Source organism: Serratia bockelmannii (genome assembly GCF_051803255.1).
Taxonomy (GTDB): Bacteria; Pseudomonadota; Gammaproteobacteria; order Enterobacterales; family Enterobacteriaceae; genus Serratia; species Serratia bockelmannii.
This window is the reverse complement of sequence record NZ_CP196512.1, coordinates 1199678-1257348: the sequence shown is the minus strand read 5'-3', so window position 1 is coordinate 1257348 and position 57671 is coordinate 1199678. Positions and strand designations below refer to the sequence as shown.

General features: G+C 59.9%; 49 protein-coding genes and 6 tRNA genes (2 of these 55 running past the window's edge). 25 read left to right on the top strand and 30 right to left on the bottom strand.

The genetic code is table 11. The annotated features are described in order from the left end of the window. The 8 genes from sucD to sdhC form a co-directional block, all read right to left on the bottom strand. A protein-coding gene (gene sucD, locus ACSJLU_RS05970; RefSeq protein WP_004939878.1) for a succinate--CoA ligase subunit alpha crosses the window boundary here: on the bottom strand, positions 1 to 301 show its beginning. 572 nt of this gene lie to the left of the window's left edge; only the first 301 of its 873 coding nucleotides appear in the window; the start codon lies at positions 299 to 301; its stop codon lies off the left edge, out of view. Continuing rightward, entirely contained in the window at positions 301 to 1467 is a 1167-nt protein-coding gene (gene sucC, locus ACSJLU_RS05965) for an ADP-forming succinate--CoA ligase subunit beta (RefSeq protein WP_025301883.1), read from the bottom strand. The genes sucD and sucC overlap by 1 nt, the downstream gene beginning before the upstream one ends. 122 nt (positions 1468 to 1589) lie before the next feature. Continuing rightward, positions 1590 to 2807: a 2-oxoglutarate dehydrogenase complex dihydrolipoyllysine-residue succinyltransferase gene (gene odhB, locus ACSJLU_RS05960; protein ID WP_060447623.1), complete on the bottom strand. Its 1218-nt coding sequence runs from the start codon at positions 2805 to 2807 to the stop codon at positions 1590 to 1592. A gap of 63 nt (positions 2808 to 2870) precedes the next feature. Then, entirely contained in the window at positions 2871 to 5678 is a 2808-nt protein-coding gene (gene sucA / locus ACSJLU_RS05955) for a 2-oxoglutarate dehydrogenase E1 component (protein WP_049208652.1), read from the bottom strand. Positions 5679 to 5953: 275 nt separating this feature from the next. Further along, complete coding sequence (locus ACSJLU_RS05950) at positions 5954 to 6670, bottom strand: succinate dehydrogenase iron-sulfur subunit (RefSeq protein ID WP_025301880.1); 717 nt, start codon at positions 6668 to 6670, stop codon at positions 5954 to 5956. A gap of 16 nt (positions 6671 to 6686) precedes the next feature. After that, positions 6687 to 8453 (bottom strand): succinate dehydrogenase flavoprotein subunit, encoded by a 1767-nt coding sequence (sdhA, locus tag ACSJLU_RS05945; protein WP_015376974.1) that lies wholly within the window; start codon positions 8451 to 8453, stop codon positions 6687 to 6689. Next, positions 8454 to 8801, bottom strand: coding sequence for a succinate dehydrogenase membrane anchor subunit (sdhD, locus tag ACSJLU_RS05940; protein WP_004939891.1), 348 nt, complete (start codon positions 8799 to 8801; stop codon positions 8454 to 8456). Then, on the bottom strand, positions 8795 to 9184 hold the full coding sequence (gene sdhC, locus ACSJLU_RS05935) for a succinate dehydrogenase cytochrome b556 subunit (RefSeq protein ID WP_004939893.1): 390 nt from the start codon (positions 9182 to 9184) through the stop codon (positions 8795 to 8797). Before sdhC ends, sdhD begins: the two co-directional genes overlap by 7 nt. A 729-nt stretch (positions 9185 to 9913) precedes the next feature. On the opposite strand from sdhC, the gene ACSJLU_RS05930 reads away from it, so the two are divergent. Further along, positions 9914 to 11206, top strand: coding sequence for a citrate synthase (locus ACSJLU_RS05930; RefSeq protein WP_016928730.1), 1293 nt, complete (start codon positions 9914 to 9916; stop codon positions 11204 to 11206). A gap of 199 nt (positions 11207 to 11405) precedes the next feature. After that, positions 11406 to 11864, top strand: a complete 459-nt coding sequence (gene tnpA, locus ACSJLU_RS05925; protein ID WP_141997679.1) for an IS200/IS605-like element IS1541B family transposase — start codon at positions 11406 to 11408, stop codon at positions 11862 to 11864. A 111-nt stretch (positions 11865 to 11975) separates the two neighbouring features. On the opposite strand, the gene nei is transcribed toward tnpA, so the two are convergent. The 12 genes from nei to ACSJLU_RS05865 all read right to left on the bottom strand — a co-directional run bounded on the left by nei (position 11976) and on the right by ACSJLU_RS05865 (position 22276). Next, a complete protein-coding gene (gene nei, locus ACSJLU_RS05920; RefSeq protein WP_197823891.1) occupies positions 11976 to 12767 on the bottom strand; it encodes an endonuclease VIII in 792 nt (263 codons plus the stop codon). 54 nt (positions 12768 to 12821) lie between these two features. Continuing rightward, positions 12822 to 13466: a pyroglutamyl-peptidase I gene (gene pcp, locus ACSJLU_RS05915; RefSeq protein WP_016928732.1), complete on the bottom strand. Its 645-nt coding sequence runs from the start codon at positions 13464 to 13466 to the stop codon at positions 12822 to 12824. 8 nt (positions 13467 to 13474) lie between these two features. Then, positions 13475 to 14494 (bottom strand): DUF979 domain-containing protein, encoded by a 1020-nt coding sequence (locus tag ACSJLU_RS05910; RefSeq protein ID WP_043136594.1) that lies wholly within the window; start codon positions 14492 to 14494, stop codon positions 13475 to 13477. After that, entirely contained in the window at positions 14491 to 15222 is a 732-nt protein-coding gene (locus ACSJLU_RS05905) for a DUF969 domain-containing protein (protein ID WP_016928734.1), read from the bottom strand. The genes ACSJLU_RS05910 and ACSJLU_RS05905 overlap by 4 nt, the downstream gene beginning before the upstream one ends. A gap of 62 nt (positions 15223 to 15284) precedes the next feature. Next, on the bottom strand, positions 15285 to 16025 hold the full coding sequence (gene pxpA / locus ACSJLU_RS05900) for a 5-oxoprolinase subunit PxpA (protein WP_043136590.1): 741 nt from the start codon (positions 16023 to 16025) through the stop codon (positions 15285 to 15287). Further along, positions 16015 to 16947: a 5-oxoprolinase subunit PxpC gene (pxpC, locus tag ACSJLU_RS05895; protein ID WP_025301875.1), complete on the bottom strand. Its 933-nt coding sequence runs from the start codon at positions 16945 to 16947 to the stop codon at positions 16015 to 16017. Before pxpC ends, pxpA begins: the two co-directional genes overlap by 11 nt. After that, positions 16941 to 17597 (bottom strand): 5-oxoprolinase subunit PxpB, encoded by a 657-nt coding sequence (gene pxpB / locus ACSJLU_RS05890; RefSeq protein WP_025301874.1) that lies wholly within the window; start codon positions 17595 to 17597, stop codon positions 16941 to 16943. Before pxpB ends, pxpC begins: the two co-directional genes overlap by 7 nt. Before the next feature lie 159 nt (positions 17598 to 17756). Next, complete coding sequence (locus ACSJLU_RS05885; protein ID WP_025301873.1) at positions 17757 to 18500, bottom strand: type 2 GTP cyclohydrolase I; 744 nt, start codon at positions 18498 to 18500, stop codon at positions 17757 to 17759. A gap of 18 nt (positions 18501 to 18518) precedes the next feature. Further along, entirely contained in the window at positions 18519 to 19499 is a 981-nt protein-coding gene (locus ACSJLU_RS05880; protein ID WP_025301872.1) for an MBL fold metallo-hydrolase, read from the bottom strand. A 22-nt stretch (positions 19500 to 19521) separates the two neighbouring features. Further along, positions 19522 to 20952 carry a deoxyribodipyrimidine photo-lyase gene (gene phrB, locus ACSJLU_RS05875; RefSeq protein WP_380827617.1) on the bottom strand — a complete coding sequence of 477 codons (1431 nt, stop codon included), beginning with the start codon at positions 20950 to 20952 and terminating at the stop codon, positions 19522 to 19524. Positions 20953 to 20967: 15 nt separating this feature from the next. Beyond that, positions 20968 to 21924: a YbgA family protein gene (locus tag ACSJLU_RS05870; RefSeq protein ID WP_025301870.1), complete on the bottom strand. Its 957-nt coding sequence runs from the start codon at positions 21922 to 21924 to the stop codon at positions 20968 to 20970. 142 nt (positions 21925 to 22066) lie between these two features. Next, positions 22067 to 22276 (bottom strand): YbfA family protein, encoded by a 210-nt coding sequence (locus tag ACSJLU_RS05865; protein ID WP_004939916.1) that lies wholly within the window; start codon positions 22274 to 22276, stop codon positions 22067 to 22069. Between the two features lie 441 nt (positions 22277 to 22717). On the opposite strand from ACSJLU_RS05865, the gene ACSJLU_RS05860 reads away from it, so the two are divergent. The 6 genes from ACSJLU_RS05860 (at position 22718) to kdpE (ending at position 30655) form a co-directional block, all read left to right on the top strand. After that, positions 22718 to 22807, top strand: a complete 90-nt coding sequence (locus ACSJLU_RS05860; RefSeq protein ID WP_016928742.1) for a K(+)-transporting ATPase subunit F — start codon at positions 22718 to 22720, stop codon at positions 22805 to 22807. Next, positions 22807 to 24495: a potassium-transporting ATPase subunit KdpA gene (gene kdpA, locus ACSJLU_RS05855; protein ID WP_380827619.1), complete on the top strand. Its 1689-nt coding sequence runs from the start codon at positions 22807 to 22809 to the stop codon at positions 24493 to 24495. Before ACSJLU_RS05860 ends, kdpA begins: the two co-directional genes overlap by 1 nt. Positions 24496 to 24521: 26 nt before the next feature. Continuing rightward, positions 24522 to 26591: a potassium-transporting ATPase subunit KdpB gene (gene kdpB, locus ACSJLU_RS05850; RefSeq protein WP_025301868.1), complete on the top strand. Its 2070-nt coding sequence runs from the start codon at positions 24522 to 24524 to the stop codon at positions 26589 to 26591. 18 nt (positions 26592 to 26609) lie between these two features. Beyond that, positions 26610 to 27179, top strand: a complete 570-nt coding sequence (gene kdpC, locus ACSJLU_RS05845; RefSeq protein ID WP_141997469.1) for a potassium-transporting ATPase subunit KdpC — start codon at positions 26610 to 26612, stop codon at positions 27177 to 27179. A gap of 73 nt (positions 27180 to 27252) precedes the next feature. Then, a complete protein-coding gene (kdpD, locus tag ACSJLU_RS05840; RefSeq protein WP_342096861.1) occupies positions 27253 to 29949 on the top strand; it encodes a two-component system sensor histidine kinase KdpD in 2697 nt (898 codons plus the stop codon). Between the two features lie 16 nt (positions 29950 to 29965). Further along, entirely contained in the window at positions 29966 to 30655 is a 690-nt protein-coding gene (gene kdpE / locus ACSJLU_RS05835) for a two-component system response regulator KdpE (RefSeq protein WP_016928747.1), read from the top strand. 27 nt (positions 30656 to 30682) lie between these two features. Here kdpE and ACSJLU_RS05830 read toward each other — a convergent pair whose 3' ends face one another. The 4 genes from ACSJLU_RS05830 to seqA all read right to left on the bottom strand — a co-directional run bounded on the left by ACSJLU_RS05830 (position 30683) and on the right by seqA (position 34078). Further along, positions 30683 to 30982 carry a DUF3861 domain-containing protein gene (locus ACSJLU_RS05830; protein ID WP_342096860.1) on the bottom strand — a complete coding sequence of 100 codons (300 nt, stop codon included), beginning with the start codon at positions 30980 to 30982 and terminating at the stop codon, positions 30683 to 30685. Next, a complete protein-coding gene (locus tag ACSJLU_RS05825) occupies positions 30982 to 31623 on the bottom strand; it encodes a PadR family transcriptional regulator (RefSeq protein WP_049208644.1) in 642 nt (213 codons plus the stop codon). The genes ACSJLU_RS05830 and ACSJLU_RS05825 overlap by 1 nt, the downstream gene beginning before the upstream one ends. A 191-nt stretch (positions 31624 to 31814) precedes the next feature. Next, positions 31815 to 33458 (bottom strand): phosphoglucomutase (alpha-D-glucose-1,6-bisphosphate-dependent), encoded by a 1644-nt coding sequence (gene pgm / locus ACSJLU_RS05820; RefSeq protein WP_197764639.1) that lies wholly within the window; start codon positions 33456 to 33458, stop codon positions 31815 to 31817. 77 nt (positions 33459 to 33535) lie between these two features. Then, the gene (gene seqA, locus ACSJLU_RS05815; protein ID WP_025301864.1) at positions 33536 to 34078 is read right to left on the bottom strand and encodes a replication initiation negative regulator SeqA; all 543 of its coding nucleotides are present in this window, start codon (positions 34076 to 34078) and stop codon (positions 33536 to 33538) included. 224 nt (positions 34079 to 34302) lie between these two features. Between seqA and ybfF the strand changes: the two genes are divergently transcribed. The 4 genes from ybfF to fur all read left to right on the top strand — a co-directional run bounded on the left by ybfF (position 34303) and on the right by fur (position 37200). Then, on the top strand, positions 34303 to 35076 hold the full coding sequence (gene ybfF / locus ACSJLU_RS05810; RefSeq protein WP_025301863.1) for an esterase: 774 nt from the start codon (positions 34303 to 34305) through the stop codon (positions 35074 to 35076). Positions 35077 to 35332: 256 nt separating this feature from the next. Beyond that, the gene (ybfE, locus tag ACSJLU_RS05805; protein ID WP_004939936.1) at positions 35333 to 35620 is read left to right on the top strand and encodes a LexA regulated protein; all 288 of its coding nucleotides are present in this window, start codon (positions 35333 to 35335) and stop codon (positions 35618 to 35620) included. Between the two features lie 264 nt (positions 35621 to 35884). Further along, positions 35885 to 36424, top strand: coding sequence for a flavodoxin FldA (fldA, locus tag ACSJLU_RS05800; protein ID WP_025301862.1), 540 nt, complete (start codon positions 35885 to 35887; stop codon positions 36422 to 36424). 329 nt (positions 36425 to 36753) lie between these two features. Beyond that, positions 36754 to 37200, top strand: coding sequence for a ferric iron uptake transcriptional regulator (gene fur / locus ACSJLU_RS05795; RefSeq protein ID WP_019454058.1), 447 nt, complete (start codon positions 36754 to 36756; stop codon positions 37198 to 37200). Positions 37201 to 37446: 246 nt separating this feature from the next. Here fur and ACSJLU_RS05790 read toward each other — a convergent pair whose 3' ends face one another. From ACSJLU_RS05790 to nagE, 5 genes are all read right to left on the bottom strand, one after another. Then, a complete protein-coding gene (locus ACSJLU_RS05790; protein ID WP_342096859.1) occupies positions 37447 to 40104 on the bottom strand; it encodes a beta-N-acetylhexosaminidase in 2658 nt (885 codons plus the stop codon). 13 nt (positions 40105 to 40117) lie between these two features. Beyond that, on the bottom strand, positions 40118 to 40444 hold the full coding sequence (gene chiQ / locus ACSJLU_RS05785; RefSeq protein ID WP_025301860.1) for a ChiQ/YbfN family lipoprotein: 327 nt from the start codon (positions 40442 to 40444) through the stop codon (positions 40118 to 40120). Positions 40445 to 40489: 45 nt separating this feature from the next. After that, positions 40490 to 41893 carry a chitoporin ChiP gene (chiP, locus tag ACSJLU_RS05780; protein WP_025301859.1) on the bottom strand — a complete coding sequence of 468 codons (1404 nt, stop codon included), beginning with the start codon at positions 41891 to 41893 and terminating at the stop codon, positions 40490 to 40492. 577 nt (positions 41894 to 42470) lie between these two features. Then, positions 42471 to 44135, bottom strand: a complete 1665-nt coding sequence (gene glnS, locus ACSJLU_RS05775) for a glutamine--tRNA ligase (RefSeq protein ID WP_025301858.1) — start codon at positions 44133 to 44135, stop codon at positions 42471 to 42473. Between the two features lie 240 nt (positions 44136 to 44375). After that, complete coding sequence (gene nagE / locus ACSJLU_RS05770) at positions 44376 to 46412, bottom strand: N-acetylglucosamine-specific PTS transporter subunit IIBC (protein ID WP_380827627.1); 2037 nt, start codon at positions 46410 to 46412, stop codon at positions 44376 to 44378. Between the two features lie 334 nt (positions 46413 to 46746). Between nagE and nagB the strand changes: the two genes are divergently transcribed. From nagB to ACSJLU_RS05710, 12 genes are all read left to right on the top strand, one after another. Further along, the gene (gene nagB / locus ACSJLU_RS05765; protein WP_004939952.1) at positions 46747 to 47547 is read left to right on the top strand and encodes a glucosamine-6-phosphate deaminase; all 801 of its coding nucleotides are present in this window, start codon (positions 46747 to 46749) and stop codon (positions 47545 to 47547) included. Positions 47548 to 47565: 18 nt separating this feature from the next. Then, positions 47566 to 48705: an N-acetylglucosamine-6-phosphate deacetylase gene (nagA, locus tag ACSJLU_RS05760; protein ID WP_025301856.1), complete on the top strand. Its 1140-nt coding sequence runs from the start codon at positions 47566 to 47568 to the stop codon at positions 48703 to 48705. A gap of 27 nt (positions 48706 to 48732) precedes the next feature. Next, the gene (gene nagC, locus ACSJLU_RS05755; protein ID WP_019454064.1) at positions 48733 to 49953 is read left to right on the top strand and encodes a DNA-binding transcriptional regulator NagC; all 1221 of its coding nucleotides are present in this window, start codon (positions 48733 to 48735) and stop codon (positions 49951 to 49953) included. A 67-nt stretch (positions 49954 to 50020) separates the two neighbouring features. Beyond that, the gene (locus ACSJLU_RS05750) at positions 50021 to 50773 is read left to right on the top strand and encodes an HAD-IIA family hydrolase (protein ID WP_004939957.1); all 753 of its coding nucleotides are present in this window, start codon (positions 50021 to 50023) and stop codon (positions 50771 to 50773) included. Positions 50774 to 50963: 190 nt separating this feature from the next. Next, positions 50964 to 52406: a carbohydrate-binding protein gene (locus tag ACSJLU_RS05745; RefSeq protein WP_380827631.1), complete on the top strand. Its 1443-nt coding sequence runs from the start codon at positions 50964 to 50966 to the stop codon at positions 52404 to 52406. 283 nt (positions 52407 to 52689) lie between these two features. Next, positions 52690 to 54354 (top strand): asparagine synthase B, encoded by a 1665-nt coding sequence (asnB, locus tag ACSJLU_RS05740; RefSeq protein ID WP_004939961.1) that lies wholly within the window; start codon positions 52690 to 52692, stop codon positions 54352 to 54354. Between the two features lie 218 nt (positions 54355 to 54572). Continuing rightward, positions 54573 to 54649: transfer RNA gene (locus tag ACSJLU_RS05735), tRNA-Met, on the top strand. A 16-nt stretch (positions 54650 to 54665) separates the two neighbouring features. Next, positions 54666 to 54750 (top strand) — tRNA-Leu (locus ACSJLU_RS05730). A 30-nt stretch (positions 54751 to 54780) separates the two neighbouring features. Beyond that, a tRNA-Gln gene (locus ACSJLU_RS05725) sits at positions 54781 to 54855 on the top strand. Between the two features lie 44 nt (positions 54856 to 54899). Continuing rightward, positions 54900 to 54974 (top strand) — tRNA-Gln (locus tag ACSJLU_RS05720). A 41-nt stretch (positions 54975 to 55015) separates the two neighbouring features. Then, a tRNA-Met gene (locus ACSJLU_RS05715) sits at positions 55016 to 55092 on the top strand. Between the two features lie 4 nt (positions 55093 to 55096). Then, positions 55097 to 55171, top strand: a tRNA-Gln gene (locus ACSJLU_RS05710). A gap of 87 nt (positions 55172 to 55258) precedes the next feature. Here ACSJLU_RS05710 and ubiF read toward each other — a convergent pair. Continuing rightward, the gene (gene ubiF / locus ACSJLU_RS05705) at positions 55259 to 56440 is read right to left on the bottom strand and encodes a 3-demethoxyubiquinol 3-hydroxylase (protein WP_060432591.1); all 1182 of its coding nucleotides are present in this window, start codon (positions 56438 to 56440) and stop codon (positions 55259 to 55261) included. A gap of 197 nt (positions 56441 to 56637) precedes the next feature. Between ubiF and miaB the strand changes: the two genes are divergently transcribed. Next, a protein-coding gene (miaB, locus tag ACSJLU_RS05700) for a tRNA (N6-isopentenyl adenosine(37)-C2)-methylthiotransferase MiaB (RefSeq protein ID WP_025301853.1) crosses the window boundary here: on the top strand, positions 56638 to 57671 show its 5' portion. It continues 391 nt past the right edge of the window; only the first 1034 of its 1425 coding nucleotides appear in the window; its start codon is at positions 56638 to 56640; the stop codon falls past the right edge of the window.

Here is a 57671-nt window from a genome sequence, read left to right as displayed (position 1 = left end):
GGATGCCTTCGGTGATGGTGATGATCAGTTTGATGCCGGCATCGATCGCTTCCAGGATGGAGTCTTTGCAGAACGGCGCTGGAACGTAGATGACCGAGGCAGTCGCGCCGGTCGCTTCAACCGCTTCGCGCACGGTGTTGAACACCGGCAGACCCAGATGCTGAGTGCCACCTTTGCCCGGGGTGACGCCGCCAACCATTTTGGTGCCGTAAGCGATAGCTTGTTCGGAGTGGAAAGTCCCCTGGCTACCGGTGAAGCCCTGGCAAATTACTTTGGTGTTTTTATCGATTAAGATGGACATTATTTACCCTCCACTGCTGCAACAACTTGCTGAGCCGCATCAGTCAGGCTGGTCGCAGCAATGATATTCAGGCCGCTGTCCGCCAGTTTCTTGGCGCCCAGTTCGGCATTGTTCCCTTCCAGGCGCACCACGACCGGGACGTTAACGCCCACTTCGGCCACTGCGCCGATGATGCCGTCGGCGATCAGATCGCAACGTACGATACCACCGAAGATGTTAACCAGAACCGCTTTCACCTTGTCATCGGACAGGATGATTTTGAACGCTTCGGTCACGCGCTCTTTGGTCGCGCCGCCGCCAACGTCCAGGAAGTTGGCCGGTTCGCCGCCGTGCAGTTTAACGATGTCCATAGTGCCCATCGCCAGACCGGCGCCGTTAACCATGCAGCCGATGTTACCGTCGAGGGCAACGTAGTTCAGCTCCCACTGAGCAGCACGGGATTCGCGCTCGTCTTCCTGCGAAGGGTCACGCATTTCACGCAGTTCCGGCTGGCGGAACAGGGCGTTACCGTCGGCGCCCAGTTTGCCGTCCAGGCACACCAGATCGCCCTGCTTGGTGATCACCAGCGGGTTGATCTCAACCATCGCCAGATCGCGCTCCAGGAACAGCGTCGCCAGGCCCATGAAGATCTTGGCGAACTGGCTGACTTGCTTACCGGTCAGACCCAGTTTGAAGGCCAGCTCACGGCCCTGATAGGGCTGTGGACCCGCCAGCGGATCGATGGTCATTTTGTGGATCAGTTCTGGGGTTTCTTCCGCCACCTTCTCGATTTCCACGCCGCCTTCGGTAGACGCCATGAACACCACGCGACGGGTAGAACGATCCACTACCGCGCCCAGGTACAGCTCTTTATCGATGTCGGTCGCCGCTTCTACCAGGATCTGGTGAACCGGCTGGCCCAGCGCGTCAGTCTGGTAAGTCACCAGACGCTTGCCCAACCAGGCTTCCGCGAAAGCACGGATATCTTCTTTGCTGTTGACGACTTTAACGCCGCCCGCTTTACCACGGCCGCCAGCATGAACCTGACATTTCACCACCCACGGGCCGGAGCCGATTTTGGATGCGGCTTCTTCTGCTTCACGCGGAGTGGTACAGGCGTAACCGGTTGGTGCCGGCATGCCATACCGAGCAAACAGCTGTTTTGCCTGATATTCGTGTAAATTCATGATGTTCTATCCATTCAGTTCTGAAGGTTTTTAGCCGGACCATTATTACGCGGTAAACCGCATGGTTTTCCGGCCACATAGCACAGAGTGCGGGCGCGGCACGCCGCGCCCGGCAAGGGTTACTAGACGTCCAGCAGCAGACGAGCCGGATCTTCCAGCATCTCTTTGACCGTCACCAGATAGCCGACGGATTCTTTACCGTCGATCAGGCGGTGGTCATAAGACAGCGCCAGATACATCATCGGCTGGATCACCACCTGACCATTGACCGCCATTGGGCGATCTTTGATGGCGTGCATGCCCAGGATGGCGCTCTGCGGCGGGTTGATGATCGGGGTAGACATCAGGGAGCCGAATACGCCGCCGTTGGTAATGGTGAAGTTACCGCCGGTCAGCTCTTCAACGGTCAGTTTGCCGTCGCGGCCCTTAACGGCCAGCTCTTTGATTTTCTTCTCGATGTCAGCCATGCTCATGGCGTCTACATCGCGCAGTACCGGAGTCACCAGGCCGCGCGGGGTAGAAACCGCGATGCTGATGTCGAAGTAGTTGTGGTAAACCACGTCGGAACCGTCGATCGACGCGTTCACTTCCGGGAAGCGCTTCAGCGCTTCAACCACGGCCTTGATGTAGAAGGACATGAAGCCCAGACGCACGCCGTGGCGCTTCTCGAAGGCTTCGCCGTACTGCTTGCGCAGGTCCATGATCGGCTGCATGTTGATTTCGTTGAAGGTGGTCAGCATCGCGGTGCTGTTCTTCGCCTCCAGCAGACGCTCGGCAACGCGTTTGCGCAGGCGGGTCATCGGCACGCGTTTTTCGCTGCGGCCGGCCAGAACAGGCTGCGGTGCGGCTTCAGCGGCGGCGGCCGGTTTGGCAGCGGCGCCGCCTTTGGCCAGGTGCGCTTCCACGTCTTCACGCGTGATGCGGCCACCCACACCGGTGCCTTTGATGGCGCCAGCATCGAGATCGTGTTCAGCAATCAGGCGGCGAATCGCCGGGCTGAGCGCGTCATTGCTTTCTTCTTCCAGGCTCGCGGTAGCGCGCTGTGCAGGCGTGGCTTCTTTCTCTTGGCTCTTCTCAGCGGTCGGCTTGCCGGAGCTGTCGCCCGGACGGATGCGGCCGAGCAGCTGGCGAGACAGCACGGTCGCGCCCTCTTCTTCCACGATAGCATCGAGAATACCCGCTTCACTGGCCGGCACTTCCAACACCACTTTGTCGGTTTCGATTTCAACCAGGACTTCATCACGCTGCACGCTGTCGCCCGGTTTTTTGTGCCAGGTGGCTACGGTCGCATCGGCAACCGATTCAGGAAGGTCAGGAACCAGAATATCTACGCTACTCATTTAGCTTTCCCTTAAGTTTTTTATCATCTGCTTGCCGGCCCTCGGCCAGCAAGCGAGCGAACATTAGTCAATATTCAGCGCGTCGTTCACCAGAGCCTGCTGCTGCTTCTGGTGTACGGACATATAGCCCACCGCCGGAGAGGCGGAGGCCGGACGTCCTGCGTAACGTAAAGAAGCCCCGAACGGCACCACTTCACGGAAGTTGTGTTGGCTGCAGTACCAGGCGCCCTGGTTCAGCGGCTCTTCCTGACACCAGACGAAATCATGCACGTGCGAGTATTGTTCCAGCACGGCCTGCACGGCCTGATGCGGGAACGGATACAGCTGCTCGATACGCACGATGGCCACGTCTTTCTGCTCGTTCTTGCGACGCTGTTCCAGCAGGTCGTAGTAGACCTTGCCGGAGCACAGCACGACGCGCTTGACCGCTTTCGGATCCAAGTCGTCGATCTCGCCGATCGCCGGCAGGAAGGTGCCGTTGGCCAGCTCGTCCAGCGAAGAAATCGCCAGCGGGTGACGCAGCAGCGACTTCGGCGACATCACCACCAGCGGACGGCGCATACCGCGCAGCGCCTGACGACGCAGCATATGGTAAACCTGCGCCGGCGTAGACGGGACGCACACCTGCATGTTCTGCTCTGCGCACAGCTGCAGATAGCGTTCCAGACGCGCGGAAGAGTGCTCAGGGCCCTGGCCTTCATAGCCGTGCGGCAGCAGCATCACCAGGCCGCACATACGGCCCCATTTTTGCTCGCCGGAGCTGATGAACTGGTCGATAACGACCTGTGCGCCGTTGGCGAAGTCACCGAACTGCGCTTCCCAGATGGTCAGCGTGCGCGGTTCCGCCGTGGCGTAGCCGTATTCGAACGCCAGCACCGCCTCTTCAGACAGCACGGAGTCCCAGACCTTGAATTCGCCCTGGCCGCTGTGAATATTCGCCAGCGGAACATAGACGGAACCGTTTTTCTGGTTGTGCACCACCGCGTGACGGTGGAAGAAGGTGCCGCGGCCGGCGTCTTCACCGGAGATGCGGATCGGGATGCCTTCATCCGCCATAGTCGCGTAAGCCAGCGTTTCGGCAGCGCCCCAGTCGAACGGCTTGTTGCCCGACGCCATCTCGGCGCGGTCAGCGTAGATTTTCGCCACGCGCGACTGCATTTCAATCGCTTCCGGCACGGTGCTGATGCGACGTGCCAGCTCTTGCAGGCGCTTCATCTCAACCTTGCTCGGGTACTCCTCGTCCCACTCATGGTTCAGATACGGTGACCAGGTGAAGGAGTGCAGGTTCATCGGACGCCACTCTTCAACCACGCAATCGCCGCGGTCGAGCGCGTCGCGGTACAGGTTGACCATTTCCGTGGCATCTTCCAGACTGGCCACTTTCTGCTCGGTCAGCACGTCAGCGTAGATTTTGCGCGGCGTAGGGTGTTTCTTGATCTTCTGATACATCACCGGCTGGGTAGCGCTCGGCTCGTCGGCCTCGTTGTGCCCATGGCGACGGTAGCAGACCAGATCGATCATCACGTCACGCTTAAAGGTGTTACGGAAATCCAACGCCAGGCGGGTGACGAAGGCCACGGCCTCCGGATCGTCCGCGTTAACGTGGAAGATCGGCGACTGAACCATTTTGGCGATGTCGGTGCAGTATTCGGTAGAGCGCGCATCCAGCGGGTTGGAGGTGGTGAAGCCAACCTGGTTGTTGATGACGATACGCACGGTGCCGCCCACTTCGTAACCGCGAGCCTGAGACATGTTCAGGGTTTCCTGAACCACGCCCTGGCCGGTGATGGCGGCGTCGCCGTGGATGGTGATCGGCAGCACCATGTTGCTGCGCGCTTCGTCCAGACGATCGCGACGGGCACGTACCGAGCCCATGACCACCGGGCTGACGATCTCCAGGTGCGACGGGTTGAACGCCAGCGCCAGGTGAACCATGCCGCCTTCGGTTTCCACGTCGGAAGAGAAGCCCTGGTGATATTTCACGTCACCGGTGCCGAGGTGTTCTTTATGCTTACCGGCGAATTCGTCGAACAGATCGGCCGGCTTTTTGCCCAGCACGTTGATCAGCACGTTCAGACGGCCGCGGTGGGCCATGCCCAACACCACTTCGCGCGTGCCGTTCTTACCGGCGTGGCGCACCATCTCTTTCAGCATCGGCACCAACGCGTCGCCGCCTTCCAGCGAGAAGCGTTTGGCGCCCGGGAATTTGGCGCCCAGGTAGCGTTCCAGGCCTTCCGCCGCAGTCAGCTCGTTCAGGAAACGGCGTTTTTCGTCGGCGGTAAAGCTGGCGCGCCCCACCACCGATTCGATGCGCTGCTGGATCCAGCGTTTCTCTTCGGTGTTGGTGATATGCATGTACTCAGCACCGATCGACCCGCAATAGGTCTGCTTCAGCGCGGCGTACAGATCGCCCAGCTTCATGGTTTCTTTGCCGATGGCGAAAGAGCCCACGTTGAAGGTTTCCTGGAAATCGGCTTCGGTCAGGTTGTGGTAAGCGGGATCAAGGTCAGGAACTTGCTCGCGCTGCCACAGGCCGAGCGGATCGAGGTTGGCATGCTGATGCCCGCGGAAGCGGAAGGCGTTGATCAGCTGCAGTACCTTGACCTGTTTGGCGTCGGTTTCCGGATCGGTGATGGTGGTATTGTAGCGCGCGGAGTCTTTCGCCAGGCGGCGGAAGTAGTCGCGCGTTTGAGAGTGAAGCTGATCGGGTTTGACACCCGCGGTTGGTAGCTGTTGAAAAATGGAACGCCAGCTATCTTCAACGGAACCCGGATCGGTTAAGAAGTCTTCATAGAGCTGTTCTATGTAAGACTGGTTCGCGCCCGCCAGATAGGAGGAATCCAGCCAGGCCTTCATTGCGCCGTTCTGCATCATGATCCCTTAAGCTTTGAAGCTTTAGTTTTCGCCGTGGTTAACATAATTACCGTGATGAATACGGTTTGCCGTAAAACGGTTCACTCGACGTACTTGCGGCCATGACGGCCCGATACGTTCTGTTATGGACCTTGCGGTCCCTTACAAGGAACCTCTAAAAACCGGCGGAAGAACCAGGCTGCATAGCGCCGCAGCCGCGGGTCAGTTTTTAGAGGTTCCCTCCCCTATGGGATGTGCGCCGGAAAAGAGCCCGGCGCAGCATCTCATTCCGTTTATGCGCCGCGTTGCAGCAGCATGGACTTGATATGCCCGATCGCACGCGTCGGGTTCAAGCCTTTAGGACATACACTGACACAATTCATAATGCTATGGCAGCGGAAAACACTAAAAGCGTCGTCCAGATCATCTAAACGTTCTTGCGTTTCCGTGTCACGGCTGTCGATCAGGAAGCGATACGCCGCCAACAGACCGGCTGGGCCAATGAACTTGTCCGGGTTCCACCAGAACGATGGGCAAGAGGTCGAGCAGCAGGCGCACAGGATGCACTCGTACAGACCGTCCAGCTTGGCGCGTTGGTCCGGCGACTGCAGGTGCTCGCGCGCCGGCGGGTTCTTGCCGTCGTTCAGCAGGTATGGCTTGATCTTTTCATACTGGGTATAGAACTGGCCCATATCCACCACCAGATCGCGCACCACCGGCAGGCCCGGCAGCGGACGGATCACGATCTTGCCGTTGCCTTTGCGCAGCGACGAAATCGGGGTGATGCACGCCAGGCCGTTTTTACCGTTCATGTTCAGGCCATCGGAACCGCATACGCCTTCACGGCATGAGCGACGGAACGACAGGGTCGGGTCTTTTTCTTTCAACTGGATCAACGCATCCAGCAGCATCATGTCGCGACCTTCTTCCGCTTCCAGGGTGTAATCCTGCATGTGCGGCGCGTCATCGACATCCGGGTTGTAGCGATAAATGGAAAATTCGAGTTTCATCTGTCGATCTCCGCAATTAGTAAGAACGCACTTTCGGCGGGAATGCCGGGCGCAGCTTCGGTTGCATGTTCACTTCACGACGCGTCATGCTTTCCGATTGCGGCAGATACAGCGAATGGCACAGCCAGTTGGCGTCATCGCGTTCCGGGTAGTCGAAGCGGCTGTGTGCGCCACGGCTCTCGGTACGGAAGTTGGCCGACACAGCGGTGGAATACGCGGTCTCCATCAGGTTATCCAACTCCAGGCACTCGATGCGCTGGGTGTTGAACTCGCTGGAGGTATCGTCCAGGCGTGCGTTCTTCAGACGTTCACGGATCACTTTCAGTTCTTCCAGGCCCTTGGCCATCGCATCGCCTTCACGGAATACCGAGAAGTTGTGCTGCATGCAAGACTGCAGCGCTTTGCGAATTTCGACCGGGTCTTCACCGGAACGGGTGTTGTTCCAACGGTTCAGACGGTCCAACGAGGCTTCCACGTCGGAGTCGCTGGCGTCACGGCTCACGCCCTGCTCTTCCAGCGATTCCTGCAGGTGCATGCCGGCGGAACGGCCGAACACCACCAGGTCGAGCAGCGAGTTGCCGCCCAGGCGGTTGGCGCCGTGCACCGATACGCAGGCGATTTCGCCCACGGCGAACAGCCCCGGGATCACCACGTCTTCACCCTTCTCGTTCACGGTCAGCGCCTGGCCGGTCACCTTGGTCGGAATGCCGCCCATCATATAGTGACAGGTTGGGATAACCGGGATCGGCTCTTTCACCGGATCGACGTGCGCGAAGGTGCGGGACAGCTCCAGAATGCCCGGCAGACGGGATTCCAGTACCTCTTTGCCCAGGTGATCCAGCTTCAGCTTGGCGTGCGGGCCCCAAGGACCGTCGCAACCGCGGCCTTCGCGGATTTCGATCATGATCGAACGGGCAACCACGTCGCGGCCCGCCAGATCTTTGGCATTCGGCGCATAACGCTCCATGAAGCGCTCGCCGTGTTTGTTCAGCAAGTAACCGCCTTCGCCGCGGCAGCCTTCAGTCACCAGTACGCCCGCGCCAGCGATGCCGGTCGGGTGGAACTGCCACATTTCCATGTCCTGCACCGGCACGCCAGCGCGCAGCGCCATGCCGACACCGTCGCCGGTGTTGATGTGGGCGTTGGTGGTGGACTGATAAATACGGCCTGCGCCGCCGGTCGCCAGCACGGTGGCCTTGGCTTTGAAGTAAACCACTTCACCGGTTTCGATGCAGATAGCCGTGGTGCCGACCACCGCGCCATCCTGGTTTTTCACCAGATCGAGCGCATACCACTCGGAGAAGATGGTGGTGTGGTTTTTCAGGTTCTGTTGGTACAGGGTGTGCAACAGCGCGTGACCGGTACGGTCGGCTGCGGCTGCGGTACGCGCCGCCTGCTCGCCGCCGAAGTTCAGCGACTGGCCGCCGAACGGGCGCTGATAAATGCGGCCGTCGTCCAGACGAGAGAACGGCAGGCCCATGTGTTCCAGTTCCAGAATTGCTTCCGGGCCGGTTTTACACATATATTCGATGGCGTCCTGGTCACCGATATAGTCGGACCCTTTCACCGTGTCGTACATATGCCATTCCCAGTTGTCCTCGTGGCTGTTGCCCAGCGCGACGGTAATGCCGCCCTGTGCAGACACGGTATGGGAACGGGTCGGGAAAACTTTGGACAGCAGGGCACAGGTCGAGCCCGCTTGGGAAATTTGCAGCGCGGCACGCATGCCCGCACCGCCGGCGCCGATTACGACGGCATCAAACTCTCTGACTGGCAGTTTCATTTAAGCACCCCACACTACGATTGTTCCGTACAGTAAATAGACCAGCAACGCGACCACGACAGCCAGCTGCAACACCAGGCGAACCGCCAGCGGCTTGACGTAGTCCGTCAGCACCTGCCACAGCCCGATCCAGGCGTGCACCAGAATCGACAGCAAGGTCAGCAGAGTGAACACTTTCGTAATGGAAGTGGCGAAGAAACCGCGCCAAATGTCATAAGTGAGTTCCGGAGCCGTGACGAAAAAGCCCAGGATATACAGGACGTACAGGGTGATGATGATCGCGGAAGCACGCAGCAGCAGCCAATCGTGCACGCCGTTGCGCCCTAATGCAGAAACGTTGTTTACCATACGAGGACTCCAGCCAGAACTGACAGCACGACGGTCAGACCGATCGCCACCTGGGCGGAACGGGTACCGGCGGCCAAACTCTCTTCGATGTAGCCAAAATCCATTAACAAGTGACGGATGCCACCGCAAATGTGATAGGCCAGCGCCGTGAGGATGCCCCAGAATATGAATTTGACGATGAAGCTATTCATGATGGCGGCCGCCTGCAGGAACCCCTCTTGGGAAGAGAGTGACAGGCCCAGCAGCCAGAGGAGGATACCCACGGCAACGAAGGTAATTACGCCAGAGACTCGGTGTAAGATAGACGCTATCGCAGTTACGGGGAACCGGATCGTTTGCAGATCCAAGTTGACAGGTCGTTGTTTTTTCACGTATTTGCCCACACAGCTCTTATTATTTTCCTTCCTCCGGGCCTGGGCGGGGATCAGACAGCGTTAAGAGCCTAAAACCCTTACACGTCACGCGCTCAAACATCAACATCCTCTGTGCTCAAACGGCGCGCATTTATAACGCTGGGTGCTCCTACTTCAGGGTAATCCGGAGACCTGGCGGCAGTATAGGAGGATCACATTCTGATTACAATTCTCATACAACCGCTTTGATAACATTTCCCCCGAACAGTGATTCAGATCACGGATTTCACAATTAGTGCAAAATTAATTATCTGATTTGACAAGAGATCAACATTTCCATTACATATAGGGGCACAAACGGTCCTATGATGCGCTATGGGTCAGCAGATACACTTCCTCCCGGGTTCGAGTTATGCAACAGTGTATTTGGCGAACCTATCCCAATAGACGTTGTTTCCCGCTCGAGTTTGCCGGCGTCAAAAGCAAATAAAGCACATAAAAACAGATTATTGGGATAGGTTCACATCTCTTCGAACAGCTCATAGGTAAGATTAACAGACTATAACGAATTACTCTGAATCGTTAACAACTGGTCACCCGTCTCGTTCGCCTGGTCAGCACTCTGTACCCTACCCGCGCACAGTTGCGCAGTCGCTCACAGAGTTAGCGTCCGCACCATTTTTTGCGGGCAACCTGCAGAGATTTAAGGTATTTCAGTTGTTAGTGGTTTTTTAAAATAAGGCGCTAAGGAGACAGTAAATGACTGATAAGAAAGCGACGCTAACCATTAACGACAGCGAAGCTCCGATCGAACTGGGCGTATTGACACCGACACTGGGCCCTGATGTCCTCGATGTCCGCGCTCTGGGTTCCAAAGGTTATTTCACATTTGATCCCGGCTTTACCTCCACCGCTTCTTGCGAATCCAAGATTACCTTCATCGACGGCGACAAAGGCGTGCTGCTGCACCGCGGCTTCCCTATCGAGCAGCTGGCGAAAGAATCTTCCTACCTGGAAGTGTGCTACATCCTGCTGTACGGCGAGACCCCAACGCCGGAAGAGTTCGAAACCTTCAAGACGACCGTAACCCGTCACACCATGATCCACGACCAGATCACCCATCTGTTCCGTGGCTTCCGTCGCGACTCGCACCCGATGGCGGTGCTGTGCGGCGTGACCGGTGCGCTGGCGGCGTTCTACCACGATGCGCTGGACGTCAACAACGAACGTCACCGCGAAATCACCGCGTTCCGTCTGCTGTCCAAAATGCCGACCGTGGCCGCGATGTGCTACAAATACTCCCTGGGCCAGCCGTTCGTTTACCCGCGCAACGATCTGTCCTATGCCGGCAACTTCCTGCACATGATGTTCGCCACCCCGTGCGAAGAGTACGTGGTGAACCCGGTGCTGGAACGCGCCATGGACCGCATCCTGATCCTGCACGCCGACCATGAGCAGAACGCCTCTACCTCGACCGTGCGCACCGCCGGCTCTTCCGGCGCCAACCCGTTCGCCTGCATCGCGGCCGGTATCGCCTCCCTGTGGGGGCCGGCACACGGCGGCGCCAACGAAGCGGCGCTGAAAATGCTGGAAGAGATCAAGACCGTCGAGCACATTCCAGAGTTCATCAAGCGCGCCAAGGACAAGAACGACTCCTTCCGCCTGATGGGCTTCGGCCACCGCGTGTACAAGAACTACGATCCGCGCGCCACCGTGATGCGCGAAACCTGTCACGAAGTGCTGAAAGAGCTGAACAAGAAGGACGACAACCTGCTGCAGGTCGCGATGGAGCTGGAACACATCGCGCTGAACGACCCGTACTTCATCGAGAAGAAACTGTACCCGAACGTCGACTTCTACTCAGGCATCATCCTGAAGGCGATGGGCATTCCTTCTTCCATGTTCACCGTGATCTTCGCCATCGCACGCACCATCGGCTGGATCGCCCACTGGAACGAAATGCACGACGAAGGCATCAAAATTGCCCGTCCGCGTCAGCTGTACACCGGCTATGCCGAGCGTGATTTCAAATCCCAGCTGAAAAACAAGTAAGCCGCCGCTTTCCTGGCTGAAACCGCACAGCGCCGCCCCTTCGGGCGGCGTTTTTTTGTATGCAAAAACCCCCAGCTAGGCTGGGGGTTCCGTAAAGCTTTCAGCTTTGAGCCAGTTATAAAGACCCCTTTTGATTTGTTAAAACAGTTTGCGGTCTGGCAACTGCGAACGTTCAACAAGAAATCAAAAGGGGGTCCCTATGAGGGACGAAAAGAGCTTAGCGCACACGCGCTGGAACTGTAAATATCACATAGTATTTGCGCCGAAGTACCGAAGACAGGTGTTCTACGGGGAAAAGCGCAGAGCAATTGGCAGTATCTTAAGAAAGCTTTGTGAATGGAAAAGCGTGAATATTCTGGAGGCGGAATGTTGTGTGGATCACATCCATATGCTTCTGGAAATTCCCCCCAAGATGAGTGTATCGGGGTTTATGGGGTATCTGAAGGGCAAGAGCAGCCTGATGCTTTATGAGCAGTTTGGGGATTTGAAGTTCAAATACCGTAACAGGGAGTTTTGGTGTCGAGGGTATTACGTTGATACGGTGGGTAAAAATACAGCCAAGATACAAGAATACATAAAGCACCAACTGGAAGAGGATAAGATGGGTGAGCAGTTGTCGATCCCCTATCCAGGTAGCCCGTTTACGGGTCGGAAGTAACCGATAGAAGCAAATGTCAGATCGCGATGCGCCTGTTAGGGCGCAGCTGGCAAGAGAGCCTTATAGGCGCATATGAAAAACCTCCGGCTATGCCGGAGGATATTTATTTGGTTATTTCTGGCAGCCCGGGCACCAATAAAACGGCCGCGATGACAGCTCGGTGCGCACAATCATCGCGCCGCAGCGTTCGCAAGGCTCACCGCTGCGATGAAATACCTTGAAGCGAAACAGCGCGCCGTGATGCCGGTTGTCATCCGCCTGCCCGCGCGTCTGGTAGGAAAGGCGCGGCACTGCCAGCAACGCCTCCGCCAGACGGCGCAGCGCCTCTGGCGTCAGATCCTGCGGTTTATGCTGCGGCGCCAGTTCGGCCTGCCACAGGATTTCGGCACGCAGATAATTGCCCAATCCGGCAAGAAATGCCTGGTCGAGCAGCATGCCGCTCAGCTGCCTACGGCGAAAACGCGGCGTCAGCAACCGCTCCGCCACGGCGTCTACCGTCAGCGACATGTCCAACACGTCAGGGCCGATGCGTTGTAAAAACGGGTGTTGTTCTACCTCCTCGCGCGGCCCGACGGTAATGTCGGAAGCGCTGTAGAGCAATATCGCGCTGCGGGCGGTTTCCAGTCGCACCCGCAGATCGCGTTTGGTCTCCGGCGTCTCTCCTGCCGCCGCCACTTTCCACACGCCATACAGCTGGTTATGGCTGTACATCGTCAGCCCATTGGAGAAATGGGTCAGCAGCGCCTTGCCGCGCGGCTCGATGGCGACGATACGCTCGCCGATCAGACGCTGGCGATAGTGTTTCAACTGAGGAAAAGCGAAATCGACGGCGGTCAACGGCTGATCGATCACCGCCGCCGCCAGTTTGTCCGCCGCCCGGCGAATCTCCGGTCCTTCCGGCATAGACCACTCCTTGCGTAGACCCGGCGCAGCCCGGTGCGCCGGGAGTGTTCTTGATTAATGCGTTGCGCCACCCACCACTTTCAGATCGTGTTCCACCTGCAAAGCGATGGAAACGGCCAGCTCCAGCGCAAACAGCACCGTCGAAGCCGCCATGCTCGGCGCACCGGGGTGGGCCGCCGCCTGTTCCGGCAGGTACGGAATATGGATAAAGCCGCCCTTCACCTCACGCTGGCCGCTCAAACGGTGCAGCAGCCCATACATCACATGGTTGCACACGTAGGTGCCGGCAGTCTGCGAAACGGCGGCCGGAATGCCGGCCTCGCGCATCGAACTGACCATCGCCTTGATCGGCAAGGTGCTGAAATAGGCCGCCGGGCCGCCGGCGACGATCGGCTCGTCCACCGGCTGCTGCCCCTGATTGTCGGGAATGCGCGCATCGTCGACGTTGATCGCCACCCGTTCAATCGTGATATCGGTGCGGCCGCCGGCCTGGCCGATAGCCAGCACCATCACCGGCTGCACCTCATCGATCGCCGCATTGAGCGCCTCCAGCGCCGCGCCGAACACGCACGGCAGCTGGCGCGCCACGATGCGCGTGCCGACCAGCTCCATATCATTGAGCTGCTTCACCACTTCCCAGGAGGGGTTAAGGCGTTCTCCGCCAAACGGCTCAAAGCCGGTAATCAATACTTTTTGCATCCTTACTCCTACAGGAACATCAGGAAATACAGCAGGAACACGTTAACCAACAGCAACAGCACGCCGGTCGGCACCTGCGCCTTGATCACCGCATTCTTGTCCGGCAACTCCAGCAGCGCCGCCGGCACGATGTTGAAGTTCGCCGCCATCGGCGTCATCAGGGTGCCGCAATAGCCGGAGAACATACCGATCGCCGCCATCACCGCCGGGTTGCCGCCATGCTGCAATACCAGGATCGGAATGCCTATGCCGGCGGTAACGATCGGGAAAGCGGCGAAGGCGTTGCCCATCACCATGGTCAGCACCGCCATACCGATAGCGTAGACCGCCACGGCGATAAAGCGGTTATCGACCGCCAGATACTCCTGGGTCAAATGCGAGATCGCAGTGCCAACGCCGGCGACGGTAAACAGCAGACCCAGCGTGGCGAGGATCTGCGGCAGAATGAACGCCCAGCCGATCGAATCCAGCAGGCGCCGCGCTTCCTGCACCGGCTGCAACGCCTTCTCATGGGTCATTTTCACCGCGATCGCCAGACCGATCAGGCAGCCGACGGTCATCGAGAACAGCGTGATCAGCGTCGCGTGGTTACCGCTGCCGAACACCGCGCTTTGCAACGCCGGAATGTTGTTGAACAGCAGCACGCCGATCACCGTCACCACCGGGATCGCCAGTGCGGGGATAAACAGCTTGTTGCCCAAACGCTTGGCGCTGGCCTCGCGCTCCTGCGGCGTCCGCTGGTGATAGCTGCCGAGGCGCACGCCGCCGAAGCCGGCAATCAGGGCCATCACCACCACCACCGCGCCAACGATGATGTGCAGCATGCGTTTTTCGTTGCTGCCCTCGCCGAGCACGTCGCCCAGCAGGCGGTAAGTCCAGTCGCCGACCAGGAATACCAGGCCGTACAGCCCCCAAAACAGCCCGGTGGTGATGCGGCGCGGGTTGGCGCGATCGCGGAAGGACATCACCGCCACAATCAGCAGCACCGCGCCGGCCAGCCAGTAGAGATATTGTTGCTGGAAGTTCATCGCGCCTCCCCCTTCGCCTGCAGCGCCGCCTGATTCAGCTGCGCCAGCTCGGCGCTCAGCTGCTTATCCATCCGATACAGCCGGAACGCGTGGATCAGGAAAGCGAAAATGGCGGTCGGAATGCCCCACAGCGCGATATGCAGCGGCTCGGTCTGAATGCCGCCGGACTCCAGCATAAAGTTATGCATGAAGATGATCGCGCCGAAGGCCACGAAGATATCCTCACCGAAGAACAGCCCGACGTTGTCGGTCGCGGCCGACATGGCGCGCAGGCGGTGGCGCGTACGCTCCGGCAGTTCGCCATAGCGGTTTTCCGTTGCCCCTTCCGCCATCGGCGCCAGCAGCGGCCGCACCATTTGCGGGTGCCCGCCCAGGCTGGTCAGCCCCATCGCCGCGGTGATCTCGCGCACGAACAGGTACACGATCAGCAAACGGCCGGCGGTGGCGCTTTTGATCTTGGCGATCCACGCCTGCGCCCGCTCTTTCAGCCCGTGGCGCTCCAGCAGGCCGATCACCGCCAGCGGCAGCAGCAGGATCAGCGGCAGGTTGCGGGTGTTGAGAAAGCCCTCGCCGAGCTTTTCCAGAATGACGTCCAGCGGCATCAGCGCCGCCAAACCGGTGATGATACCGGCGGCGATCACCACCAGCACCGGGTTGAAACGCAATACAAACCCGACCACGATGGCGGCGATGCCGATCAGTGGCCAGAGATTCACAGCCTGTTCCATAGTCTTCCCTCGATATTTTCTAATAGTTTTTTGCTTGTGATGTTGTGTCTTGCTTTACGGCTTTATTGCTCCGCGCTGACGCGAATACCCTGTTGAACAAAACTGTCCCGCAGCTTGCGCGCATACGCCAGCGCATGCTCGCCGTCCCCGTGCAGGCAGACAGTTTCCGCCTGAACGGCGGCCCAGACGCCATCCACGCTGCGCACCCGGTGATGGCGCACCATCTCCAGCGTTTGCGCCAGCGCCTGTTCGTCATCCTCGATCAATGCCCCCGGCAAACCGCGCGGCACCAGCGTGCCGTCGGCCTGATAACCGCGATCGGCGAACACCTCCTGCCGGGTGGTCAGACCGAGCCGTTGCCCGGCGCGGATCAGCTCGCTGCCGGCCAGCCCCACCAGCCGCAGCGCCGGATCGACCGCCTGCACCGCCCGGGCGATCGCTTCCGCCAGCGCCGGTTCAACCGCCGCCTGGTTATACAGCATGCCATGCGGCTTAACATGTACCATCACTCCCCCCTCAGCGCGGGCGATCGCCGCCAGCGCTCCGAGCTGATACACCACCTGCGCGTACACCGTTTCCGGCGGCAGCTGCATGCGGGTGCGGCCGAAGTTCTCCCGATCGGGAAAACTCGGATGGGCGCCGATCGCCACGCCGTACTGCAATGCCCAGCGCACCGATTGACGCATGGTCTGCGCATCGCCGGCGTGGAAGCCGCAGGCGATGTTGGCCGAGCTCACCAATTGCAACAGCGCCTGATCGTTGGCGCAGCCTTCGCCGAGATCGGCGTTCAAATCAACGATCATGTAACCCCCAGGCAATCTGTCGAAGGAAGAGATCCTGCTCGGCTTTGGCGCGCTGCGCCTCCGTCAGTGAGCAGAGAACGAAGTGGATCGGTTCGCCGAGACGGATCTGCGCCAAGTGGTAGAGATCGGCTTCGATCACGCAGGCAATACGCGGGTAACCGCCGGTGGTTTGCGCATCGGCCATCAGCACGATCGGCTGGCCGTTATGCGGCACCTGCACCACGCCGGGCATCAGGCCATGCGACAGCATCTCGCGGTCGGTGGTGCGCTCCAGCGGCGTACCGCCGTGCAGGCGGTAGCCCATGCGGTTGCTCTGCGGGCTGAGCTGCCAGGCGGTGCGCCAAAACGTATCCTGCGCCTCTTCGCTGAATTCGGCGTACTCCGGCCCCGGCAGCGCGCGGATGCGGTTGGTGAACAGCAGCTGTTTCACGCCGCAGCGATGTTGTGGTTGAGCGGCTGATTTGCCCAGCGGCAGCCGATCGCCGTCCTTCAGGTTACGGCCTTCGTGGCCGCCAAAGGCGGCTTTCATGTCGGTGCTGCACGAGCCCAGCATTTCCGGCACGGCGATACCGCCCGAGATCGCCAGGTAGCTGCGCATGCCGCGTTTCGGCGTGCCCAGCGCCAGCCGCTGCCCCTTTTTCACCGGGTAGCGCCAGCCGGTCCACAGCGGCTTGCCGTCCAGCTGCGCGTCGCAGCCGGCGCCGGTCAGGGCAATCCAGCCAGAGCGGGTAAACTCGGCGCTGAACTGGCCGAGCGTGATCTCCAGCCCGGCGGCCTCCGGCGCGTTGCCCACCAGCAGGTTGGCGATCTTCAGCGCCGGTTGATCCAAGGCCCCGCCGGTGCTGATGCCCAGGCGGCGGAATCCCTCGCGGCCCAAATCCTGCACCGTGGTATAGATGCCGGCACGCAGAATAATCAGCATACGCCCTCCTTCTGCGGCACGAAGCGCACGCTATCGCCCGGGCGCAGCAGCGTCGGCGGCATTTCATGCGGATTGAACAACGCCAGCGGCGTGCGGCCAATCAGTTGCCAACCGCCGGGTGTCACCAGCGGATAGATGCCGGTCTGGCCGCCGCCGATGCCGACGGAGCCGGCCGCCACCGCCAGACGCGGTTCGGCGCGGCGCGGCGTCGCCAATTTTTCCGGCATGCCGCCCAAATAGGAGAAGCCCGGCTGAAAGCCGAGGAAATAGACCACATAGGCCGCCGCCGCGTGGCATTCCACCACCTGCCGCGGGGTCATGCCGGTATGGCGCGCCACGTCATCCAGATCGGGGCCTTGCTCCCCGCCGTAGACCACCGGAATATCCACCTGGCGCGACTCCGGCGTCAGGCGCTCTTTGCTTTCCCAACCCTGCTGCAGCAACGCAAGCATCGCTTCGGCGTCGGCCTGCGGCGTATGCAGCAACAGCGTCAGGTTGTTCATCCCCGGCACCACTTCCCGCACGTCGGGGTGGTGATTCAGCTTTTCCGCCAGCGCCCAGATGCGCTGCTGGCTCGGTAAGGTCACCGGCGGCGACAGTTCAAGCACTACCGCTCTTTCACCCAACAGGTAATAACGTGCTTGTTGCACCCTTATTCTCCTTATTATTATCGCGATGAAAAACACACCAGTTATGCGTGACGCGGCCCCGGCTGTCAATAGAACGCAACCATAAGGAAAATAAGGAAATAGCGCGATAAAAGGATTCAGCCGGCGCACAGGCCGGGCTGGATCCGGGGAAGAAAAAAATCAGGCGGGATTCGGGATATCGATAAAGGTCACATCAAAGCCGTGGTGCTGGGCCAGCCAGTCCCCCAACGCTTTCACGCCACCGCGCTCGGTCGCATGGTGACCGGCGGCGAAGAAATGCACGCCCATTTCGCGCGCGCTATGAATGGTCTGTTCAGACACTTCACCGCTGATGAACGCATCGACGCCGAAGCGCGCCGCGCTGTCGATAAAGCCCTGGCCACCGCCGGTGCACCAGGCCACCCGGCGAATGTGCTCAGGCGCGTTATCGCCGCAGTGCAGCACCGCGCGCCCCAGCCGGCTTTCGATACGCTGCTGCAGCGCCTCGCCGGTCAGCGGCTGTTCAAATTCGCCGTGTGGCACCAGCGGCTCGACGTCGCCAATCACCCGAATGCCCAGCGCCTGCGCCAGCTGCGCGTTGTTACCCAGCACCGGATGCGCGTCCAGCGGCAGGTGGTAGCCGTACAGGTTAATATCGTGAGTCAACAGCGTTTTCAGACGATTGCGCTTCATGCCGCGCACCGCCGGCGCCTCATTTTTCCAGAAATAGCCGTGGTGCACGATAATCGCGTCGGCCTGATGCGCCACCGCGGCATCCAGCAGCGCCTGACAGGCGGTGACGCCGGTCACGATGCGCTGCACGTGCGGGCGGCCTTCTACCTGCAATCCGTTAGGGGCGTAGTCCTGAAACGCCGCGGCGTTCAGTTCCGTATTGATCAGTTGTTCCAGATCGAGGTTACGCATTCTCTTCTCTCTTCATAGTCAAAATGTCTGCCGGTCGCCCTGCGCCATCAGGATGAATTTCACGCCCAGATCGTTGCCCTGCGCCAGCTGCTGCGCAATGGCGGCGCGCGTGTCTTCGCCCTGCTTCAGGCTGGGCTTGATGTGGCTGATCACCACCGGCAGACCGTTCAGCGAACCTTCACCGCCGCTGTACTGCGTCAGGTTCTTCAACTCCTTCAGCAGCCAGGCCGGCGTCAAATGGCCGTACAGATGTTTATCCTCCATCCCATTGGGGTACGAGGTTTCGATAATCATGCCTTTGAGCTTTTTCTGCTCGACAAGCGGCCCCAGCGTGCGCCAGACGGTATCGAGATCGCGTGATTGCTCCACCTTATCCGGCCCGGTATCGCCGAAGTAGGCGAAGAACTCGCTGCCGTTGGAAATCAGCAGCATCGACGACGGGTAGCGATCGTGGCTAAGCGGGTACATCACGCCGGTCAACCCGGTCAGGCCGAGGGTAAAGCGCTGCTGCGGCCGCACCGTTTGCAGCCGGTAAGTGCCCAGCCGCGAACCGTTGCCGGCGTCGGTAAAGTTCGGCCAGGCCTTCCAGTTGAAGTAGTGATTACGCAGGGTCAGCACGGTGTCCGCCTGGGCGTAAACGGTTTTTTTATTGTCCTCGGGCGAGCCGACGATCAGCCCCGCCACGTGGTCCAGATGGCCGTGGCTGATAAAGTAACTGCCGATCAACTGCCGGAACACATAGCCCTGCGGCGTGTAAGGCGCGGCCAGCTCGGGGGTCACCTGCGGGAAACTGCCCTTCTCCAACCCTTTGGCGATGCCCGGTAGCAGCGAGCCGGCGTCCAGCGCCACATACTGCGGCTGATTATCGCTGCGGATCAGATAAGAGGTCAGGTTGCCGTCGCTAACGCCGCCGTCGACGCCCAGCGCCACCACGTCAAAGCCGGCTATCGCCAGCGCCGAATAGCCGCTCAGGCACAGGGCCAGCACCTTTTTCATCATTGCGTCGCTCCTTGCAGTTGCCTCAAGACTCTCCCCGTTTCGCCGCCTCGAACGCCGCCAACGTCTCCATGCGGGCTTGTTTGTGATCGACGATCGGCAGCGGGTAGTTCAGCGTGCATCGCTGCTTTTCCGCCCAGCGATGGGGATGATGGATGTCATTGTCGGGCACATCCGCCAGTTCCGGCAACCATTTACGGATAAAAGTGCCTTGTGGATCAAAACGTTCACCCTGGGTGGTCGGGTTGAAGATGCGGAAATACGGCGCGGCGTCGGTGCCGGTGGAGGCCGCCCACTGCCAGCCGCCGTTGTTGGCCGCCAGATCCCCGTCCAGCAGTTGCGACATGAAATAGCGCTCCCCGGCGCGCCAGTCGATCAGCAGATCTTTCACCAGAAAACTGGCGCTGATCATGCGCAGCCGGTTGTGCATCCAGCCGGTGGCATTCAGTTGGCGCATGGCGGCATCGACGATCGGATAACCGGTTTCGCCCCGCTGCCAGGCCTGCAGCTTCGCCGCGTCATCGCACCAGCGCACCTTGTCCGTCCAGGCGATAAACGGCCGATGGCGACACAGCTCGGGATAGGCCACCAGCAGATGGCGGTAGAACTCGCGCCAAATCAGCTCGTTCAGCCAGACGAAAGCGCCGCTCTCGCGATCTTCCAGCAACTGCGGGCATTCGGCGCGCAGGCGGTTGAAGCACTGGCGCGGCGACAGCGCACCGATCGCCAGATAGGGCGACAGGCTGCTGGTGCCGGCGATGGCGGGCAGATCGCGCTGCCGAAGGTAATCCTGCACCTGCTCACGACAAAAGGCGCGCAGCCGCTGCAGCGCGGCCTCCTCGCCGGCGGGATAGTCATCCCCAATTTCCGCCGCGGGATAATCGAACGCCGCCGGCGCCTCAGGCGCAGGCAACGCGCCCTCGGCACGGATCTTCGGCGCCGGCAGGCAGCTCACGTCGGACTCGGTCAGGCGCTGAATAAAGGCGTTGCGAAACGGCGTATAAACCTTGTACATCTCGCCGCCGCCGGTGAGCACGCTGCCCGGCGGCAACAGCAGGCTGTCATCAAAACTGTGGCACGTTACCCGGTCGCTCAATCGCTGTTCCAACTGCTCATCGCGGCGCCGTTCATTCAGTTCGTACTGGCGGTTGTAAAACAGCACGTCCACCTGCATCCGCTCGCAATAGTCCGCCAGCCAGTCGATCGACGCGGCAAAGTCCGCACAGGCATGGCAATGCAGCGCAATGCCCTTTTGCGCCAGCGCCTGTTGCACCGCCTGCAGGCTGGCGTGGATCAGCGCCGCCTGCCGCGGCGCCATCTCATGTTGCCGCCACTGCTCCGGTGTGGCGATAAACACCGCCAGCACCCGGGCTTTCGGATCGCTGCAGGCGGCGTGCAGGGCTTTGTTGTCGGTGATACGCAGATCGTTACGCAACCAGACCAGATGCGTGGTCATAAAACTCCTTGTCAATCAATGGCCGTAACGCAAACGCAGCGCCTCCGGGTAAGGTTCGAAATAGCGTTGTTCCGCCAGATAGCGATCGGGGTATTCCGCCATGTAATGCTTGAGCAGCGCGATCGGCGCCAGCAGCGGCTGCATGCCCTGCCGGTAGCGATCGATCAGGTGCGCCAGCTCCTGGCGCTGCGCCGCGCTAAGCTGACGACGGAAGTAGCCCTGCACGTGCATTAACACGTTGGTGTGGTTGCGCCGCGTCGCTTTGTGCGCCAACAGCGCCATCAGGCGGCTGCGGTATTCCACGGCGAAGGCCTCCAGCGAGTCCCAGCGGTGAATATCGGCGACGAAGCGCCCCAGCTCGCGGTACGCCGGCTGCGAATGCGCCAGCAGCGACAGCTTGTAGCGGCTGTGAAACGCGATCAGCCCGCCGCGGGTCAGCCCCTGACGCCACAGCATGTTCAACTCATACAGCGCGTACACTCGCTCGATAAAGTTTTCCCGCAGCGCCGCATCCTGCAATCGTCCATCTTCTTCCACCGGCAGCCACGGCATCTGACGCAGCAGCTCGGCGGTAAACAGCCCAACGCCGTTTTTACGCGAGTCCTTGCCGTTCTCGCTGTAGACCCGCACCCGTTCCAGGCCGCAGCTCGGCGACTTGGCGCAGACGATATAGCCGCACAGGTGCTGCAACGCGGCCACGCGCTGCGCTGAGAAACTGCGCATCTCCTCGGTCAGATCCACGCCGGCGTCGTTGCTGTAGCGCATCGCCGGCCACGGCTGCGCCTGTTTCACCAGGCGCAGCGCCGGGCGCGGCGTGGGCAGGCCGATCGCCATTTCCGGGCAAACGGGCTCAAAGCGCACATAGGGCGCCAACTGTTCCACCGCAAAAGCCAGCCGCTTGTGGCCACCGTCGAAACGCACCGCGTCGCCCAGTAAACAGGCGCTGATGCCGATAGGGATCTTGTCGCTCATACCGCTCTCCCATGTTGTTGACCGATGAGGAAAGTGTAGAAGAATGGCTTGCCAAATACGACCTTGCGCTTGATAGGGGTGGCCAGAGGCATAAAAAAACCCCCGCCACAGGGCGAGGGTTTTTTCGTGAATCGGCAGCGACTCAGTAGAAATCGCAGGACGCCAGTTCCGCCTGCTGCAGCCAGACCGGCTTATCGCTGGTTTTTGACCAGACGCGGTGCAGGTAGCTGTAAAAACGCCCGCGATCGCTGCGGAACAGCATCACCGGCAGGGCCAAAATGCCCGCGATAACCACTGCGCTGCGGCGCAGGAGAATCCGATGCAGTGAATAAGCGTGATAGGTCGTAGACATGCGAACCTCCTTAAAAACGCCTGCCGTTGATTTGTCAGGGAAAACGGCGTGGGCGTATCAAATGAACAATCGGTAATTTGGTAACTGAGCAAAATTTTAGCGCACTTGATGAAAGTTTACTACTCATCCGACCACTAAATCGCACAAAAAATCGCTAATCACCGCAGCGATTCGTAATTTTGTTACAGTCAGGTTAATTTTTAACTAATCATGGGTTACATTGTGGTTATTATCCGGTTCCTGCTTCCACGCCTCTGCCCTTGCTTATTCACTCATCAGGCGCAATCTCGCCACCGCCCTGATGGTTGAAATGCTGAATTTCCGCTGAAATTTCAGTCATTTTTATACTTTTTTTACACCCGCCCGTGCGATTTTTTCATCTTCTTTCTACCCCGCTCCCTACACTGCCTCTATCAAAAACAACACCTCTGGAGGTGTCCCGTGAGTTTCAGCGTTATTGGTGGTGCGCTGTTGGTTCTGCTGCTGTTGGCCTATTTGGTCTACGCCCTGTTTAACGCGGAGGATTTCTGATGGCGGCTTCAGCCTTTTTACTGATCGCCAGCTTCCTGCTGGTGCTTCTGCTGCTGGCCCGGCCGCTGGGCGGTTTTATGGCGCGCCTGATCGAAGGTGAGCCGCTGCCTGCGCTGCGCGGGGTGGAAGCCGGCGTCTGGCGCGCCTGCGGCATCCGCGCCACCGAGATGAACTGGTGGCAGTACGCGCTGGCGATCCTGGCGTTCAACCTGCTCGGCCTGGCGTTGCTGTTCGTCCTGCTGATGACGCAGGGCTCGCTGCCGCTCAACCCGCAAGGCTTCCCGGGCCTCTCCTGGGATCTGGCGCTCAACACCGCCGTCAGCTTCGTCACCAACACCAACTGGCAGGCCTACAGCGGTGAAAGCACTCTCAGCTATTTCAGCCAGATGGCCGGACTGGCGGTGCAGAACTTCGTCTCCGCCTCCACCGGCATCGCCGTGGCCTTTGCGCTGATCCGCGCCTTTACCCGCCGCGCCGGCAAGACCGTCGGCAACGCCTGGGCCGATCTATTCCGCATCACGCTGTATGTGCTGCTGCCGATCGCGCTGCTGATCGCTCTGTTCTTCGTCAGCCAGGGCACGCTGCAAAACTTCCTGCCTTACCTGCACGTCACCACGCTCGAAGGTGCGCAGCAGACGCTGCCGATGGGGCCAGTGGCCTCGCAGGAAGCGATCAAGATGCTCGGCACCAACGGCGGCGGCTTCTTCGGCGCCAACTCGGCGCACCCGTTCGAGAACCCAACCGTGCTGACCAACTTCGTGCAGATGCTGGCCATCTTCCTGATCCCCTGCGCGCTGTGCTTCTCCTTCGGCCAGTTGGCCGGTGAAAACCGTCAGGGCCACGCGCTGATCTGGGCGATGGCGCTGATCTTCGTGGTGGCGGTGGTGGTGGTGATGGTCGCCGAGCTGGCGGGCAACCCGCACCTGAGCGCGCTGGGCGCCGACAGCAACATCAATATGGAAGGCAAAGAGTCGCGCTTCGGCATTCTCGCCACCAGCCTGTTCTCGGTGGTGACCACCGCCGCGTCCTGCGGGGCGGTCAACGCCATGCACGACTCCTTCACCGCGCTGGGCGGCATGGTACCGATGTGGCTGATGCAGATCGGTGAAGTGGTGTTCGGCGGCGTAGGCTCCGGCCTGTACGGCATGCTGCTGTTCGTACTGCTGACGGTATTTATCGCCGGCCTGATGATCGGCCGCACCCCGGAATATCTGGGCAAGAAAATCGACGTTTACGACATGAAGATGACCGCGCTGGCGATCCTGGTCACGCCGACGCTGGTGTTGCTGGGCAGCGCGCTGGCCATCGGCACCGACGCGGGCCGCGCCGGCATCCTCAACCCGGGCGCTCACGGCTTCAGCGAAGTGCTGTACGCCCTGTCCTCCGCCGCCAACAACAACGGCAGCGCCTTCGCCGGGTTGAGCGTCAATACGCCGTTTTACAACCTGCTGCTGGCCTTCGCCATGTTCGTCGGCCGCTTCGGGGTGATCCTGCCGGTGCTGGCGATCGCCGGTTCGCTGAGCGCCAAACAACGCCAGCCGGCGGGCAACGGCACCCTGCCGACCTATGGGCCGCTGTTTATCGGCCTGCTGATCGGCACCGTATTGCTGGTGGGTGCACTGACCTTCGTGCCGGCGCTGGCGCTAGGCCCGGTGGCCGAGCATTTGCAGCTTTGGTTGGCAAACTAACCGACGTCACAGAGAGAGAATAAGAGATGACTCGCAAACAACGCGCGCTGTTTGAACCGGCTCTGGTGCGCACCGCGCTGATCGATGCGGTGAAAAAACTGGATCCTCGCGTTCAATGGCGCAACCCGGTGATGTTCGTGGTGTATATCGGCAGCCTGCTGACCACCGCCATCTGGCTGGCGATCCTCGCCGGCCAAACCGACGGTGCCGCCGCCTTTACCGGCAGCGTCGCCCTGTGGTTGTGGTTCACCGTGCTGTTCGCCAACTTCGCCGAGGCGCTGGCCGAAGGCCGCAGCAAGGCCCAGGCGGAAAGCCTGAAAGGCACCAAGAAAACCAGCTGGGCGAAAAAGCTGGCCGGCCCGCGCCGCGACGGCGCCACGGAGAAAGTGGCCGCCGAAAGCCTGCGCAAAGGCGATATCGTACTGGTGGAAGCCGGCGATACCGTCCCGTGCGACGGCGAAGTGCTGGAAGGCGGCGCCTCGGTAGATGAAAGCGCCATCACCGGCGAATCCGCCCCGGTGATCCGCGAATCCGGCGGGGACTTCTCCTCGGTCACCGGCGGCACCCGCGTGCTGTCCGACTGGCTGGTGGTACAGTGCAGCGTCAACCCGGGGGAAACCTTCCTCGATCGCATGATCGCCATGGTGGAAGGCGCCAAGCGCCGCAAAACGCCGAACGAGATCGCGCTGACTATTCTGCTGGTGGCGCTGACCATCGTGTTCGTCCTGGCCACCGCCACCCTGTTCCCGTTCTCGCAATACAGCGTGGAAGCGGCCGGCAGCGGCAGCGTGGTCACCATCACCGTGCTGGTCGCCTTGCTGGTTTGCCTGATCCCCACCACCATCGGTGGCCTGCTGTCCGCCATCGGCGTGGCCGGGATGAGCCGCATGCTCGGCGCCAACGTGATCGCCACCAGCGGCCGCGCGGTGGAAGCCGCCGGCGACGTGGACGTGCTTCTGCTGGATAAAACCGGCACCATCACGCTGGGCAACCGCCAGGCTTCAGAGTTCCTGCCGGCGCCGGGCGTGAAAGAGCAAGAGCTGGCGGACGCCGCGCAGCTGGCCTCGCTGGCGGACGAAACGCCGGAAGGCCGCAGCATCGTGGTGCTGGCCAAACAGCGCTTCAACCTGCGCGAACGCGATCTGCAGGCGCTGAACGCCACCTTCGTGCCCTTCTCCGCCCAGACCCGCATGAGCGGCGTCAACGTGCAGGAGCGCATGATCCGTAAAGGCGCAGTGGATGCCATTCGCCGTCACGTCGAAACCAATCAGGGGCACTTCCCGCGGGCGGTGGACGATCTGGTGGAAAGCGTGGCGCGCACCGGCGGCACGCCGCTGGTGGTGGCGGAAGGCGCCCGAGTGCTGGGCGTGGTGGCGCTGAAGGATATCGTCAAGGGCGGCATCAAGGAACGCTTCAATGAGCTGCGCAAGATGGGCATCAAAACGGTGATGATCACCGGCGATAACCCGCTGACCGCGGCGGCGATCGCCGCCGAAGCCGGGGTGGACGACTTCCTGTCGGAAGCCACGCCGGAAGCCAAGCTGGCGCTGATCCGCCAGTATCAGGCGGAAGGCCGTCTGGTGGCGATGACCGGCGACGGCACCAACGACGCCCCGGCGCTGGCGCAGGCCGATGTGGCGGTGGCGATGAACTCCGGCACCCAGGCCGCCAAAGAGGCGGGCAACATGGTCGATCTGGATTCCAACCCGACCAAGCTGATCGAAGTGGTACACATCGGCAAACAGATGCTGATGACGCGCGGCTCGCTGACCACCTTCAGCATCGCCAACGACGTGGCCAAATACTTCGCCATTATTCCGGCGGCGTTCGCGGCCACCTATCCGCAGCTGAACGCGCTGAACGTGATGCACCTGCACTCCCCTGCCTCCGCCATCATGTCGGCGGTGATCTTCAACGCCCTGGTGATTGTGTTCCTGATCCCGCTGGCGTTGAAAGGGGTGAGTTACAAACCGATGAGCGCCGCGGCCTTGCTGCGCCGCAACCTGTGGCTGTACGGGGTCGGCGGCCTGCTGGTGCCGTTCGTCGGCATCAAACTGATCGACCTGATCCTGGTCGCGCTGCACGTCGCCGGTTAACCATTGAGGGAAATGAACATGACGTATTTACGACCTGCGCTGGTGATGCTGATCCTGCTGACGTTGATCACCGGCATCGCCTATCCGCTGCTGACCACCGGGCTGGCGCAGCTGCTGTTTTCGGGCGCGGCCAACGGTTCGCTGCTGTACCAGGGCGACAAGGCGGTCGGCTCCGCACTGATCGGCCAGAACTTCACGCGCGCCGACTATTTCTGGGGCCGCCCATCGGCCACCGGCGATTCGGCCTATAATTCGCTGGCCTCCGCCGGCAGCAACCTGGCGGCCACCAACCCGGCGCTGGATAAGGCTATCGCCGAGCGCGCAGCGCAGCTGCGCCAGGCCAATCCTGCGATGAGCGGCCCGATCCCGGTCGATCTGCTGACCGCCTCCGGCAGTGGGTTGGATCCGCAGATCTCGATCGCCGCGGCGCGGTATCAGCTGGCGCGGGTCGCGGCGGCGCGTCATTTGCCGCCGAAACAGGTCGCCAAACTGATCGAAGACAACACCGATCGGGCCACGCCCAACTTCATGGGCGAATCGGTGGTGAACGTGTTGAAGCTGAACCTGGCGCTGGATGCGTTGAAGTAACGCGCCGTATTCAGCATAGTGATAGGGTTCGGCATGCCGAACCCCTTTTTGCTTGGTAACACAAGGAATTGTCATGGTCGAAGAAGAACAGCAGCGTCCCGATCCCGACAGCCTGCTGGCGCTGGCCAATGAAAAACCGCGCGGCCGGTTGAAGGTATTCTTCGGCGCCTGCGCCGGCGTCGGCAAGACCTACGCCATGCTGCAGGAGGCCCAGCGCTTGCGCGCTCAGGGGCTGGACGTGTTGGTCGGCGTGGTGGAAACCCACGGCCGCAGCGAGACCGCCGCCCTGCTCGACGGCCTGGCGCTGCTGCCGCAAAAGCGCATCCAGCATCGTGGGCGACTGGTGCAGGAATTCGACCTCGACGCCGCGTTGGCGCGCCACCCAGCGCTGATCCTGATGGACGAACTGGCGCACAGCAACGCCCACGGTTCGCGCCACCCCAAACGCTGGCAGGATGTGGAAGAGCTGCTGGACGCCGGCATCGACGTGCTGACGACCGTCAACGTGCAACATTTGGAAAGTCTGAACGACGTGGTGGGCGGCGTGACCGGCGTGCGGGTGCGCGAAACGGTGCCCGACCACGTGTTTGACGAGGCCAGCGAAGTGGTGCTGGTCGATCTGCCGCCGGACGATCTGCGCCGACGGCTGCACGAAGGCAAAGTGTATATTCCCGGCCAAGCCGAGCGCGCCATCGAGCACTTCTTCCGCAAAGGTAACCTGATCGCCCTGCGCGAGCTGGCGCTGCGCCGCACCGCCGATCGGGTCGATGACCAGATGCGCGAATTTCGTGACACTCAGGGGCGCGAGAAAGTGTGGCACACCCGCGACAGCATTCTGCTGTGCGTCGGCCACAACAGCGGCAACGAAAAGCTGGTACGCATCGCCGCCCGGCTGGCGGCGCGGCTTGGCTGCCACTGGCATGCGGTCTATGTGGAAACCCCCAAGCTGCACCGGCTGCCGGAAAACCAGCGCCGCGCCATTCTGCGCGCGCTGCGGCTGGCGCAGGAACTGGGTGCCGAAACCGCTACCCTGGCCGATCCGTCCGAAGAGCGTGCGGTGCTGCGCTACGCCCGCGAACATAACCTCGGCAAAATCATCATCGGCCGCCGCAGCGAGCAGCGCTGGAAGCTGCGCGGCAGCTTCGCCGATCGCCTCGGCCGGCTGGGCCCGGATCTCGATCTGGTGATCGTCGCGCTGGAGAGCGACGCCGCACAGCCGCCGCCGGGCAAGGAGCACGACGGCCGCAGCTTCAATGAGAAATGGCGCATGCAGCTGCGCGGCTGCGCGGTGGCGGTGGCGCTGTGCGCGCTGATCACCCTGCTCTCGCAGTGGCTGCTGCCGGGCTTCGATCAGGCCAACCTGGTGATGGTCTACCTGCTCGGCGTGGCGATCGTCGCACTGTTCTTCGGCCGCTGGCCATCGGTGCTGGCAGCGGTGATCAACGTCGCCAGTTTCGATCTGTTCTTCGTTCAGCCCGAATGGTCGTTCGCCGTCAGCGATATGCAGTATCTGCTGACCTTCGGCGTGATGCTCGCCGTCGGCATCATCATCGGCAACCTGACCGCCGGGGTGCGTTATCAGGCCCGGGTGGCGCGCTATCGCGAGCAGCGGGCGCGCCATCTGTACGAAATGTCGCGCGGGCTGAGCCGCGCTCTGACCGTGGCCGACATCGCCAACACCAGCCGTCATTTCCTCTCCAGCAGCTTCCAGGCGAAAACCGTGCTGCTGCTGCCGCAGGAAGGCGGCCGGCTGCAGCAAATGGTCGGCGAGGAAGGCGGGCTGCTGTCGGTAGACGAAGCCATCGCGCGCTGGAGTTTCGATAAAGGCTTGCCGGCCGGCGCCGGCACCGACACCCTGCCCGGCGTGCCTTACCAACTTCTACCGCTCAATACCCCCAAGCAGACCTTCGGCCTGTTGGCGATCGAGCCCAATAACCTGCGCCAGCTGATGGTGCCGGAACAGCAGCGGTTGCTGCAAACCTTCGCAGTGCTGATCGCCAGCGCGCTGGAACGGCTGCACCTGGCGCGCAGCGCCGAAGAAGCCAAGCTGGACGCCGAACGCGAACAGCTGCGCAACTCGCTGCTGGCGGCGCTGTCGCACGATCTGCGCACGCCGCTGACCGTGCTGTTCGGTCAGGCGGAAATCCTCACGCTGGACCTGGCGGCCGAAGGTTCCAATCACGCCACCCAGGCCAGCCAGATCCGCCAGCAGGTGCTGAGCACCACCCGGCTGGTGAACAACCTGCTGGATATGGCGCGCATCCAATCCGGCGGTTTCAGCCTGCGCAAAGAGTGGCAGTCGCTGGAAGAGATCGTCGGCGCCTCGCTGCACATGCTGGAGCCGCTGCTCAGCCAGCATCCGATCGTGGTCGAGCTGCCGCCGGAACAGATCCTGGTCAACTGCGACGGTAGCCTGCTGGAGCGGGTGTTCACCAACCTGTTGGAAAACGCCAATAAATACGCCGGCGCCGAGGCCACCATCGGCATTCGCGCCCGCACGCTGCCCGAGTGGCTGGAAGTCGAGGTCTGGGATAACGGCCCCGGCATCCCCGCCGATCAGCTGCAGCTGATTTTCGACAAGTTTTCACGCGGCAATAAAGAGTCGGCAATCCCCGGTGTCGGCTTGGGGTTAGCGATTTGCCGTGCCATTATTGAAGTGCATGATGGCCGCATCTGGGCGGAAAACGGCGCCAACGGCGGTGCCAGCTTCCGCTTCGTGCTGCCGCTGGAAAAACCGCCCGAGATCGACGGCAACGCCTTCGATCTGTAATCAACGCAGGGGAAACGTGAGCATAACGCCAACCAACATTCTGATTGTTGAAGATGAAAAAGAGATCCGCCGCTTCGTGCGCACCGCACTGGAGAGCGAAGGCCTGCGAGTATTTGAAAGTGAAACGCTGCAGCGCGGGTTGATTGAAGCCGGCACGCGCAAACCGGATCTGATCATCCTGGATTTGGGCTTGCCGGACGGTGACGGGCTGAGCTACATCCGCGATCTGCGGCAGTGGAGCGCCATTCCAGTGATCGTGCTGTCGGCGCGCAACGCCGAAGAGGACAAGATCGCCGCGCTGGATGCCGGCGCCGACGACTACCTCAGCAAACCGTTCGGCATCGGCGAGCTGCTGGCGCGGGTGCGGGTCGCACTGCGCCGCCACTCAGCTAACCAACAGGAAAGCCCGCTGGTGAGCTTTTCGGCGATTACCGTCGATCTGGTGAATCGCCGGGTGCTGCGCAACGACGAAGATCTGCATCTGACGCCGATCGAGTTTCGCCTGCTGGCGGAGCTGCTGGCCAACGCCGGCAAGGTGATCACCCAACGCCAGCTGTTGAGCCACGTCTGGGGGCCGAACTACGTGGAGCACAGCCACTATCTGCGCATCTACATGGGCCATTTGCGGCAGAAGCTCGAAGCCGATCCGGCCCGGCCCAAACACCTGCTGACCGAAACCGGCGTCGGCTATCGCTTCATGCCTTAACCCCGGTGGGCGCGGTTTGCCGCGCCTTTACGCCGCCGAGCCCTTCTTCAATCCGACCATAAATTCCTTAAACGCCTCGCGCAGCGGAGCGAACACCGGGTGTTTGCGGTTTTCGATCATCACTTCGGAGAACAGCTTCAATCCTACGGCGAAGGCCGCGCTCTGCTCGGGGCCGAAGTTCAGATCGTCACGCGCCCGAATGCGCTCGACGATCTCGAGAATATCGTCGTGGTTGGTCACCTCAAAACTCAGCGGTGCTTTCTCGACGGGGTTGCCCTGGCGATCGCTCAGGGCTTCAACGGTAATGTTAAAACGGTGGCCGGGCATCAGTTCTTCTCCTGCTGCGTGGGTTGAATATGCATTTCGCTTTCGATCGCCGCCACGGCGGTCAGCAACGCAGCGTTGATGCGCTCCACCTGCTGCGGCGTGAGATCGGCGCGCATCACGTTGCCGCGCAGCAGGCTGCGCAGACGGTTCATGGCGTCGTAGATGCCTTCCGCCAGGTTGCCGTGCCGATGATGCTCGCGGCCGGCGCCCGCCAGGCGCGCCAGAATGACGTCAACCACCTGTTGATGCTTTTGCAGCTCGCCCTCGCCCGCCGCGGTGATGCGGTAGCTTTTGCGGCCGTTGCCGGTGGTGAGCGGTTCGAGGAAGTCCTGCTCTTCCAGCAGCGTCAGCGTGGGGTAAATCACCCCCGGGCTCGGCACGTACAGGCCGGATGACGCTTCCTCGATCGCCTTGATCAATTCGTACCCGTGGCTGGGCTTGCGCGCCACCAGCGCCAGCAGCACCAGGCGCAGATCGCCGTGTTCGAACAGACGATGACGCCCGCCCCGGCCACCGCGCCCACCTCGGCCGTGCTCTTCGCCTTCGCCGCCGAAGTGATGGCGTCCGCCGCGATGACGGCGGCCCTCTTCGCACTCATGATGGTGGTGGTGATGCCGGTGTAAACCTAATCGATGAAACATAGGGTGATACCTCGCTTTAACAGTGAACATCAATACGAGGTTGTTTAGATATATCTAAACAGCGTCGATAGCGCTAATCTAGATCGATATATCTAAATGCGCAAGCACGTACCGTGAAAAAGATATATCTAAATTACAGGCATAAAAAAAGCGCTGTAAAAACAGCGCTTTTTATCCATCAAGAAAAGCGATTACTTGGCGGAAGCCAGCACTTCGCTGACGATCTCGACCGCTTCGTGCTCAATCTTCTCGCGGTGTTCCGCCCCGAGGAAGCTCTCGCAGTAGATCTTGTAAGCCTCTTCAGTGCCGGAAGGACGGGCCGCGAACCAACCATTGTCAGTCATCACTTTCAAGCCGCCGATCGACGCGCCGTTGCCCGGCGCCGCGGTCAGACGTGCGGTGATCGGATCCCCGCCCAGCGTACTGGCCTTGACCATCTCCGGCGACAGTTTGGACAGCGCCGCTTTCTGCGCATGGGTTGCCGGCGCCTGGATGCGGTTGTAGCTCGGCGCGCCGAAGCGCTTGGCCAGATCGTCATAATGATGCTGCGGGTTCTCACCGGTTACCGCGGTGATTTCAGCCGCCAGCAGGCACATGATGATACCGTCTTTGTCGGTCGACCACGGCTGGCCGTTGAAGCGCAGGAACGAGGCCCCGGCGCTTTCTTCGCCGCCGAAGCCCAGGCTGCCGTTGAACAGGCCGTCCACGAACCACTTGAAGCCGACCGGCACTTCCACCAGCTTGCGCCCCAGGTCAGCCACCACGCGGTCGATCATCGCGCTGGATACCAGCGTTTTACCTACCGCCACATCGGCGCCCCACTGCGGGCGATGTTGGAACAGGTAGTTGATGGCTACCGCCAGATAGTGGTTCGGGTTCATCAGGCCCTTCGGCGTGACGATGCCGTGACGGTCGTAATCCGGATCGTTGGCGAACGCCAGATCGAATTTGTCGCGCAGCGCCAGCAGGCCGGCCATCGCCGACTCGGACGAGCAGTCCATGCGGATGATGCCGTCATGGTCCAGGTGCATAAAGCGGAAGGTCTGATCGATGGAGTCGTTCACCAGAGTCAGATCCAGCTTGTAGTGTTCCGCCACCCGCTGCCAATAGGCGATGCCGGAGCCGCCGAGCGGATCCACGCCCAGCTTCAGGCCGGCGCGTTGAATGGCCGGCATGTCGACCACGTCAACCAGGCCTTCGACATAAGGCTGCACCAGATCTTTGGCATGCAGGTGGCCGCTGTTCCAGGCCTTATCCAGCGACTGACGCTGAACGCCTTTCAACTGCTGCGCCAGCAGTTCGTTGGCGCGCTTCTCGATCACCGACGTCAGGTTGGTGTCAGCCGGGCCGCCGTTCGGCGGATTGTATTTGATACCGCCATCTTCCGGCGGGTTATGGGACGGCGTAATGACGATGCCGTCGGCCTGAGCGCCGCCGCGGCGGTTGTGGCACAGAATGGCGTGCGATACCGCCGGCGTTGGCGTGAAGCCGTTGTTTTCCTGCACGATCACATCGACGCCGTTGGCGGTCAGCACTTCCAGCACGGAAATGAAGGCCGGCTCGGACAGTGCATGGGTGTCTTTGCCCACGTAGCACGGGCCGGTAGTGCCTTGCTGATAACGAACTTCGGCGATCGCCTGAGCGATGGCGAGGATGTGCGCTTCGTTGAAGCTGTGGCGCTGCGCGCTGCCGCGGTGGCCGGAGGTACCAAACTTCACCGCATGTGCGGCATTGCCGGCTTCCGGTTGCAGCACATAGTACTGCGACGTCAGCTGGGCTACGTTGATCAGATCGCTTTGGCGGGCGGGCTGCCCGGCACGTGGATTATTCGCCATCGACATATCTCCCTCATCCCTGTCGGTGACCGGGCAAATACGTCGCGCACGGCCATCATGACGGGCTGTTCGCTAAATTAGACGGTACCGCAAACTTTCTCGATCAGTTCCGCCGGGAACTGCATCGCCTGCATGATGTGTTCGATCATGCTGCGCTTGCGGCCGGTATTGGTATTGGTGATCACCCAGTAAGGGGTGCCCGGTACATGCTTCGGCTTGGTGTGCGTGCCGTTGGCCAGCAGAGTCTGCTGATCGCCGGCGAAATAGGTGCGGGTACGGCCGGTCAACGCCTCGGTAGCGGCGGCGAAACCGGCGGCATCGAGGGTGTACAGCGTGGACAGCACCAGCATGAAACGGTTGACCGCTTTGTTCTGCTCGGCGTATTCATCCGACAGCAGCAGTTCACGCACGGCGCGTACGCGATCGCGCGGACGCTGAGCCGGCACCGCTTTTTCCAGCTCGACGGACTGTGACGCACTGGCGGCAGGCAACGCGCGCACCGGTTGCCCGGCGGTGAATTTCAACATGCGGCGTAAAATATCGGACGCGCTTTCACCGATGTGTTGCGTGTGGCTGGCAATATAACGGTAAAGCTCTTCGTCGACTTCAATAGTTTTCATCTTTATCCAATACTGTTTTTTCTACTTAGAACCTGAAGCCAGATCCTGCATTCAAGCCATGGGATTATAAGGTTAAAAGCGCTGGGGCGAACACAACAATGTGCCTCCGGACGGCAAATGCAGACTAATACCTATAGCCGGCACTGCCAAGCCCGCGCCGCGAAAATTCCGCATGATTCATCGTGCGATTCAATCATGATACCCTAATCTGAATCTCTCTCAGTATGAACTTCGCCATGAAATTACATTATCAACTGCTGGCCGCCGAGTCAGACGCGCTGCCGGTGCTGCTGATCCACGGGCTGTTCGGCAATCTGGACAACCTGGGCGTGCTGGCGCGCGATCTGCATAAACAGCACAGTGTGATCAAGGTCGATCTGCGCAACCACGGCCTCTCCCCGCGCGCCGACGACATGAACTACCCCGCCATGGCGCAGGATCTGCTGGCGCTGCTCGACGAACTGCAGCTGGAAAAAGCGATCGTCATCGGCCATTCGATGGGCGGCAAAGCGGCGATGGCGCTGACCGCCATCGCGCCCGAGCGCATCGCCAGGCTGATCGTCATCGACGTCGCGCCCGTGGATTACCAAACCCGCCGCCACGACGAGATCTTCGCCGCGCTGAAGGCCGTCAGCGCCGCCGGCATTACCCAGCGCCAGGCGGCTGCCCAACTGATGCGCGACTACCTGCAGGAAGAAGGCGTGATCCAGTTCCTGCTGAAGTCCTTCCACAACGGTGAATGGCGCTTCAACCTGCCGGTACTGATCGAACGCTACGCAGACATTACCGGCTGGCAGGAAGTCCCGGCCTGGCCGCATCCGACTCTGTTCATTCGCGGCGGCCTGTCGCCGTACGTGCAGGACAGCTACCGTGCGGATATCGCCCGCCAGTTCCCGCAGGCCCGCGCACACGTCGTCGCCGGCACCGGCCATTGGGTGCACGCCGAAAAACCGGAAGCGGTGCTGCGCGCCATCCACCGTTTCCTCGGCGAAGCCTGAAAAACGCACTCACCTGGCGAAAAAACGCGCTAAAGATAACGGCTTAGCGCGTTTAGCCCGCAGTTAGGCATTGTCGCCGCTCCATCTGCTGGGGTAATATGGCGCGCTATAATTTTGCCGCCGCGCCAGCGCGTTCGCGAACGCCGGTTCGGAGGTGAATTTGGGTTAGGGTTTATTGGCCCGAAGTGTGTTAACCGATGCCTCCGGAAGCGTGCGAGCGCTTTTTGATGCAAACTCCCTTGCAGTACCGCTACCTATGGCAAAAGAACAAACGGATCGCACGACGCTGGATCTGTTCGCAGATGAACGCCGTCCGGGGCGCCCGAAAACCAACCCGCTTTCCCGCGATGAACAGCTTAGAATCAATAAGCGCAATCAGTTACGGCGCGATAAAGTGCGTGGATTGCGACGCGTAGAGCTGAAAATCAACGCGGACGCGGTGGATGCCCTGAACAAACTGGCGGAACAGCGCAACATCAGCCGCAGCGAACTCATCGAGCAGATGCTGTTGGCACAACTGGCGGAAGAACAGCCGGAACATTGATCTCTTCGGCCGCACGCGCGGCGCGGCGTTAAGGACAACGCCGGATCGACCCCGCTTTTCTTCATTCTCCGGCATCGCATAAATGCGATAAAACCCCGGCGCCACTTTCTGGCATGATACGCATTTACCGGTAAGAGACTGCGCCTGTCGGCGCCCGCCCCGGAGGCGAAAGGCTCTTGCCATGGCATCATTTTAATCGGCGTCAGCGGCGGCAGTGCTGGCATCGAGTAATGCAATTACTTGAATTTAAAGGTTATACGCGATATGGCTACTGTAGGCATTTTCTTTGGCAGCGACACTGGCAATACCGAAAACATTGCCAAAATGATCCAGAAAATTCTCCAGAAACAGTTTGGCGACGACGTCTCTGAAGTGCATGACATCGCTAAAAGCAGCAAAGAAGACCTGGAAGGGTTCGATATCCTGCTGCTGGGTATCCCGACCTGGTACTACGGTGAAGCGCAGTGTGACTGGGATGATTTCTTCCCGACGCTGGAAGAAGTCGACTTCAACGGCAAACTGGTGGCGCTGTTCGGCTGCGGCGACCAGGAAGACTACGCGGAATACTTCTGTGACGCGATGGGCACCATCCGCGACATCATCGAACCGCGCGGCGCGGCCATCGTGGGCCACTGGCCGACCAAAGGCTACCACTTCGAGGCCTCCAAAGGTCTGGCGGACGACGATCACTTCATCGGTCTGGCGATCGACGAAGACCGTCAGCCGGAGCTGACCAACGAGCGCGTGGACGCTTGGGTCAAACAGATTGTCGAAGAGCTGAGCCTGGCCGATATCGTCGGCTAAACCCCGGCACTGGCGAAAGGTTGAACAAAGGCCCTGTAAAGTGCATAGTGTGCCGACAGGGCCGTCATCGGCAACAGGGATTGCTGCGATAGAAGCTACAGATTTGTAACTTCCCACCCCGTCACGGTAGACTGAGATATCGGTTTATCCCATCCATCAAGGCGTTGCATGCAAAACATGCAATAGTGCAATTATATCTTTGTTAACAACCGGCGGTTTCCATTTAGTACAACCGGTTCTATAATGAGACGCATTAACTCTTTGTGCCGACCGATGCCACAGGCGAGTACGCCTCAACTTGATTAGCATAGTAACAGGACTGAATTCGCATGACCGACAACAACATCGCATTGAAGAAGGCCGGCTTAAAAGTCACGCTTCCGCGACTCAAAATCCTGGAAGTACTGCAAAATCCGGAATGCCATCACGTCAGTGCGGAAGATTTGTACAAAAAACTGATTGATATGGGCGAAGAGATCGGGCTGGCAACGGTTTATCGCGTACTGAACCAGTTTGACGATGCGGGCATTGTGACACGTCACAATTTCGAAGGCGGCAAGTCCGTGTTCGAGCTGACCCAACAGCATCACCACGATCACCTGATTTGCCTGGACTGCGGCAAAGTGATCGAATTCAGCGACGAATCCATCGAAGTGCGCCAGCGTGATATCGCCAAGCAGCACGGTATCAAGCTCACCAACCACAGCCTGTACCTGTACGGCCACTGTGAAACCGGTGACTGCCGCGAAGACGAAACGCTGCACGACAAGAAGTAAGCCCTGACCGGCTATGAAAAACCGCCTCACACCGAGGCGGTTTTTTTATGCCCGCCGTACAGCAGACAAAAAAATCCCCGGACAAGCCGGGGGAAAATCATGTCATGAAATATCACAATTGCAGCGGCACAGCGACTCCACGTACTACTCTCACTACAACGTCCGCCCTACGCCGACACGCGTGGGCGAACGCATTCCCCCTTCGTTATACGGCCGCCGCCAGGGCAGCGGGCCGTTGCACCGGGCTTAGACCTTCTCGGCGCGGCTGTAGCGTTTGCCGTCCGGGCTGACCGAACGCACCTGCACTTCACCGGAGATCGCCGGCTTGGCCTTGGCATCATAGCGCTGCCACTGCTTGCCACCGTCGGTGGAGTACTCGATGCCCAACCCCGGCAGCGCGATATTCGCCTCCAGCTTGCCGCCCGCTACGCGTGCGCCCGGTACCGGCAGACGGTAAGCGACGCCGCCCTTGTCCAGCTTGGCCAGTTCACGCTGGCCCAGGATATTGGCAAAGCGCAGCCAGTCTTTCTCCAGCGTCTTGGTATCGACAAAGTGGGTTTCCCCGCCTTTGTATTCGCGGCCGGCACGATAGTCCTGCTCCCAACCGGCGCGGTGCCAGGCGCGTTCTGCCACCGAGAGCGCGCGCGGGAAGATCATGTATTCCATCTGCGGGTCGGTGCGCTGGGTTTCGCTCCACAGCTGAGCGGACAGCCCGTAGGCGCCCGGCCACGGCTTGTCGCTCTTGGCGTTGAAGTGGTTGCCATCGCGATCGACCGAGGTTTCCGCATTCTGCGGCATGTTGTCCGGCGCGAAGCTGAACACCTTGCGTTCGTCGCTGAAGCGGGTACCCCAGTAGTAACCGCGCTCGTCCGGGTTCACCTCGTAAGGGAAGTCCATATAGACGTAGTCCGGGTTGGAGACCACCACTTCATACCCTTTATTGGCCCAGTCGTTAACGCTATCGAAACCGCCCCAATACAGGGTGTCCCAGAAGTTGACGCCCACGCGCGAGGTGGCGAACGCCTTCGAACTCTCGGCGTCTTTCAGGCCGTCTTGCCAGGCCTGCATTCTGTCGATGCCGTGCGCTTTCACCAACTTGCTGACCTCTTGACCAAAGTAGCTCGGCAGGTGCTCCATGTCGGCCACTTTGCCCTCTTTGATCATCACCTGGCACACCTGAGACTTGGCCCACGGCTTGTCTTCATTGCTCTGGTCAATGATGCCTTTACCCGGTTCCGGTTTCGCCTTGTCGGTGTAGCCGGCGCCCAGGCGGATGTTTTTCGCTTCGTCGCCGCCGAAGTGCCAGGTCTTGATCGGCTGGCCGGCTTCTTTATGCATCTGGGCAATCTCGCCAATCACCTTGTCGACAAAGCGCTGGGAGGAATCCAGGCACGGGTTCAGGTAACTCTGACGGTTAAAGAACTGCACGGAGGTGGTATTGGAGGTATCGGTCGGATCCACCAGGCGGAACTCGTTGGCCTCCTGCTCTTTGCCGGCGGCATGCAGTTTCTTGTAGCGCGCTTCCATCGAGACCACCGCCGCGCGGGCGTGCGCCGGCATGTCGATCTCCGGGATCACCTCAATCTGGCGCGCCTGGGCGTATTTGATGATGTCGATGTAGTCCTGACGAGTGAAGAAACCGCCGTAGACATCCGGCCCCTGGCCGTACTGCGGCAACAGGCAGGTGGTTTCGCTCAGATCGTGGCAGCGCTGGCCGCCGACTTCCGTCAGCTCCGGCAAACCGGGGATCTCAATACGCCAACCTTCGTCATCGCTCAGGTGGAAGTGGAATTTGTTGAGCTTGTAAGCCGCCATCTGATCCAACAGGCGCAGCACCGCATCCTTCTTATGGAAGTTACGCGCCACGTCGAGGAAAATGCCGCGATACTGGAAGCGCGGCGCGTCGCTGGCGTCGAGCGTAGCGATCTTGCCGCTGCCGTCGCTCGGCACTAACGACAGGATAGACTGCAGCCCGTAGAACACCCCGGCCTGATCGAAGCCGATCACCCGCGCCTCTTTCTTGCCAATTTTCAGCTCATAGGCGCCCGGCACCGCCATCGCGCCTTTAAATTTGCCCGGCTGGATGTCGGTTTTGATCGGGTAACCGTTGGCCTGAACCGGCACGCCCAGCAGCGCGAAGCGCTGGTTGACGACGTCCGCCGCCGGCTTAACCAGCGTGCTCAGATCCGGCGATACCCCTTTGCGCAGATCGACGTCCTGCGCGTGAACCTTCACCTGCATCGGCGTCGGCACGATCTGGCCGCGCAGCGCACCGGCAGGCAGCGTCTGCAGATCGGCATTGCTGACAAAGCGCGAAGCCGGCGTCATCAGAATGTTTTTGTCGTCCTTGGTGCGCTTCCACTGGTCGCCGGTGAACGGCGCCACAAACTGATCCAGGTTTTCGGTGTCGGTATTCGCCAGCATTTTCGGCTTAGCGTCGCCGGAGGTGGCATACCAGCGCGGCAGGAAGTCGTTTCTGAACAGCTGCCAATATTCGGCGACCACCGGGATTTCCACCGCCTTACCGGCCGGGAAGCCGCTGAATTTGGCGGTCGGCTCCAGCTTGTACAGATCGCCGGTGAGGTGAGCGATCTTGAACTGGTCGTTGTCTACCCGCAGGGTCTGGCGCGGGCTGTGGAAATAGATGACCCAGTCTTTGCCGTCGATCGCCTGGCCGTCGTTGCTGAGGGTGAACAACACCCGGTTGCAAGAGGCCCAGTCAGCGCCCAGCGCCGCGCAATCCACGCCGTTTTCGCCGGCGCGGTTATCCAGCATTTTCACGTTCAGCTTCAGCTGGCTAAGCTGATCCACCAGCTGTTGATCGGCCATGGCGCTCCCCATGCCGCCCAGGAATCCCATCGTTGCCGTCAAGGCGGCAAGCGCGCTCAGTTTGAATGCGTTCATCTTCTTATCCTTCTTAATTATTGTTATCGCGAATTTCTTGCCACAGCTTGCCGCACTTGGCGTCGTAAGCCTGACCGTTACCGCTGTGCACCGCCATAATGCAGTTCTGATAATCCATCACCCGCACCGTTTCCTGCGCGGCGAACTGCTGGTGCTGCTTCTCTTGTTTCAGCACGTTCAGCACCGCCTTACAGGGCTGCAGACGCTCCGGCGAGCCTTCGGCAGTGTTGATGCAGGCGCTGTAAGCCTGCTTCAACTTGGCGTCTTCCGGCGGCGCGGTGGGTTGCGCGCAGGCGCTCAGGGCCGCAGCGGCCGCCAACATCAGCATGATTTTTTTCATCGTTGAATTCCCTTAACTGCCCCGGCGGCGAGGCCGGGGAACGCATCAGAAGATGGTGAATGGCGCGATGACCATGAACTTGACGTCTTTCTCGTCCTGGAAGATGTTGCCGTAACCGCCGCCCCAGCTCGGGATGTTGGTGTGGTTGTCATACTGGGTGTAGTGCAGTTTGATCAGGGTGCCCTTGGCGCGCCCTTCCTGGATGGTATACATCGCGTCCAGGCTCCAGGCGCTCTCTTTCAGGCGCTGGCTCTGATCGTAGATCGGGTTGGTGCTCGGCTTGGCGTCCCAGGCGTAAACGTAGGAGCCGCCGACCGCCATGCCCGGCAGGTTCCAGTTGCTGAGGTCATACATCACGCCGGCGTACACCGCTTTCTCGCCGTTGGCGTTAAAGTCGGAGCGGTTATCCCACCACACGTCCAAACGACCGTTGGACGAAGCGTAGGTCGGGGTCATGCGCTGCAGGAAGAAGCCCTGGTTGCCTTCCGCCTTGACCATGGTGCCTTCCAGACGCCAGTTGAACTGCCCGGTGGTGTAACCGAAGGTCAGCGCCTGCAGCCAGGCCAGACCGTCGTAGATGCTGTTCGGATCGTTCTTGTCGCTGATGCGGTCTTCCGCACCGTAGAACTGGTAACTGGTGGTCAGCGGGTTGCCCAGCAGATCGAATTTGTAAGACGCCTTGGTGAAGTATTGATTCACATACCCCTGTGCCTGGCCGAAGGCAGCTTCCAGCACCAAATCGTTTTTGAAATCGTACTTGGCGCCCAGCGAGTGCAGGTAGGAGACACGGGTTTTCTTATCGTTCTGGCGGAAGTCATCCACCTCGATATGCCACGGCGCCTTGTATTTGTCGGCCCACATGTAGGAGAAGCTCAACGCGCCGGCATCGCCGTAATCGAACTTGGCGCCGGCTTCAGCCCCCTGATAGGTGCCCGGCATAAAGCTCCAGTGCGGCGCCAGCAGGGTTTGGCCGCTCGGCTGAATATAGCCTGCGCGCGCCCAGACCGGGCCGTATTTGAATTTGGCGGCGGCTTTGTACAGGCTCACGCCGCCTTTGTCACCGGAATAGTCTTCGTCGTAGGTACGGTTTTTAGAGGAGAACGCGATCTCGTTCGGGTGGCCGCTGGCGCTGGATTCCGCCAGCTCGATGGCGGTAAAGGCGCCGACGTCCAGACCGAACATGTCCCAGGCGTAGCCCGACGCGAAATCCAGGCTCAGGTTGGCGGTGGAGTGCGACAGATTGGTGGTGTATTGGTTGTAATCCTTGCTGTCCGGATTGAGATCTTTACGGTCGCGCTCACGTTGCCAGTAATAAATGCCGCCGGTCAGCGTGGAATCATCGATAAACCCTGCGGCTTTCGCCTCAGGCGCCATGGCAAACCCTGTTCCCAACAGCGCGCCCGCGACTGCGAGCGCCAGCGTTTTACGCTGAGCACCGTGCGTACCCATAGTGAAATTCCTCTTTGACTTAACTTAAAAGTTGCAGCCGCCTGTGTTCACCACTGCCCTGCACGACTGCCAATAAAAAACCCGAACGGGTAAAAAATATTGCCGACGAGATGTTATTCCCACAGCACTAATTGCTACAGACAGACTATTTTTCGCGACGCGAATTATCAAATGAAAAATGCGGAAGATTTGTCAAAGTATGACAAGGAGCACATATCAGTGATATTTTGTTACGCCGGCGATCATGGAAGGTGTCGAATAAAAAATTCAATTAAATCAGAATAAATTGAGATACAAGGTCAACCAGAGACGATTAATGGTTTCAGCCTGACTAAATTCGTCAGGCAGACGATAAAAATTGAGAGCGCTCTCTAAATGAAATTAATTCGCATCACGAATATATAAGTGAAAATTAAGATTAGTAAAGCCAATATCAGAAAACTTATGGCCTCACGCGCTGCGATTAATTAAACGCAGCCCAGATAAATGTGAGAGGAATAGATTATTCACTAAATCGCAGGTATAAAAAAGCGCGGCCTAAGCCGCGCTGATTCATTAATTTTCGAGGCTAATAAGATTAGCCTTCGATTTTCGCCCAGGTGTCACGCAGGCCGACGGTGCGGTTAAACACCAGATGCTCGGCCGACGAGTAACGGTTGTCGGCGCAGAAGTAGCCTTCACGCTCGAACTGGTAGGCTTTCTCCGGCTGTGCGGCCGCCAGGCTCGGCTCAACGAAGCCGTGCTTGATCACCAGCGATTCCGGGTTGATGGTGGAGAGGAAGTCCTCCGCCGCGCCCGGGTTAGGCACGCTGAACAGGCGATCGTACAGGCGAATTTCCGCCGGCAGCGCGTGCGCCGCAGACACCCAGTGGATCACGCCCTTCACCTTGCGGCCGTCGGCAGGATCTTTGCTCAGCGTTTCCGCATCGTAGCTGCAGAAGATGGTGGTGATCTCGCCCGCTTCGTCCTTCTCGACGCGCTCGGCCTTGATCACGTACGCATTGCGCAGACGCACTTCTTTGCCCAGCACCAGACGCTTGTACTGCTTGTTGGCTTCCTCGCGGAAGTCGGCGCGATCGATATAGATTTCGCGGCTGAACGGCACATCGCGGCTGCCCATTTCCGGTTTGTTCGGGTGGTTAGGCATGGTGACCATTTCCACCGCATCGCCCATGTTCTCGATGACGATTTTCACCGGATCCAGCACCGCCATGGCGCGCGGGGCGTTCTCGTTCAGATCGTCACGGATGCAGGATTCCAGCGCCACCATCTCGACGTTGTTGTCTTGCTTGGTCACGCCGATGCGCAGGCAAAACTCGCGGATAGAGGCGGCGGTATAACCGCGACGGCGCAGACCGGAAACGGTCGGCATACGCGGATCGTCCCAGCCCTCAACGATCTTCTCGGCCACCAACTGGTGCAGCTTGCGCTTCGACATGATGGCGTATTCGAGGTTGAGGCGCGAAAACTCGTACTGACGCGGGTGGCAAGGAATGGTGATGTTATCCAGCACCCAGTCATACAGACGGCGGTTATCCTGGAATTCCAGAGTACACAGCGAGTGGGTGATCCCTTCCAGCGCATCGGAAATGCAGTGGGTGAAATCGTACATCGGATAGATGCACCATTTATTGCCGGTCTGGTGGTGTTCGGCGAACTTGATGCGGTACAGCACCGGATCGCGCATCACGATAAACGGCGAAGCCATATCGATCTTGGCGCGCAGGCAGGCGGCGCCTTCGGCAAACTCGCCGTTGCGCATCTTCTCGAACAGCGCCAGGTTCTCTTCCACGCTGCGATCGCGGTACGGGCTGTCTTTGCCCGGCGCGGTCAGCGTGCCGCGATATTCACGGATCTGCTCCGGCGACAGCTCATCGACGTAGGCCAGGCCCTTGGAGATCAGCTCAACCGCATACTGATGCAGCTGATCGAAATAGTCTGAGGAGTAACGAACGTTGCCGCTCCACTCAAAGCCCAGCCACTCCACGTCGTGCTTGATTGACTCCACGAACTCGATGTCTTCTTTCACCGGGTTGGTGTCATCGAAACGCAGGTTGCACTGGCCCTGATAGTCCTTGGCGATGCCGAAGTTCAGGCAGATGGACTTGGCGTGGCCGATATGCAGATAGCCGTTAGGCTCCGGCGGGAAGCGGGTATGTACCGACGTGTGTTTCCCCGACGCCAGGTCTTCATCGACGATCTGACGGATAAAATTGGTTGGGCGGGCTTCAGCCTCACTCATTTCACTGTTCCTCAATGCAAAGCGCTACACATAACCGCCTATGATCCAACAAGCCACGTCTGGAAACAACCGTTTGTTTCACGAAAAATGCGGCGCGTTGCACCATCGGCGCGCAGCGCACCGCCATGGGGCGAAACGGAATAAAAAAAGCGGGAAGAGATCGCTCTCTTCCCGCCAAGTCGGGGCAAACTCCGCCATGATGCGTGACCGGCCCCGGATACTACTCAGGTAAAAACGGCCTTACTTTTGGATCTCGTACAGCTTGGTCTGACCGGCGACCACCGAGCCGCTGGCCAGCGCCGCCAGGCCGGCGTAGTCGTCAGCGTTGCTGACCACCACCGGGCTTATCATCGAGCGCGCGTTAGCGTTCAGGTAATCCAGATCCAGTTCCAGAATCGGTTGACCGGCTTTCACTTCCGCGCCCTCTTCCACCAGGCGTTTGAAGCCCTGGCCTTCCAGCGCGACGGTGTCGATCCCCATGTGTACCACGACCTCAGCGCCCTTGTCGGTTTCCAGGCAGAACGCGTGGTTGGTATTGAAGATTTTCACCACGGTGCCATCCGCCGGCGCCACCACGATCTTGTCGGTCGGGCGAATCGCCAGGCCGTCACCGACCGCCTTGCTGGCGAAAGCTTCGTCCGGCACCTGATCGAGCGCCACGACTTCACCCGTCACCGGCGCCACCAGCGTTTCAAACGCGACTTTCGGTGCGTTCGGCACCGCCTGCGGTTTGACTTCCGCGGCAGGGGCCGCCGCCGGAGCCGCCACAGCCGCTACCGGGCCGGCCGCAATTACGTTGCGCATTGCGCTGGCAATCAGCTCGGCACGGGTGCCGACGATCACTTGTACGCTCTGCTTGTTCAGACGAATAACGCCCGACGCACCAAGGCGTTTCGCCAATGCGTCGTTCACCAGCGCAGAGTCCTTCACGTTCAAACGCAGGCGGGTGATGCAGGCGTCGATGCCGGTCAGGTTGTCGGAGCCGCCGATCGCGCCAACGTAGCGACGGGCCAGCGTGGTGGTTTCGTTCTCGTCTTTACCGGCGCTGCTGTTGACGTTGACGTCATAACCGTCGGTTTCGTCACCGGCAACCGCCAGCTCGCGGCCCGGGGTCATCAGGTTGAACTTGTTGATGGTGAAGCGGAACACCACATAGTAGATAACGAAGAACACCAGGCCCTGCGGGATCAGCATGTACCAGTGGGTCGCCAGCGGGTTACGCACCCACAGCATCATATCCACCAGGCCGGCGCTGAAACCGAAGCCTGAAATCCAATGCATGTTAGCGGCGATGAACACCGAGATACCGGTCAGTACGGCGTGGATCACGTACAGCACCGGTGCCACGAACATGAAGGAGAACTCCAGCGGTTCGGTGATGCCGGTAAAGAAGGCAGCGAATGCCCCTGCCATCATGATCCCCAGCACCTTCGCCTTATTCTCAGGACGCGCGCAGTGATAGATGGCCAGCGCCGCGCCCGGCAGACCGAACATCATGATCGGGAAGAAGCCCGCCTGATAACGGCCGGTGATGCCAACAACCGCTTTACCCGCGTCAATCGACTGCTGGCCGCCGAGGAAGTTAGGGATATCGTTGATGCCGGCCACGTCGAACCAGAACACCGAGTTCAGCGCGTGGTGCAAGCCGACCGGGATCAGCAGGCGGTTGAAGAAGGCATAGATACCCGCGCCGACGGAGCCCAATTTTTGGATGTGTTCGCCGAAGCTCACCAGAGCGCCGAACACGACCGGCCAGACGAACATCAGGATGTAAGCGACCAGGATCATCAGGAAGGAAATGAGGATCGGCACCAAACGGCGGCCGCTGAAGAACGACAGCGCCTTAGGCAACTCGACACCGCTGAAGCGGTTGTACACTTCGGCGGAGATGATACCCACCAGAATACCAACGAACTGGTTCTCAATCTTGCCGAACGCGGCAGGCACCTGATCGAGCGGGATCTTCTGAATCATCGACACGGCGGCCGGTGAACAGAGGGTCGTCAGCACCAAGAAACCGACGAAACCGGTCAGTGCGGCAGAGCCGTCCTTATCTTTGGACATGCCGTAGGCGACACCAACGGCGAACAACACCGCCATATGATCGATAATCGCAGAGCCAGACTTAATCAATAAGGCAGCGAAAGCGTTGTCGCCGCCCCAACCAACAGGGTCAATCCAGTACCCGACGCCCATCAAGATGGCGGCGGCGGGCAGCGTGGCGACCGGCACCATCAGCGCCCGTCCCACCTTTTGCAAATAACTAAGAATGTTCACCTTTTCCCCCTATGTTGTCCGCGGACGGACCCTATTAGTAGTTTATTTGGAGCTCTCACTACCTTTTTAGAAACAATGCTTGGCACGTATCACTCATGCCGAGTGTAAAAAATTTATTTTGTATCGCAAATTAAAACCTCCTTTTTTGTGATAAATATCACCAAAAAGTAGTCTTTCCCTCCCAGATTGCTGGCCATCACACAAAACTTATTTTATCATTCAAAAAATCAACCGGACGGACGATTCACGCGAGAATCATAAAGCTGGGTTACGCTTAGGACTCCCGCAGGCCCGTACAGTATAGCTTTAGTTTACTTATCCCAAGAGGTGTTAGATGAGACTTATCCCACTGAAAGATACCGCACAAGTCGGCAAATGGGCCGCGCGTCATATCGTTCAACGCATCAACGCATTCAAGCCAACCGCAGAGCGCCCGTTTGTCCTCGGCCTGCCTACCGGCGGCACGCCGCTGGAAGCCTACAAACATCTGATTGCGATGCACAAAGCAGGTGAAGTAAGCTTTAAGCATGTTGTGACTTTCAACATGGACGAGTACGTTGGCCTGCCGCAGGAACACCCGGAAAGCTACCACACCTTCATGTACCGCAACTTCTTTGACCACGTTGATATCCCTCGTGAAAATATCAACCTGCTGAACGGCAACGCCGCGGATGTCGACGCCGAGTGCCGCCAGTACGAAGAGAAGATCAAATCTTACGGCAAAATTAACCTGTTCATGGGCGGCGTGGGTATCGACGGCCATATCGCGTTCAACGAGCCGGCTTCGTCCCTGGCTTCGCGCACCCGCATCAAAACGCTGACCGAAGACACCCGCATCGCCAACTCGCGCTTCTTCGGCGGCGACGTCAGCCTGGTGCCGAAATATGCGTTGACCGTCGGCGTGGGCACGCTGCTGGATGCCGAAGAAGTGATGATCCTGGTGACCGGCCATGCCAAGGCACAGGCGCTGGAAGCCGCAGTGGAAGGCAACATCAACCACATGTGGACCATCAGCTGCCTGCAGCTGCACGCCAAAGCGGTGGTGGTGTGCGACGAACCGGCCACCATGGAACTGAAAGTCAAAACCGTCAAATATTTCCGCGAGTTAGAAGCGGAAAGCGTGAAAAGTCTTTAATCTTTGCAGGGGGCTACGATGTTCGCTTTAACCCACGGCCGAATCTATACCGGCCACGACGTACTTGATGACCATGCAGTCATTATCGCTGATGGGCTGATCGAGAGAGTCTGCCCGGTGGCTGAATTGCCCGCCGGCATCGAAACGCGCGACCTGGGTGGCGCCATCCTGGCCCCCGGGCTCATTGACGTGCAGCTGAACGGCTGCGGCGGCGTCCAGTTCAACGATTCGCTGGAAGCAATCTCGGAAGAAACGCTGGAGATCATGCAGCGCGCCAACGAGAAATCCGGCTGCACCAGCTATCTGCCGACGCTGATCACCAGCAGCGACGAATTCATGAAGCACAGCGTCGACGTGATGCGCGCTTATCTGAAAAAGCACCAAAACCAGGCGTTGGGCCTGCACCTGGAGGGGCCGTACCTCAGCCCGGTAAAAAAAGGCACTCACAACCCGGCGTTCATTCGCAAGCCAACGCAGGACATGATCGATTACCTGTGCGCCAACGCCGACGTGATCACCAAGGTGACGCTGGCACCGGAAATGGTTGAGCCGCACGTTATTAAACAGCTGACCGAGGCCGGCATCGTGGTCTCCGCCGGCCACTCGAATGCCACCTACGATCAGGCGCGCACCGGCTTCGCCGCCGGCATCAGCTTCGCCACCCACCTGTACAACGCCATGCCGTATATCACCGGCCGCGAACCGGGGCTGATGGGGGCGATCTTCGATACGCCAGAGGTCTATACCGGCATCATCGCCGACGGCCATCACGTAGCCTGGGCGAGTATCCGTAACGCCAAACGCCTGAAAGGTGATAAATTGGTCTTGGTCACCGACGCGACCGCACCGGCGGGTGCAGATATTGACCAATTTATTTTCGCCGGTAAAACAATATACTATCGGGATGGGCTGTGCGTGGATGAGAACGGCACCCTGAGCGGTTCCGCGCTGACCATGATCGAAGCGGTGCAAAACAGCGTCGAGCATATCGGCATCGCGCTGGACGAAGCGCTGCGCATGGCGACGCTGTATCCGGCGCGCGCCATTGGCGTCGATCACCGTCTGGGCACCCTCGAAGCCGGCAAGGTGGCTAACCTGACCGCCTTCACCCGTGATTTCAAGATCACCAAAACGCTCGTTAACGGTAACGAGGTTTAATTCAATGAACAGCGAGTAACATTATTGATGAGCACTGGCGGACAAGCACAAATAGGGAACGTTGACTTAGTCAAACAACTTAACGGCGCAGCAGTTTACCGCCTGATCGACCAGCAGGGCCCGATCTCGCGCATTCAAATTGCCGAACTCAGCCAGCTTGCTCCCGCCAGCGTCACCAAAATTACTCGCCAGTTGCTGGAGCGCGGGCTGATCAAAGAAGTCGATCAGCAAGCCTCCACCGGCGGCCGCCGCGCGATCTCCATCGTGTCGGAAACCCGTCATTTCCATACCGTCGCGGTGCGTCTCGGCCGCCACGACGCCACCATCACCCTGTATGACATGAGCGGTAAATCGCTCAGCGAAGAACACTATCCGCTGCCGGAACGCACCCAGGAAACGCTGGAGAATGCGCTGTTCGCCGCCATCGCCCAATTCATCGATGCTAACCAGCGCCGCCTGCGCGAGCTGATCGCCATCGCGGTGATCCTGCCCGGCCTGGTGGATCCGGCGCTGGGCGTGGTGCGCTATATGCCGCACATCAGCGTCAGCAACTGGGCGCTGGTGGACAACCTGCAGCAGCGCTTCAACGTCACCAGTTTCGTCGGCCACGACATCCGCAGCCTGGCGCTGGCGGAGCACTACTTCGGCGCCACCCGCGACTGCGAAGACTCGATTCTGGTGCGCCTGCACCGCGGCACCGGCGCCGGCATCATCGTCAACGGGCAGATTTTTCTCGGCAACAACGGCAACGTCGGCGAGATCGGCCATATCCAGATCGATCCGCTGGGGGAACGCTGCCACTGCGGCAACTTCGGCTGCCTGGAAACCGTGGCCGCCAACGCCGCGATCGAACAGCGCGTGCGCCAGTTGCTGAGCCAGGGCTACCCGAGCAAACTGACGCTGGAAGACTGCGGCATCAACGCCATCTGCAAGGCCGCCAACCGCGGCGATCTGCTGGCCAGCGAAGTGATCGAACACGTCGGCCGCTATCTGGGCAAGGCGGTGGCCATCGCCATCAACCTGTTCAATCCGCAGAAGGTGGTGATCGCCGGTGAGATCACCGAAGCGGACAAGGTGCTGCTGCCGGCGATCCAGAGCTGCATCAATACCCAGGTGCTGAAGGACTTCCGCAAAAATCTGCCGGTGGTGACCTCCGAACTCAATCATCGCTCGGCGATCGGCGCTTTCGCCCTGGCCAAACGCGCGATGCTCAACGGCGTGCTCTTGCAGCGATTGCTGGAAAGCTGATCCGCCGCTTCTGGCAGGTGTGTTATCGTCACCTCTTGCCTGCCGTAATCATGAGAAACAGCGACAAATGAAAATCAAAAACGTTATATGCGATATCGACGGCGTGCTGCTGCATGACAATACGCCGGTGCCCGGCGCCGATCTGTTCCTGGCGCGCATCCAGGAACAAGGCATGCCGCTGGTGGTGCTGACCAACTACCCGTCACAGACCGCGCAGGATCTGGCGAACCGCTTCGCCGCCGCCGGGCTGGAAGTGCCGGAGAGCGCGTTCTATACCTCGGCGATGGCCACCGCCGATTTCCTGCGCCGCCAGGAAGGCAAAAAGGCCTACGTGGTCGGTGAAGGCGCCCTTATCCATGAGCTGTACAAAGCCGGTTTCACCATCACCGACATCAACCCGGATTTCGTGATCGTCGGTGAAACCCGCTCTTACAACTGGGACATGATGCACAAAGCCGCCTATTTCGTGAGCAATGGGGCGCGCTTTATCGCCACCAACCCGGATAGCCACGGCCACGGCTTCTCGCCGGCCTGCGGCGCACTGTGTGCCCCCATCGAGAAGATCACCGGCCGCAAGCCGTTTTACGTCGGCAAGCCCAGCCCGTGGATCATTCGCGCCGCACTGAACAAAATGCAGGCGCACTCGGAAGAAACGGTGATCGTCGGCGACAACCTGCGTACCGACATCCTGGCGGGCTTCCAGGCGGGCCTGGAAACCGTTCTGGTACTGTCCGGTGTCTCCACGCTGAGCGACATCGAAACCATGCCGTTCCGCCCGAGCTATGTCTACCCTTCCGTCGCCGATATCACTATCTTCTGATGCGGCCATGGCGGCCGCCCGGCCGCCATTATTTCCTTCTCCCTCAGCGTCAGTTTGAATTTAATTCGTTCATGGCAGCAAAAGGTTTCAGCCTGCCTGCATTAAAAATCCTCATTATAACTTTACGCCCCGCCAATAGCTGATATTGCCGGCGAGCGGAAAACCCTTACCCCTTATCAATGAGGCTACCATGAGCACAAATAACATTATTAATGCCGTCGCCGTCGATGATGCGGCCATTATGCCGTCTATCGCCAATAAAAAGATCCTGATGGGTTTCTGGCACAACTGGGCCGCCGGCGTCAGTGACGGCTATCAGCAAGGCCAGTTCACCAATATGAACCTGACCGACATTCCCGCCGAGTACAACGTGGTGGCCGTCGCCTTTATGAAAGGCCAGGGCATCCCGACCTTCAAACCTTACAACCTGTCCGACGCCGAGTTTCGCCGCCAGGTAGGCGTGCTGAACAGCCAGGGCCGCGCGGTGCTGATCTCCCTCGGCGGCGCAGACGCGCATATCGAGCTGAAAACCGGCGACGAAGACAAGCTGAAAGACGAGATTATTCGCCTGGTGGAAGTCTATGGCTTCGACGGCCTGGATATCGATCTGGAACAGGCGGCGATCGGCGCCGCCAATAATAAAACCGTCTTGCCTGCGGCGCTGAAAAAAGTAAAAGACCATTACGCCGCCCAGGGGAAAAACTTTATTATCAGCATGGCGCCGGAATTCCCATATTTACGCACCAACGGCACCTACCTGGATTATATTAACGCCCTCGAAGGCTATTACGACTTTATCGCGCCGCAATATTATAACCAGGGTGGCGACGGTATTTGGGTGGATGAACTCAACGCCTGGATCACGCAGAATAACGACGCCATGAAAGAGGACTTCCTCTACTACCTGACGGAAAGCCTGGTTACCGGCACCCGCGGCTATGCGAAGATCCCGGCGGCGAAATTCGTCATCGGCCTGCCGAGCAACAACGATGCCGCCGCCACCGGCTACGTGGTCAACAAACAGGCGGTGTATAACGCTTTCTCGCGTCTCGACGCCAAAAACCTGTCGATCAAGGGCCTGATGACCTGGTCAATCAACTGGGATAACGGCAAGAGCAAAGCCGGCGTCGCCTACAATTGGGAGTTCAAAACCCGCTATGCGCCGCTGATTCAGGGCGGCGTCACCCCGCCGCCGGGAAAGCCTAATGCGCCGACGGCGCTGACGGTCTCCGAGCTGAGCGCCACCTCGCTGAAACTGAGCTGGGCCGCCGCCACCGGCGCCTCACCGATCGCCAGCTACACCGTCTACCGCAACGGCAACCCGATCGGCCAAACCGCCGGTCTGTCGCTGGCCGACAGCGGTCTGACGCCGGCAACCCAGTACAGCTACTTCGTTACCGCGACCGACACCCTGGGCAATACCTCCCTGCCGAGCAGTGCGCTGGCGGTCAAAACCGCCAACGACGGCACGCCGCCCGATCCGGGCGCGCCCGAATGGCAGAACAACCACAGCTACAAAGCCGGCGACGTCGTGAGTTATAAAGGCAAGAAATACACCTGTATTCAGGCGCACACCTCCAATGCCGGCTGGACGCCGGATGCCGCGTTCACCCTCTGGCAGCTCATCGCCTAATCGCTAATCGATTGCCGGTCAAACTGGCCGGCAATCCCGCCATCACGCTAAAAATTGCATAATCGACAATTTTTTACGCCAATAACTGAAAATCCGTTAAAAACCTCAGCCACGCAAACAACTATTTCTCAGCGCATGGCTAAAACGCTTGCATCCTCCGCAGCTTTTGGCGCATTTTCATAACCACAGCGCAGCAAAACCGCGTTATCGCTGATAAATCGGCAATGCTGCCCATAACAGTAAAAACAACATCACAGTCATAAAAGCCCGTTAGGAGAGTTGTATGTGTTCTATTTTCGGTGTGCTCGATCTGAAGTCCGATCCCGTTGAACTGCGTAAGAAAGCGCTGGAGCTGTCACGTCTGATGCGCCACCGCGGCCCGGATTGGTCCGGCGTTTACGCCAGCGACAAAGCCATTTTGGCCCACGAACGCCTGTCGATCGTCGACGTCAACAACGGCGCTCAACCGCTGTACAACGCTGCGCACACCCACGTTTTGGCGGTCAACGGCGAAATTTACAACCACCAGGCGCTGCGCCAACAGCTGAGCGACCGCTATGCGTTCCAGACCGGTTCCGACTGTGAAGTAATCCTGGCGCTGTATCAGGAGAAAGGACCGGACTTCCTCGACGATCTGCAAGGCATGTTCGCTTTTGCCCTGTATGACACTGAAAAAGACGCCTACCTGATCGGCCGCGATCACCTGGGCATCATCCCGCTGTACATGGGCCATGACGAACACGGCAACCTGTACGTTGCCTCGGAAATGAAAGCGCTGGTGCCGGTGTGCCGCACCATCAAGGAATTCCCGGCCGGCAGCTACCTGTGGAGCCAGGACGGTGAGATCCGCGAATATTATCGCCGCGACTGGTTCGATTACGACAGCGTCAAGGACAACGTGACCGACGCCGCCGCCCTGCGCACCGCGCTGGAAGAGTCGGTGAAAAGCCACCTGATGTCCGACGTACCCTACGGCGTGCTGCTGTCGGGCGGGCTGGATTCCTCGGTCATCTCGGCGATCACCAAGAAGTACGCTGCGCGCCGCGTGGAAGATCAGGAACGCAGCGAGGCCTGGTGGCCGCAGCTGCACTCCTTCGCCGTCGGGCTGGAAGGCTCGCCGGATCTGCGCGCCGCGCAAGAGGTGGCTAACCACCTGGGCACCGTGCACCATGAGATCCACTTCACCGTGCAGGAAGGGCTGGACGCCATCCGCGACGTGATTTATCACATCGAAACCTACGACGTCACCACCATTCGCGCCTCGACGCCGATGTACCTGATGTCGCGCAAAATCAAGGCGATGGGCATCAAGATGGTGCTTTCCGGCGAAGGCGCGGACGAAGTGTTCGGCGGCTACCTGTACTTCCATAAGGCGCCGGACGCCCGCGAATTCCACGAAGAGACCGTGCGCAAACTGCTGGCGCTGCACATGTTCGACTGCGCGCGCGCCAACAAGGCGATGTCCGCCTGGGGCGTCGAAGCCCGCGTGCCGTTCCTGGACAAGAAATTCCTCGACGTGGCGATGCGCATCAACCCGAAAGATAAAATGTGCGGCAACGGCAAAATGGAAAAACACATCGTTCGCGAATGTTTCGAGTCCTATTTGCCCGCCAGCGTGGCCTGGCGCCAGAAAGAGCAGTTCTCCGACGGCGTCGGCTATAGCTGGATCGACACGTTAAAAGAGGTGGCTGCGCAGCAAATTAGCGATCAACAGCTCGAAACCGCGCGTTTCCGCTTCCCGTACAACACGCCAACGTCGAAAGAAGGCTACCTGTACCGCGAAATCTTCGAAGAGCTGTTCCCGCTGCCGAGCGCCGCCGAATGCGTACCGGGCGGCCCGTCCGTCGCCTGCTCGTCCGCCAAGGCCATCGAGTGGGATGAATCGTTCAAGAAGATGGACGATCCTTCCGGCCGCGCCGTTGGCGTGCACCAGGCCGCCTATAAATAATTGCGCGGCATTTCCCTCAGGGCGGGCCTTTTGGCCCGCCTTTTTGTTGCCTTTTCCCCCCGCCAACTACCTGAATTGCCGATTTTATCGCCATAATGTTCACAACCCAGACAAACGGCGCTTCCGGGCGCTTTTTCGGGAAAAAACTTGTTGACGCAAATCGGTCATATACGCATAATGCGCCCCGCAACGCCGATGAAGGCAAAGCAAAAAAAGAGGGCTACGTAGCTCAGCTGGTTAGAGCACATCACTCATAATGATGGGGTCACAGGTTCGAATCCCGTCGTAGCCACCATCTCTTTTTTGTATTTGCGGGAGTGGCGAAATTGGTAGACGCACCAGATTTAGGTTCTGGCGCCGCAAGGTGTGCGAGTTCAAGTCTCGCCTCCCGCACCATTTCTCTTCATCGTCGGCGCAGTATGTTGATGGGGTATCGCCAAGCGGTAAGGCACCGGTTTTTGATACCGGCATTCCCTGGTTCGAATCCAGGTACCCCAGCCATATTCTTTCGGGAATGGGGTTTCAACATAAGATTTGTTTGCAGGTGGGGTATCGCCAAGCGGTAAGGCACCGGTTTTTGATACCGGCATTCCCTGGTTCGAATCCAGGTACCCCAGCCATAACAAACTGCTTGCAAATCAAAGAAGTAAAAAGTAACATCGGCTACGTAGCTCAGCTGGTTAGAGCACATCACTCATAATGATGGGGTCACAGGTTCAAATCCCGTCGTAGCCACCATAATTGGGGTGTCGCCAAGCGGTAAGGCTCTGGTTTCTGATACCAGCATACCCAGGTTCGAATCCTGGCACCCCAGCCATATTTAGAAAAGCCCGCTTCGGCGGGCTTTTTGCTGTCTGGCGTTCGGCCAATCCTAACGGGCCCAGCCACCGCTGAGCCCTGTCGGTTACAATCCCAACGCGTACTTCAACGCATGCTCTTTCAGCTTGCCCGCCCGCTGCGCGGCCATCAGCGCCAGATTGCGCGCGACGTTCAGCGGCGCCAGGTTATTGCTGAAGGCGGTATAAAACAGATCCATGCCGCTCTGCATCAGCAGATTGTCGGTGCGACGGCGACGCTGATAACGCAACAGTACCGCCTCGCCGCTCCAGTCTTCTCCCTGATCCCGCGCCTCGCTCAACACATTCAACAAGGCATCCACATCGCGATACCCCAGATTGACGCCCTGCCCGGCCAGCGGGTTGATGGTATGCGCGGCATCCCCCACCAGCGCCAGCCCCGGCAGCACGTAGCGCTGCGCATGACGCCGCGTCAGCGGGAACGATCCGGCAGCGTGCACCTTGACCGGGCCCAGTCGCGTCGGAAAAGCGGTAGCGATTTCGCGCTCCAGCTGCGCCGGCGGCATCGCCTGCAGTTGGCGAATGCGCTGCGGGCTGTCATACCACACCAGCGACGCCCAGCTGTCGTACAGCGGCAGGAAGGCGCGGGGCCCGGACGGGAAGAAGCGCTGCCAGGTCACATCCTGCTGCGGCGCGCCGGTATCGACGGTGATCAACATGCACGCCTGACGATATTGCCAGCCGTTGGTGCCGATCGCCGCCAGCTTGCGCACCTGCGAGTTGGCCCCGTCGGCACCGACAACCAGCCGCGCTTGCAGCGTCTCGCCGCTGTCCAGCGTCAGCTGCCAGGCATTGTCCGCCCGCTGCAGCGATTGCAGCCTGGCGGGGCACAGCAGCGTCAGGTTGGCGCACTGCGCGAACTGTTGCCACAGCCCCAGCTGCAGAATGCGGTTTTCCACCATAAAGCCCAGCTCGGGCAGCCCCAGGGACACCGCGTCGAACGCCACGCGCGACGACGCCCACTCCCAGGTCTCCAGCCGGCGATACGGCGCCGTACGCATCGCCGTCACGGCCTGCCAGGTGCCGAGCTGTTTCAGCAGCCCCACCGAGGTGCAGCCGATCGCGGAAATGCGCAGGTCCGGCGGGCTTTGCGCCTCGAACGCCTGCGGCGCCTGATGTTCCAGCAACGCCACCGACCAGCCCGCCTGCGCCAGCCCCAGGGCCGCCGCCGCGCCGACCATGCCGCCACCCACCACCACCGCGTCATACCGATTTTGAGATGTCTTCATATTGGCTATGTTTTCTATGTGAATGCTCGCCATCCCACCCGACATGGCGTTTTGCGCAGTGTACCGGATTTTCGCTTCGGCTTCAGGTTGCGTGCCATTTTCCCCCGCGCTGGTCACAACGGCGGCAAATGATTACAATACGCGCCCTGCATGTCGCGTAACGCAACTTTCGCTCCGCACTGAGTAATGGCAAGTCAATGACGAAAAAACTACATATCAAAACCTGGGGCTGCCAGATGAATGAGTACGATTCATCGAAAATGGCCGACCTGTTGAACAGCACGCACGGCTTCGAGTGGACCGACAACGCCGAGGAAGCGGACGTGCTGTTGCTGAACACCTGCTCGATCCGTGAAAAAGCGCAGGAGAAAGTTTTCGCCATGCTGGGGCGCTGGCGCTTGCTGAAAGAGAAGAACCCGTCTGTCATCATCGGCGTCGGCGGTTGCGTGGCCTCGCAAGAAGGCGAACTGATCCGCAGCCGCGCGCCTTGCGTCGACGTGGTATTCGGCCCGCAGACCCTGCACCGCCTGCCGGAAATGATCAATCACGTTCAGGGCACCCGCAGCCCGGTGGTCGATATCAGCTTCCCGGAGATCGAAAAATTCGACCGCCTGCCGGAGCCGCGCGCCGAAGGCCCGACCGCCTTCGTGTCGATCATGGAAGGCTGCAACAAATACTGCACTTTCTGCGTGGTGCCTTACACCCGCGGCGAGGAAGTGAGCCGCCCGAGCGACGACGTGCTGTTCGAAATCGCCCAGCTGGCGGCGCAGGGCGTGCGCGAGGTCAACCTGCTCGGCCAAAACGTCAACGCTTACCGCGGCGCGACGCATGACGGCGATATCTGCTCGTTCGCCGAACTGCTGCGCCTGGTGGCGGCCATCGACGGCATCGATCGCATTCGCTTCACCACCAGCCACCCGATCGAGTTCACCGACGACATTATCGCGGTGTACGAAGACACGCCGGAGCTGGTCAGCTTCCTGCATCTGCCGGTGCAGAGCGGTTCGGACCGCATCCTGACCATGATGAAACGCGCGCACACCGCGCTGGAGTATAAGGCGATTATCCGCAAGCTGCGCAAGGCGCGGCCGGCCATCCAGCTCAGCTCCGATTTCATCGTCGGTTTCCCGGGCGAAAGCCAGGCCGACTTCGAACAGACCATGAACCTGATCGCCGACGTCAACTTCGACGTCAGCTTCAGCTTCATCTATTCGTCGCGCCCCGGTACGCC

Bases quoted from the DNA above. Each gene is read 5' to 3' on its own strand.
- sucC (WP_025301883.1), bottom strand. From the start codon at position 1,467: ATGAATTTACACGAATATCAGGCAAAACAGCTGTTTGCTCGGTATGGC.
- odhB (WP_060447623.1), bottom strand. From the start codon at position 2,807: ATGAGTAGCGTAGATATTCTGGTTCCTGACCTTCCTGAATCGGTTGCC.
- sucA (WP_049208652.1), bottom strand. From the start codon at position 5,678: ATGCAGAACGGCGCAATGAAGGCCTGGCTGGATTCCTCCTATCTGGCG.
- ACSJLU_RS05950 (WP_025301880.1), bottom strand. From the start codon at position 6,670: ATGAAACTCGAATTTTCCATTTATCGCTACAACCCGGATGTCGATGAC.
- sdhA (WP_015376974.1), bottom strand. From the start codon at position 8,453: ATGAAACTGCCAGTCAGAGAGTTTGATGCCGTCGTAATCGGCGCCGGC.
- sdhD (WP_004939891.1), bottom strand. From the start codon at position 8,801: ATGGTAAACAACGTTTCTGCATTAGGGCGCAACGGCGTGCACGATTGG.
- ACSJLU_RS05930 (WP_016928730.1), top strand. From the start codon at position 9,914: ATGACTGATAAGAAAGCGACGCTAACCATTAACGACAGCGAAGCTCCG.
- tnpA (WP_141997679.1), top strand. From the start codon at position 11,406: ATGAGGGACGAAAAGAGCTTAGCGCACACGCGCTGGAACTGTAAATAT.
- nei (WP_197823891.1), bottom strand. From the start codon at position 12,767: ATGCCGGAAGGACCGGAGATTCGCCGGGCGGCGGACAAACTGGCGGCG.
- pcp (WP_016928732.1), bottom strand. From the start codon at position 13,466: ATGCAAAAAGTATTGATTACCGGCTTTGAGCCGTTTGGCGGAGAACGC.
- ACSJLU_RS05910 (WP_043136594.1), bottom strand. From the start codon at position 14,494: ATGAACTTCCAGCAACAATATCTCTACTGGCTGGCCGGCGCGGTGCTG.
- ACSJLU_RS05905 (WP_016928734.1), bottom strand. From the start codon at position 15,222: ATGGAACAGGCTGTGAATCTCTGGCCACTGATCGGCATCGCCGCCATC.
- pxpA (WP_043136590.1), bottom strand. From the start codon at position 16,025: ATGATCGTTGATTTGAACGCCGATCTCGGCGAAGGCTGCGCCAACGAT.
- pxpC (WP_025301875.1), bottom strand. From the start codon at position 16,947: ATGCTGATTATTCTGCGTGCCGGCATCTATACCACGGTGCAGGATTTG.
- ACSJLU_RS05885 (WP_025301873.1), bottom strand. From the start codon at position 18,500: ATGCGTAACCTCGATCTGGAACAACTGATCAATACGGAACTGAACGCC.
- ACSJLU_RS05880 (WP_025301872.1), bottom strand. From the start codon at position 19,499: ATGATGAAAAAGGTGCTGGCCCTGTGCCTGAGCGGCTATTCGGCGCTG.
- phrB (WP_380827617.1), bottom strand. From the start codon at position 20,952: ATGACCACGCATCTGGTCTGGTTGCGTAACGATCTGCGTATCACCGAC.
- ACSJLU_RS05870 (WP_025301870.1), bottom strand. From the start codon at position 21,924: ATGAGCGACAAGATCCCTATCGGCATCAGCGCCTGTTTACTGGGCGAC.
- ACSJLU_RS05865 (WP_004939916.1), bottom strand. From the start codon at position 22,276: ATGTCTACGACCTATCACGCTTATTCACTGCATCGGATTCTCCTGCGC.
- kdpA (WP_380827619.1), top strand. From the start codon at position 22,807: ATGGCGGCTTCAGCCTTTTTACTGATCGCCAGCTTCCTGCTGGTGCTT.
- kdpB (WP_025301868.1), top strand. From the start codon at position 24,522: ATGACTCGCAAACAACGCGCGCTGTTTGAACCGGCTCTGGTGCGCACC.
- kdpC (WP_141997469.1), top strand. From the start codon at position 26,610: ATGACGTATTTACGACCTGCGCTGGTGATGCTGATCCTGCTGACGTTG.
- kdpD (WP_342096861.1), top strand. From the start codon at position 27,253: ATGGTCGAAGAAGAACAGCAGCGTCCCGATCCCGACAGCCTGCTGGCG.
- ACSJLU_RS05830 (WP_342096860.1), bottom strand. From the start codon at position 30,982: ATGCCCGGCCACCGTTTTAACATTACCGTTGAAGCCCTGAGCGATCGC.
- ACSJLU_RS05825 (WP_049208644.1), bottom strand. From the start codon at position 31,623: ATGTTTCATCGATTAGGTTTACACCGGCATCACCACCACCATCATGAG.
- pgm (WP_197764639.1), bottom strand. From the start codon at position 33,458: ATGGCGAATAATCCACGTGCCGGGCAGCCCGCCCGCCAAAGCGATCTG.
- seqA (WP_025301864.1), bottom strand. From the start codon at position 34,078: ATGAAAACTATTGAAGTCGACGAAGAGCTTTACCGTTATATTGCCAGC.
- ybfF (WP_025301863.1), top strand. From the start codon at position 34,303: ATGAACTTCGCCATGAAATTACATTATCAACTGCTGGCCGCCGAGTCA.
- ybfE (WP_004939936.1), top strand. From the start codon at position 35,333: ATGGCAAAAGAACAAACGGATCGCACGACGCTGGATCTGTTCGCAGAT.
- fldA (WP_025301862.1), top strand. From the start codon at position 35,885: ATGGCTACTGTAGGCATTTTCTTTGGCAGCGACACTGGCAATACCGAA.
- fur (WP_019454058.1), top strand. From the start codon at position 36,754: ATGACCGACAACAACATCGCATTGAAGAAGGCCGGCTTAAAAGTCACG.
- ACSJLU_RS05790 (WP_342096859.1), bottom strand. From the start codon at position 40,104: ATGAACGCATTCAAACTGAGCGCGCTTGCCGCCTTGACGGCAACGATG.
- chiQ (WP_025301860.1), bottom strand. From the start codon at position 40,444: ATGAAAAAAATCATGCTGATGTTGGCGGCCGCTGCGGCCCTGAGCGCC.
- chiP (WP_025301859.1), bottom strand. From the start codon at position 41,893: ATGGGTACGCACGGTGCTCAGCGTAAAACGCTGGCGCTCGCAGTCGCG.
- glnS (WP_025301858.1), bottom strand. From the start codon at position 44,135: ATGAGTGAGGCTGAAGCCCGCCCAACCAATTTTATCCGTCAGATCGTC.
- nagB (WP_004939952.1), top strand. From the start codon at position 46,747: ATGAGACTTATCCCACTGAAAGATACCGCACAAGTCGGCAAATGGGCC.
- nagA (WP_025301856.1), top strand. From the start codon at position 47,566: ATGTTCGCTTTAACCCACGGCCGAATCTATACCGGCCACGACGTACTT.
- nagC (WP_019454064.1), top strand. From the start codon at position 48,733: ATGAGCACTGGCGGACAAGCACAAATAGGGAACGTTGACTTAGTCAAA.
- ACSJLU_RS05750 (WP_004939957.1), top strand. From the start codon at position 50,021: ATGAAAATCAAAAACGTTATATGCGATATCGACGGCGTGCTGCTGCAT.
- ACSJLU_RS05745 (WP_380827631.1), top strand. From the start codon at position 50,964: ATGAGCACAAATAACATTATTAATGCCGTCGCCGTCGATGATGCGGCC.
- asnB (WP_004939961.1), top strand. From the start codon at position 52,690: ATGTGTTCTATTTTCGGTGTGCTCGATCTGAAGTCCGATCCCGTTGAA.
- ubiF (WP_060432591.1), bottom strand. From the start codon at position 56,440: ATGAAGACATCTCAAAATCGGTATGACGCGGTGGTGGTGGGTGGCGGC.